This is a genomic window from Thermococcus celericrescens (assembly GCF_001484195.1).
Taxonomy (GTDB): domain Archaea; phylum Methanobacteriota_B; class Thermococci; order Thermococcales; family Thermococcaceae; genus Thermococcus; species Thermococcus celericrescens.
Genome location: NZ_LLYW01000004.1, coordinates 1 through 54126 on the forward strand (window position 1 = coordinate 1; position 54126 = coordinate 54126).

Here is a 54126-nt window from a genome sequence, read left to right on the forward strand (position 1 = left end):
CGGCTATCTGGGGCAGGTATCTGAGCGCGCTCAGGTCAACGCCCTCAACGCCGACCTCGAACTCGACACCGTCCACGTAAATCTTGAACCTCTGAACCGCCGGCGGCACCTCGGGCTTCATCCTGCCCTCCTTCCTCGCCCTGAAGAACTCCAGCGCCACCTGCGGGAAGAGGCAGTAGGTCAGAACGTCCTCCTCATTCTCCAGGTAGCCCAGCTCCTCGAGCTCCTTCCTGCATTTCTCCAGCGAGGGTGCGAGCAGCTCTCCGGGTCTTACGGTTATGGGTTCCTCATCCCCCAGGACCTTTGCCCGCAGCTCGGGGTTTATCTCCCCCGGCGGCCTTCCGTAGAGTCCTTTGATGTAGTTCTTGACCTCCTCTGTTATCCTCTCGTACCTTCCAAAGAGGACGTTGAGAACCGCCTGCGTTCCGACTATCTGGCTGGTCGGCGTCACCAGCGGCGGCCATCCAAGGTCTTCCCTGACGCGCGGAATCTCCTCCAGAACCTCCTGGAGCCGGTCTAAAGCTTTCATCTCCTTCAGCTGGGAGATGAGGTTGGAGTACATTCCCCCCGGAACCTGGTACTTCAGAACGTAGGGGTTCACCATGAGTGCCTCCCTGTGGAGCATTCCGGAGTACTTCTCGTCGAGGAGCCTCTTCAGGTACCTCGAAACCTCGTGGATGAGCTCCCTGTCGAGGTGGCTCCCAGCGGCCTCGGGCAGGGCGTGCCAGATGGTCTGTATGCCCGGCTGGGCCGTTCCAAAGGCGAGCGGGCTTATGGCCGTGTCTATGTAGTCCGCCCCGGCCTCGACGGCCTTGAGGTACGTTGCGACGGCCATTCCCGTTGTGGAGTGGGTGTGGACGTTTACGGGAACACCGTAGCGTTCCTTTATCTCGCTCACCAGCTCGTAAGCCTTCCGCGGCGTCAGCAGGGCCGCCATGTCCTTGATGGTTATCACATCAACATCGAGCGCCAGGAGCTCTTCGACCTTTCCCAGGTAGTACTCGAGCGTGAACACCTTTCCGGTCGTGTACGCTATAACCCCCTGCACCTCCGCCCCGACTTCCTTCGCCTTCCGTATCGCCACCTTCATGTTCCTGACGTCGTTTAGGGCATCGAATATTCTGAAAATGTCTATCCCGTTCCTGTGGGCCAGCTCGACGAACCTTTCAACCACGTCGTCGGGGTAGTGCCTGTAGCCGACGACGTTCTGCCCGCGGAGGAGCATCTGAAGCTTCGTCTTCCTTATGTGCTCTCTGAGGAGCCTCAGCCTCTCCCACGGATCCTCGCGGAGGTAGCGGATGCAGACATCGAAGGTAGCTCCTCCCCAGACCTCCATGGAGTAGAAGCCTATTTTATCCATCTTCTCTGCTATCGCGAGCATGTCATCGGTCGTGAGCCGTGTGGCTATGAGGGACTGGTGAGCGTCCCTAAACGTCGTATCTATTATCTCAACCCTGCTCATACCCTCACCTCCATCCAGGGCTACAGTCAGCAATTTAAAAGTCTAACGACGTTCGGTGGAGAAGAATTCGACAGAAGACGAAATGATGCCGCGCCGGAAAATTTGAAAATTGGTGGGGGCTCAGAGGAGCCCCTCGGCTTTCGCCGCTTCCTCCGGGTCCTCGTTGCGGTGGACGACGCGGAGGAGTGCCTTTATAAATGGCTCCGGGTCTTCGCGCTGGAAGATGTTTCTTCCAACGACCGCTCCGGCTCCGCCGGCCTCTATGACATCCCAGACGAGCTTGAGGAAGTCCACGGGGTTATCGGTCTTCGCCCCGCCGCTGAGGAGAACCGGGACTCCAGCTGCCGCATCAACGACCTTGGCGAAGGTCTCCCTCGAGCCGGTCCAGTAGGTCTTTATCATGTCCGCGCCGCTCTCAACGGCCGCTCTGGCACCGTACATGACGACGCGGTAGTCCTCTTTCCTGCCGTACTTTTCGTTTATGTACGGTCCGCGTGGATAGGCGAACTGGACGACCGGGAAGCCGAGGTCGTGGGCGTAGCTCGCTATTTCAGCGAACTGGCGCATCATGGCGTCTTCCTGTGGGGAACCCCAGTAAACGGTCGCGGCTATGGCATCGGCGCCGAGCTTCACCGCGTCCTCAACGAAACCCAGCTGGCTCTGGAGGAGCTGGTCGTCCTTCGGGCGGAGGTTGGTCTTGCTGGTGAGCTTGATCATCAGACCGACGTTGGGTTTTACATCTATTCCCGCGGCCCTCGCGAGTCCCGGGAGCATCATGACGCCGTCGATTCCGGCCCTGACGACCTTTTTTATGATAATCCTCGGGTTAACGTGCTCCCAGTGCTCCTCGAAGTCCGTCGGCCCGTGCTCGAAGCCGTGATCCATGGCGAAGATGAGGGCCCTTCCGTCCCTCCTGAAGAAGCGCTTCATCCTCCTCTTTATGCCTACGTTCTGGTATGCATCCATACTAATCACCGGGAGTGATATATTCTTTTGAGGATTTAAGGTTTTTGGGCGAAGGTTGTTTAAGGAGTCCATGGAAATCACTTTGGTGGTGGAAATGGAACGCATCATCGGAAGAAAGCTCATAACCCTGGACGAGGTTGGCTCAACCAACGAGTACGCGAAGCGAATAGCGCAGGATGTCCCGGAGGGAACGGTTGTCGTGGCAAAGCGGCAGACCGCCGGAAGGGGCAGGAGGGGAAGGAACTGGACCTCCCCCGAGGGCGGTCTGTGGATGAGCGTTGTCCTCAAGCCACCCAGGGTCGATCCAAGGCTCGTCTTCGTCGGGGCGCTGGCGGTCGTCGATACGCTCGCGGACTTCGGAATAGAGTCCGGGATAAAGTGGCCCAACGATGTGTGGGCGGGGGGCAGGAAGATATCTGGAATACTGACCGAAGGAAAGGCCGGGGAGTACAGCATACTGGGAATCGGCCTCAACGTGAACAACGCCATCCCCGAGGAGCTCAGGGAAAACGCTGTTTCGATGGTGCAGTTTACCGGTAGGGAGCTGCCGCTCGATGCGGTTCTTGAGAGGCTCCTGTTCCACCTGGGGGGATGGTATCGGGTTTTCCTCGAGAGGCCTGACCTGCTGATGGCGAAGGTTCGCGAGAGGGCATTCATACTGGGAAAGGCCGTCACCGTAACTGAAGATGACGAGAGAATCTCGGGCATAGCACTGGACATACTGGACGATGGCTCATTACTTATGGGCATTGACGGACAGTTAAGGAGAATCCTGTATGGAGACGTCTCGCTAAGGTTCTTCTAAATTCTTTGTCATTCTGTCAATATTTAACGGATAACATTAATATATCATCATCGACTTATTGATTCTGCTGGCAATTAGTCAGCTTAATAAGGGGGTGGAACAGTGGGAAAGGGACTTCTGAGGAGGTATCTGGACTACCCGGTTCTCTGGAAGATACTCTGGGGCCTCATTCTGGGCGCAGTGTTTGGCCTGGTAGCGGCTCACTTCGGCTGGCAGGACGCCGTTGAGACATACGTAAAGCCCTTCGGCGACCTCTTCGTCAGGCTTCTGAAGATGCTCGTCATGCCAATAGTCCTCGCGTCCCTTGTGGTGGGTGCATCAAGCATCAGCCCCGCCAGGTTGGGCCGTGTGGGCGTTAAGATCGTCGTTTACTACCTGTTTACCTCAGCGTTTGCGGTGTTCTTCGGCCTGCTCATGGGCAACCTCTTCCGTGTGGGGAGGGGAGTTGACCTTGGAACCGGTGCCGGCAAGGCCATGGAGGCCCAGCCGCCGTCCCTGGTTGACACTCTCCTGAACATAGTGCCGACGAACCCATTTGAGTCGCTCTCCAGCGGTGCGGTTCTTCAGACGATATTCTTTGCGATAGTCCTTGGGATAGCCCTCACGTACCTCACCAACAGGGAGGACGAGAGGCTTAGGACCGCTGGAACGACACTTCTCAGGGCCTTTGACGGCCTTGCTGAGGCGATGTACCTCATAGTCGGAGGGGTCATGCAGTACGCACCGATAGGCGTCTTCGCACTCATAGCCTACGTCATGGCAATCCAGGGCACGAAGGTCATCGGACCGCTGACAACGGTCGTTCTGGCCGTTTACGCCGGTCTGGTTCTTCAAATACTGCTTGTATATGCCGTCCTGCTCAAAATCTTTGGTATCGACCCGGTGAAGTTCCTCAAAAGGGCAAAGGACGCCATGCTGACGGCCTTCGTCACGAGGAGCTCCAGCGGAACGCTGCCGGTTACGATGCGCGTTGCAGAGGAGGAGATGGGCATCGACAGGGGAATATTCTCCTTCACGCTGCCCCTCGGTGCGACGATAAACATGGACGGAACCGCGCTCTACCAGGGGGTTACAGTCCTATTCGTCGCATACGCCATCGGTCAGCCACTCTCCCTGAGCCAGCAGCTCGTGGTCGTTCTCACGGCGGTTCTGGCCTCGATAGGAACGGCCGGAGTTCCCGGCGCGGGGGCGATAATGCTCGCCATGGTTCTCCAGAGCGTCGGTCTCGACCTCACGGCCGGAAGTCCGGTTGCCCTCGCCTATGCCATGATACTCGGAATCGATGCCATCCTCGACATGGGCAGGACGATGGTGAACGTCACCGGCGACCTCGCTGGAACAACGATCGTGGCCAAAACCGAGGGAGAGCTCGACACCTCGAAGTGGAAGGGCTGATCTCTGGTTTTCTCTTCCCCTTCCTTGCCTTTTTCCAGGTTTTTATTTCCCTGGTTCTGGAGATAAAGTTAAATACTCCGATGCGGCGCTAGTTACCGGCAGAGATGAAATGGAGGTAGTGCCTAATGAAAAGAGTCTTTGCAGTTATTTTTGCGGCGATTCTTCTGACGTCTCTCGTTGGCCCGAACTTCGGGCTTGCAGGGGATACGGCCCCCGTGGTCTACAAGCAGGACTTCACGTTCAAGATAATCGTTCTGCCCAACGGCAGCGCCAACATCACCATGACGAGCGTCTGGCTGGGACCGAAGGAGGAGATCGAGAAGCAGATAGAGAAGATTCTCAACGAGACCCAGAACGGCAACATGACAATGGAGGAGGCTATAGAGAAGTTCGAGCAGGAGCAGCTCGCCAGGTACATCCAGGGACTCGCCCAGGCCGGTGTAAAGCTGGTGAACGAGAGCATGAAGTCCTACGGCATGGAGGAGGGCAACAACATAACCCTCGTCTTCAACGCGATAGCCCTCGACTACGCCAGGTACTACTCGTATGATCACTACTGGGAGCTCTGGATCGACCCGACCAGGGGATACGGCTCCATGATGGTCCCCGATACGGGGTTCCCCTTTGGAATCGAGGCCAACAACACGTTCATAGTTGTCCTTCCACCCAACGCGACGCTCCTGAGCTACCCCAAACCCTTCGTTAAGCAGTACAACCAGAGCAGGTTCGCGGTCGAGTCGAGTGCGGAGGGTGATACTGTCATCGTTCGCTCCCGCATATACCTTGAGCCCTGGCTGACCCCCGACGGTTTTAAGTCTCTCTTCGGGGACTACGGGGACTACTACATCCGCTACAAGACCCCCTACGAGGGAGTCGAGCACTACGAAAAGAGCGTAACCAACGAGTACGTTACCATTGACGTGTACTCCAACGGCACCGTCAGGCTGCACATGAAGGACGAATACGTGGAGCCCCTCAGGGACGTCATCGCCAGAAAGGTCGAGATAGTGTCGTACGGGGTTCAGAACGTTACGGAGTACATACTCAGAACGTACTCCCTTGCGCTCGGTTACCAGGGTGCCATAGTGGACGGGGGCAAGGTCACCATTCTCGGACTCAACGAGACAACCGCGCCCCTCGTCATTGACGCGGAGTACATGCTGAGGAACTTCACAAAGTACGAGAACGGATCATACGTCTACACCTTTGATCCAACGATGGGAATGGCCCAGAGCCTCCAGGACAGGAGCGAGTACGAGGTAAACAACACCCTGCACCTCACCCTCAACCTGACCGGCGGCGGGGAGTTCATCGAGGTGCCCGACAACATCAGCACCGAGGTCAAGGGCAACCGCTTTACCATGACCGTTGTCCGCAGGGGGAACACCCTGGAGATAGTCTCCAACGTTTACATCCGCTACGGCGCCCAGCCGGAGGACGTGAAGACCCTCCTCGCCAACCGCACCAGCGCAACGGTCAGGTACACCCTGCCGGCAGAGGGGACCAACGGAGGAATGAGCGACACACAGAAGATGGCCGCGGTCATCGTTGCGGTGCTTACCGTGGCCCTGGCGGTGGCCTTCTGGAAGAAGCGCTGAGCTTCTTTCTTCTTTCTTCCACGTTTCGATACCCATTTAAGGGAGCGCTCCAATTTTGGTTGGTGGTCAGGATGACGCGCAAGCTCTACTACGAGGATGCCTACCTGAGGGAAGCGAATGCGAAGGTTCTTGAGGTAAAAGAGGGTGCCCTTCTTCTTGATCAGACGGTGTTTTACCCGACCGGCGGCGGCCAGCCCCACGACAGGGGGACGATAAATGGCGTTGAGGTTCTCGATGTCTACAAGGACGATGCCGGGAAAGTCTGGCATGTGGTTGGCGAGCCCGAGAAATTCAAGCCCGGAGACGAGGTCGAGCTTAAAATCGACTGGGACTACCGCTACAAGCTCATGAGGATTCACAGCGCGATGCACCTCATGGAGCACGTGCTGAACGAGGTTCTCCCTGGCGAGTGGGAGCTCTATGGCAGCGGCATGAGCGTCCAGAAGGGCCGCTACGACATAACCTACCCGGAGAACGTGAACCAGTGGAAGGAGCAGATTATAGAGACCTTCAACAGGCTCGTTGACGAGGGCGGCGAGATGAAGATATGGTGGGAAGGAGAGACCCGCTACACCCAGATAAGAGACTTCGAGGTCATCCCCTGCGGCGGAACCCACGTGAGGGACATAAAGGAGATAGGGCACCTGAAGAAGTTCAAGCGCTCCAGCCTGGGAAAAGGAAAGCAGAGACTGGAGATTTGGCTTGAGGATTGAATGGTTATGTGTTTCTGACCCTGATTTCTATCTTTTTCCCGTATTCCGAGAGAGAAAGGGACATTATGATTTTGAGCTCGATCCGGTCGCCATCTAACCTCACCTTGAGGACCCTGCTGGCGTGCTCCCGGAACTCCTTGAGAGTTCTCTCGCTGAAAAGCTCGGTGTTTACGAAGTAGATCGTTGCCCTACCCTCATCGCCCAGGTACGGCCTGATCATACGGCCAAAAAGGGATTCCAAGTCTCTCCTCTCCTCCTCGTGCATCGCCAGAACCTTATCAAAGCCGAGCACGATCCTGACTGTGTAGTCCGCGTTTATCTTCTTTAGAGCCTCTTCATAGTGCTTTTTCCTTATTGGGAGCTCCTTACTCAGGTCAACTTTGCCGAGGACGTTTCCGGTCTTGAGCAAACCGCCGATTTTTATGACGTTGGCCGTGTCGATGAGCTCAGTATCGATGCCTGCCAGTTTCATGTGGGTTCTGAAAACGTGGAGCTGATCCAGTTCATCCACTATGATAACGGGAAGTCCGTTCTTTCGCAGACACCTCAGAATGAGGTGCAGGAGTATATGAACCGGCTCCCTGGAGGTGTATTCGATTAGAATGTCCTCCCCAGGTTTGATGTCTTTGATGTACTCGAACAATACATCTTCTCCTGCGGTCTCCATAATCCTCCCCCATCTTTTTAAAACGATGTTAATCGTAAAAAAGATTTTTGTTGACCAAGAACACCTTGCGGATGTCACTTCTCAAACACGTAGAAATACCTCTCCAGGCTCTTGTGCACGCGCTGGTAGTACTTTCCGACCATTTTGAAGCCGACCTTCTCGGCCTCCGCTTCCCCATAAAAGCTCGCTGGAAAAGCTATTGCCAGCCTTCCACCCTCTTCTAGGACGCCGTAGATGCTCTCCAGCACCTTCCTGTACAGTTCGTCCCGTTTTCTGCCCGCGAGCGTCGCCGAGGTTCCGTAGGGTGGATCGGTAGCAACGGCCTCGAACCTCTTTTCCGGGAACAGCTCCTCCAGCTTCGTGGCGTCGCCGAGTCTGAGTTCGTAATCCCTTACCCCGTAATGCCTGAGGTTCATCTCGGCCCCCTCGACCATCTCCGGCCGTATGTCCACGCCGTAGACCCTAAGGCCGAGCAGTCCGGCCTCCATGAGGATTCCGCCGGCGCCCATCATGGGGTCGAGGAGCTCTCTCTTAGCCTTCGTGAGGTTCACCAGCGCGCGGGAGACCCTCGGGTGGAGGGAAATCGGCCTGAAAAACGGCCTGTGGTGGGCCTTTCTACTCTCGAAGTCCTTGGGGTCGAAAAAGCGGAGCCTTATTCCAGCGTAGAGCCTCTCGCCGCAGTAAACCCGGACGAAGGTGTCCGGCTTCGAAAGGTTCACCTTGAACCCCTGCGCGTGTATGACCGCGCCGAGCTTCCTGGGCAGGTCGAGAACGTCATGCCTGCAGTTGACCATGGTTTCTGTGTCAACCTTAAACGTGCCCTTAATCGGCCAGTCCACCTCTTCAGCCTTCTGGAGGAGCTCTTCTATGGACTCCGCCTCCAGGATGAGCTCCCCATATTCGTGGGAAAGGCCGAGCCGGCTGAGGTAGGGGAAGGTTTTCTCATCGGCGTCGAGCTTTAGGAACAGGTAGTCCTGATCGGTTATCTCCCCCCCTGCCAGCTCCAGCATGGCCTTCACTTCGTCCCTTGCCATTTCCGGGAGGTTTCCGAGGATTTCTAGGTAGAGCATGGTTCCACCTTCCCGGGCGGGTTTTTAAGCCTTGCCCGCTATACAGCACTGCCCAGAAAGGTTAATATACGTTCAAGCGTAACCATTGTTGGTGAGTTCTGTGGAGATAACCGACAAAGAGGTTTTTGAGATTGCCATAAACGCGGAGATACGGGCCAAGGAGGCCTATGAGAAGCTCGCTTCTATAACGAAGAGCGATATCATAAGGGACGAGCTGCTCTTTCTGGCCAGGGAAGAGGACAAGCACAGGGAGATAATCGAGAAGATGGCCGAGAAGTTCGAGGGAGGAAGGACTGAGCCGAAGAAGATAGAGATAGACGTCATGGGCGAGTTCAAGGTCATCGCCGAGAAGATGGCGGGGGCGATAAAGAAGCCGGACATCAACGTCGACGAGGTCTACGAGATAGCCATGCAGGCCGAGCTGGTGAGCGAAAAGCTCTACAAGGAGCTGGCCGGCTACGCCGCCACCGACAACACACGCCTCATCCTCGAGATGCTCGCCGACATGGAGAGGAACCACTACAGCATTCTGAGGAAGCAGTACGACTACATCATGCGCTACCCGGACATCTACAAGGAGGAGCTATACGACCAGCTCATGAAGGACATAAACTTCAACTTCTGAGGGCTTTTACTCTTTTCTGTATTTTGGATTATCCAGATTCCGGGGTGTCCATCGTTGTTCTCCTAAGTTGTTCGCTGAGAACTTTAGAACACCGAAAGACTAATAAATGGCCATAACGTAACATTAAGTGCAAAACCCCTTTGGGGGGGGCGATGCCAAGAAAGGTGTTGGTCCTGTTCCTGCTGGGAGTTTTGTTCTTTGCAGGAGTGGCCGTGGCACTGGACGGCAACGAGCCGGAGGCAATAACCAGGGACCCCCTTGTCCACGACGAGAACACCTACGCGCCCACAGACGATGGAAGCCTCTACTGCTGGATAAGCGGGTATGCAAGTCAGAGTCAGCCTGGTTACCTCTACAATATATACGGCGGCGCTGGTTCGACCGGAGTCTGCGATCTGTGGGCCAAGAAGTTCAGCCCGTCCACCGCAACCCCGCCGGCCGGATACGCCTGGGACTCTGCCCAGGTAGCCGCCACCGGCTGGTGCCCCTTCTGGCCCAAGACCATCTACGCCGAGATAACCTGGGTTCCGGGAACTACCTATACAAGTACAACTGAAGAAAGTTGAGTGAATCGGAATCGGGGGGAATCACATGGAGAGGGTTTCTAGGTTCTTCGTTCTCCTCTTTTTTGTTCTTTTGGTTCTAAGCCCGCTCGTCTCGGCAACGCCCTACTGGTTCAAGGAAGGAATATACGCCAAGTACGTCGCCAGGGGCTGGCTGTCAATCGACCTGAACACCTCCACGGGGAACGTGACCTATTACTGTCCCAGGGTGGAGTTCACGTGGCGCGTCCTCAACGTTTCCGGCGATAGAGCCCGGGTATCGCTCCTTCTCCTCGGGTTCAACTGCACCCGGGAGGCTTACTCCACCCTCAGCCTGGAGGAGGCGACGGCCCTTCTCCGGAAGTACCAGGAGCGCTACAACTTCACGGGCGGGGGTTGCCTTGAGGTGCCCGTAGCGGGGGGCAACGTTACCGTGTGCGAGGAGAGTTACTCTGAACGGACGGCACAGCGCTCCTTTGGCCTGATGATCACGGAGGGGGCGGGCAGGCTGTTCAACAAGTCCTACGTACCGGGGAACTTCAGCAGGGCCGGGGTTGTTGAAATCGACCTGACCACGGGAGAAATCCACGTGAACGGAACCCCCGTTGGGGGAAACTTCCTCTGGGCCGAGAATCCGGCCAACGTGACCGGACTTGAGATACTGCCCGGGCTAAAAATCGAGACGGTCAAGATGATAAACTCGACCGCGATGACATACTACGGTGACTTCAACGCCCCGGTTTATATGGCCCACACGAACATGATGGATCTAAAATTGGTTGTTGGAAAGGACGTTATCCTCTACGACGGTTCGAGCGGCCTGGCGATAGCTCTTTACACTCCCTTCAGTCCGCTGTGGAAGGCCCTCGGCGTGAGTAGTGCCATGATTCAGGACACCGAGTTTGCCGAGGAGCACGAGGATGAGATCAAGAACGGGGGCAAGATGCCTCCCTTCGGTCTCGTCCTGGCAGAGACAAACATAGACTTCACGAAGCCCGCTGAGCTTCCCAACGAGGGGCCGTCAAAGACCGCCATAGCGGCGGCGGTTGGGGTTGCAGCAATCCTCGTGGCTCTCTTCCTCTGGAGGTGGGGGCGTTGAAGGAAATCCGTCCGCTGGGAGCTTCGCTCCCCCCTGAACCTTGCGATGGCCTCAGGCGGTGCGGTCCTGGTGGGGCTGGTCATGAAGAGGTACTACATGACCTGGAGCGCCAGCTCCTACGGCGGGCCGTATGGGGTTGAGATGCTCGGCTCTGTTTTCAGGAACTCCTTCACCGGCGACGTCTACCTCCTCCTGGCCCTCCTCGTGCCCTTCCTCGTCACGCTGGCGGTGAGGCTCGAAAGGGACGAGGGGGTCGCGCTCTCCGTCTACTCCCTCCCGGTTTCGAGGGTTAGAATCCTCCTCGCCAAGTTGCTGGCGGCGTTCCTCCTTCTCCTCATCTTCGTCTTTTCCGTCCACCTTCTCGTGTTCACCCTCCACTTCGCGGCGACTCCGGAGGCAGTCGCCGAAGTCCTGAAGGTTCAGACAGTACCAATGGCTTTCTTCTACCTCTCTGCCCTCCTCTTCATGGTCTCCGTCGCGGCGGTGGTTGCCATAGCCTCACCCAACACTTACATCTCCATATTCGGGGGCTTCGTGCTCCTCTACCTCCCCGAGTTCGTGGGGGCGGACTGGTTCTGGCTCTTGAAGTGGAGGAATGCACTGACCAACTACAAGTGGGCCACGATATCCCTGAGCATGGATCCCGTCTTTGGCCGGGAGTTCCTCAGGGTGACCCTCCTTCCGGCGCTGGTTCTTGTGGCCATCTACCTCATCATCGGCAACTGGAGGGACGTGAGATGAGGCTCCTCCGGGTTCTCCTCCTCACCCTCATGCTCGTCTCGCTCCTGAGCTTCGGCCTGCAGTCGGGCCTCGAGCCGAGCGACGTCCACTACCACAGCGCATTCGTGGCCGATAGGGGGACAACGGCGATCTACGTTTCCTCCGCATCATCCGCAAAGCTCTACGCCGTTGGCATCGGGGATTTCAGGGTGAAGGACCTCCAGACGGGCGAGGTAATATTCTCCGGGAGGGTTAACGGCAACGGGGCCTTTTCCCTCATCTTCCCCCACCCCGGCTACTACGAGTTCAGCGGGAACTCCAGCCAGGGAATAACGATAACCGTTACGCCCGTTGACGTCGGATTCCCAGGGGAGCAGAAGACGGCCCACCTGTGGGCGACGGCGCTCTTTGGTGTCTTCCTGGCAGTAACTCTCATCGGGGGTGGCAGGAGATGATAATCAAGGCGGAGAACCTTCACAAGTACTTCGGGCCGATAAAGGCCCTGCAGGGAGTTACGGTTGAGGTTCCCGAAGGCTTAACCCTCGTCCTCGGCCCCAACGGCGGCGGAAAGAGCACCTTCATGAAGGTTGCCCTCGGCCTCTACAAACCCACCAAAGGAAGCGTGAGGCTCCTCGGAAAAGACCCCTGGAAAAGTCCCGAGGCGAGGAAGAGCGTTGGCGTCGCCTTTGACCCCGGCAGGTTTCCAAAGCTGACCACGGGGAGGGAGTGGCTGGAGTTCATAGCGAGGGGAAGGGGAGCCGGGGACGAAGACGTTGAGAAGGCCGCCGGGCTGTTCGGCATCGAGGACGCCCTCGACAGGAGAATAGAGGGCTACTCCTCCGGAATGCTGAAGAGGCTTTCCCTCGCACAGGCATTCGTGGGTGAGCCTGAGGTGATCTTCCTCGATGAACCGCTGGCCAACGTGGACTTCGAGAGCGTCGCAGAAATAGTGGAAATAATCAAGAAGTGGAAGGCCGGGGGCAGGAGCTTCATCATCATAAGCCACATATGGGAGCCTTTCGAGAACATCGCCGACTTCGGGGTCGTCATAAGCGGCGGGAAGGTCTACCTGGCGGGGCCTTTTGCGGAGATTAAGGGGGAAGTTGAAGCCATGTTCCGCCCCCCAGCATTGGATAACGAATGAGTGGGTTTGGCTTTTTTATCCTCCAAACTCCCCGTTCACCGCTATCCAGCCAACGTAGATTAGAAAGGCAATCACGCCGTACTCGATCAATGCCGCTGCCCCTCTCCGGTCCCCGGCCCTGAGCTTCTCCGTCAGAACCTCCGTCCCGGCGTAGGTGTGGAGGAGCAGGAGGAAGACGAAGCCAAGTTTAACAAATCTGCTCAGGTGTATCGCCTGGGAGCGGGAAAATGTGAGAAGGCCAAGGGATGCAGTTCTTGCCGCCTCGCTCGTCAGCCCGTAGCCGCTTATGGCCATCAGGCCAGCAAGAAGGAGGAGCGGAAGGGAGGTCCACTCCACTATCGCCAGGGCAGTCTTCGGCCTCACCGGCTCACCTCCCCGGGGTGGATTCGTCAGGGATTATGGCGTCGTCCGGGTAGCCGGCGCTCTCCCAGGTGCCCTTGAAGTCGTAGCCGACGGGTTCTATGGCGGTTATGTACTTTATCCACTTGTAGCCCCACCTGCCCGGGACGACGAGCCTCGGCGTTATCGGCTCCCCGTTGAGGGCGTAGGCCACTATGATATCCTCGTCTTTCATCACCGTCGCGAGGTACAGGTCGGTTGTGTAGCCGTCACTCGCGTAGAGGGCCACCTTGTAGGCGTCCCCCCTGATCCCTGCCCTCTCTAGGAGAACCCTCAGCGGAACGCCTGTCCACGTGCCGTTCTTCCTCGGCCTGTTCGGGCTGTCCACGCAGTAGAGAACCACCGTGACGTTCCTCGACGGAAGGCTCGCGAGGCCGTCATACGTGATGCTGTAGGGCCTCTCAACCAGTCCCCTGACCTGGATTACTCCCCGCTCCGTGGAGAACTCCCGGCTCGCGGTGCTCCCCCCGTCCCTTCTGATGAAGTGCGTGCCGCCCACGAGGAGAATGATTACAATGAGTGCGAAAATGCCCTTTCTCATGACATCACAACCAAAACTCTTTCCTGGAGACCCCTCTAGGGGAGAATATAAAAGGGTTCGTGGGCAGATGTGGGTAAAAAGAAATCAGGCCTTCTTCAGCACCACGAATTCCCTGTAATCCATGACCTTGACGAAGCCCTTTCTCATATAATATGAATAAGCCTCAAGCTCCGGGAAGGTTATCACGTACGCTTCCCTGCCGAGCTCCTTGAGGCGTTGGATCGCAAACTCCAGCAGCTGGGAGCCGTAGCCCCTGCCCTTGTACGCCGGATCGACCATGAAGAACTCGATGAGCCCGGTTTTCTCCCCCTTTATCTCCTCCGGCACCCACCAGACGTCCTTGCCTTCGAGGTTGTAGACGAGGGCAACCGTTCCGGCTATTTTTCCTTCATCGTCCCTTAGAACGTAGAGCTCATCGAACTCCTTTCCGAGGCGGAACTCAAGGAACGGTTCGTAAACCCTTCTGAAGCCCTCAAAATCGTCAGTTGAGGGCTTGTTCTCCACCCACTCCAGCGCCGGGTATGCGCCTCCAGTCCCCTGGTAAACCCTGAAGACGAAGTGAACGAGTTCCCCTTTAAGACCCAATGGATTGTCAGCCTTCTCAATCATCATACCTGTCCACCATAAGGTTATTAGGATTGGAGACCTAAAATGTTTTGGTGATAGCATGAACGAACTCGAGGCTCTGGCCTTGGCCCTTGAAGTTGAGAAGGCCGGGTTGAAGTTTTACATAAGGCTCGCAAAAAAGGACGGCGATGAGAGGGCCAGGAAGATGTTTCTGTTTCTGGCAAACGAGGAAGCGGGCCACTGGGAGCTATTCGAGGAAAAGTTCGTCGAGAAGCTCATAGAGGAGTGCGAGCTCCCCGCGGTTGACAGGGCCGCCCTTGAGAACCTCCTCGTGAGAGCAGACGAAAGAAAGCTGAGTGAAGTGGACGCCGTGAAGATAGGGATGGAGCAGGAAAAGAAGACGTGGAAGTTCTACGAGAAGGCCGCGAGGGAAGCAAAACATGAGGACGTCAAGCGCGTGTTTGAGGAGCTGGCAAAAGTTGAGAAGGGCCACTACGAGCTGCTCAAGGCCCAGTACGACTCGGTGATGAAGACCGGCATCTGGATGGACTACCAGGACTTCAGCCTTGAGGTTGATTGAGGTGATAACATGCTTGCTGAAAAGCCATTTTTGGTGAACCGGGAGAAGCCCCTCTCAAAGAGGGAAATTGCCCAGGCGCTCCGCTGGGCCATCGAGGCCGAGCTCGATGCCATAAGCTTCTATGAACAGCTGGCTGAGCTTATAGAGGACGAGAGGATAAAGCACATCTTCTACGACGTTGCCAACGAGGAGAAGGAGCACGTTGGGGAGTTTCTGGCGGCGCTCCTCGAAATCGACCCTGAGCTGGGGAAGTATATGAAGGAAGGCTTTGAGGAGGTCGAGGAAGAGACCGGCATAAAGGTCGAACTGTGACCTTTTCCTTCCTCTTTTCTGTCGCTTCCCTTCGACTCTCGTGCACTAAACAGTATGTTGATGCACTGTTACGCTAAATAAAAAACGTTATTAAGGTTCGATGTTCATATAGTTCTGGTGATGTGCATGAGTGAACCACTTGTTAAGAGGGCCTATGAGACCGAGAAGAAGGCCGCCGCGAGCTACACCGATGGTCTCGGCCTCATAAGGGGACAGGGTCTGAGGTACACCAAGGTTGAGGAAGTCGTTGGCAGGATAGCCGTCGACACGATAATCCACAAGCACCTGATGAAGGCCATTCTCGATGCCCAGAAGGAGCTGGAGAAGCTCGCCGGCGAGGGGCCGATATCCGAGGTCAAGGACGTCGAACTCGCGCCGGAGCAGAGGGCTCTCGTTAAGCGCTTCGCCGAGATGCATCTGGACATCGAGAAGGACATGATAGAGACCTATCAGAAGATGGCAGAGAAGATGACTCATCCTCTGTTTAAGAGCCTCGCTGAGGCCCTTGTCGAAAACGAGCGGGAGCACCACAGGATTCTGGCGGAGCTGATAATAAAATATAAGGAGTAAGCCAGAGGATCCGAGTAGTACCATGTGCTTCTTAATCTCTCTTTGTGTTGACCTGTTCAAAAAAATGAAAAACCAAATTACGGCCCGACGTGCATCATCTGGCTGTACATCTCCCAGTCGAGAAGGAGCTCGTACTCGGCCTTCAGTGTGTAGTAGTGGCCCATCTCCATGTCGCCGAGGTAGCGCATCAGCCTCTTTTTGTCATCAGTATCGACAAGGTTCTCGATTTCGGCGTAGAATTTGGCCGCTATATCCTCCGCTCTAATGGCCCAGCGAATAAGCTCCAGGATATCCTCCGCACCATGGAGCTCCCTCGCCACAGGCTGGAGCTCGGGCCCTATGTGTTCCTCCGGATAGATAACCTCCTTCCCTGGAAACATTGACTCGTACATCTTCCTGAGCAGCGCCTCGTGCTTGCCCTCCTCCCCGGCGAGCCACACTATCTTGTCCTTTAGAGCTTGGATCTCTATCCTCTCGGCGAGGCTCTCATAGAACTTTCTCGCCCCGACTTCCGCCTTGATGGCCATTCCAAGGAGCTCCTCCAGTGGGAAGTCTCGGATCTTCTCAACGGGAAGGCCCTCTTCAAGCTCGGGAGGAACCATTTTTATCCCTCCTCCATCAGCAGTCCAAGTTCATTGTAGACCTTTATCTTATTAAACCCTTCCTCCCGCAGTACCTTTATTATGTCACCTAAGATCTTTCTCTGGACGTTGATGGCTATCATCTGGCAGAAGTGGCATTTGGGCGTTGAGCGGGCCATGAGCAGAAAAACATCTGCCTCTTTCCCTTCCACGGTTATCCCGTACACCAGCCCTTCGTCCACGATGTTGAGGCCTGCCTCTGGGCCTTTAACGCGCCTGAGAACTTCGACGACGCGCTTAACCTCGGCCGGCAGGTCTTCTCTAACTCCCTTTTTTGGCTTTCTGGAAAAAATGCCAGAGAGTCCCAAGGCTCAGACCCTCTCGGGGCTTATGTCCTCCGCGGTGTATCCCTTTTTGTTCTCAAACACTCCAACGGGGTTGCTCTTGAGGTCGTAGACGTAGACGTTCTGGAACTTCACGAGGGCGAAGCGCTCGATGATGTCCCCGATTATCTTCGAGTAGGCTATGGCGCTCTCACCGGTTATGTTGTACTCCGCGTGGCTCTCGAAGTTGAGCCACACCTTCAACGCGTCGTCCGCGACTTCCAGGCCGGCAACGACGCCAGAATCCAGGATGTCTCCTCCCGTAACGGGGTCGGTTATTTTGGCGAGCTCGTCCAGAACCTCCCTGTAGTGCTCCGGCCACTCGCGGTTCGGCATGTAAACCTTCATTTTTCTCACCAGTGGTGGGTTTGAAGTGTCCGGTTATAAGCCTTCCTGGGCGGTTATGTGTAATGTGGGATAGTTTGAGGATAATTTGAAGTATGTCACCGTGAGAACGCCGACCCAGAGGAGCACCGCGGTAACGTATGGCAGCACTATCGTGGCCTTTAGTATCCCATAGGTATCGTTCAGAGCGTACCGGGTCCAGGAGAACAGGACGATGAGCCATGAGGAGAGCACTAGTAGATGTCTTTGGATTCCTCTTTCAATCATCATGTGGGCGTTCATTAGGAGAAGGAGAGCCAGGAAGGGGCCGGCGTAGGCCACATCAACGGCAACTGTCGAGTAGTTCCCCGCCAGAAAGAGGCTCAAGAATGTCAGGACGCTTTGAATCATGAGCCTTCCGGTTATCCCCTTGACACCAACGTTGGCGAGTGCATACCCGATCATCGCAGGTCCGATCAGAATAAGAGAGAGCACTGCAGTCGTCATCCCGCCGCTACCGAGAACCCCCCATGCAAATCCCAGGGAAGTCAGAAGTCCCCCGAGTAGCATAACGGTGGGGTAGGGACTCCTCGCATCGCCCCGATGTTTTTCAATCTTGCGCAGGATCATCCAGGCAAGGAAAATACCGCAGAATATCAACATCCCAGTGGAGCTCATCACGATTTTATACCACATCTCGGACATCTTTCTCAGCACCTTAAACAGTTCAAACGAAAGAATTTAGTACGTCACCATAAATAAACCTTCCGGCCGGTTCGCGGTGAATCACTAAAAAAGAGGGGTTGGGGCGGGGAAATCACTCCAACATGACCTCGTTCTCCCACAGGCCGTGAATGTTGCAGTAGCTGAGCGCGTAGAGCTTGCCCTTCTTCTCGGTCCTGAAGAAGAATGCCGCCCTCGGCTCGGTGAGCGGGTCGCCGTGGTTCGTGAAGGCAACCCTGCCGACAAGAATTGGGAAGTTCTCTCCTTCGGGGTGGAAGTAGAGCTCAATCCAGGCTATGTGGTGCTCCGGGGTGTTCGGGTGCGGTATCTCCTTTCCAACGCTGACCTCGACCTTAACGAGGTCGCCCTCCTTCTCGTACTCTATAACGGGGACGTGCTTCTCCCCCTTCCAGTCTCCACTCTTTATGGTTCCGCTAAGCATCTCCACCACCTCACTCTATCTTTTCAAACATGTCCTTGGGAGCGCCGCAGAGCGGACAGACCCAGTCCTCGGGAAGGTCTTCAAACTTGGTTCCCTGGGCTATCCCACTCTCTTCGTCACCCTCATCCTCATCGTAGATGTAGCCGCAGACTATACACTTCCATTTCGCCATCTCTTTCACCATCCTGATGTTATTAGTTCGCCCTTATAAGGTTTGCGCCTCAAACTTGAGAAATGGAAAAGCGAAAGATTTACTCAAAGATCACGAACTTGTCCCTGGGGGCACCGCATACCGGGCAGTACTCGGGGGCTTCATCAACTGCAGTGTAGCCGCAAACCGGGCAGATGTAGACCTTCTTTACCTCGATATCCTCCCCACTCTCGGCCTTTTCCTTGGCCTTGGCGTACAGCTCGGCGTGTATCTTCTCTGCCTCAAGGGCGTAGTGCGTCGTCCTAATGGCGTCCTTCTCCCCCTGGAACTCGGCGGCGTTCTTAAAGACCGGGTACATCTCCTCGACCTCGTAGGTCTCGCCGTCTATACCCGCCTGCAGGTTCTCGGGGGTCTTTCCAAGGTGTCCAAGCGCTATGAAGTGGTTCTTTGCGTGAATGAACTCTGCGTGGGCAATAGCCCTGAAAAGCTTGGCTATGTTGGGGTATCCCTCTTTCTCTGCCTGTTCGGCAAAAATCAGGTACTTCATGTGGGCCATGCTTTCGCCGGCGAAGGCGTCCTCCAAAAACTTCCTTGTCATTTTTCTTTTCACTACCATACGATATCACCAACAAACGGTGCTGCACTAGCATCTTCGGGTTTGGAGTATATAACGATTTTCCAAACCAAAGGTTTGACGAAATCTGCACTTCAGTCAATAGGCAGTCCCTCTTTAATGGCTTTTTCGAGCCTGAACGCTTTCTTTACATTACCGAGGACAACGGCCCCGACGGGGCTTTCCCCTTCGTAGAAGACCTTCGTATCCTCCCCGAGCCAGCTCCCAGACCCTTTCGTTTTTCCGATAATCGCCACACCGAAGTCAGCGAACTTGAAGAAGGCCGACCTGAAAGAGAAGTCGTAGCGGTCGTCAGCGCCCCTCAGAAGGTTGGCGAGAACCTTTGCCTGCTCCACGGCGGCCTTTGCTGTTCCCCCAACGACGCCACCGTGCTCGGCACAGTCACCTATCGCGTAGACATCCCGCGCGGAGGTTCTAAAGCGGTCGTCTATGAGTATCCCCCTGCCGGCGTGGATGCCGCTCTTTAGGGCGAGCTCCCTGTTCGGCACTATGCCAAAGGCACAGACCTTCAGCCTGCCCCTGATGTAACCTTTATCGGTTTTTAGACCCTCCTCGTCAGCCCCTAGAGCGTTCGTTTCCAGATGGAACTCAACGCCCGCTCCTTCGAGCCTCTCCATTATAATTTCGCTCAGCTCTCCATCGAGGCCGAGCAGGGTTCTTCCCCTGTGGACCACCCTCACGGTGTGGCCGGCTTTGGCAAGGTTTCCGGCGAGTTCGAGCGCTATGAAGCCCCCACCGAGAATAGTTATCTCGCCCTCCTCTTCAAGGCGCTCTTTTATCAGCTTTGCATCGTTGAGGGTTCTAAGCGTTAGGATGTGCTCCTTCCCAGGAACCTCCGGCTCTCTGGCCCTCGCTCCGGTCGCTATAACGAGGGCATCGTAGGGTATCTCGCCCTTGTCTGTCACGAGAACCTTCCGGAGTCTATCGACCAGCTTTGCCTCCGTCCCGAGGAGCAGGTTTATTCCTCTCTCCTCGTACCACTCCCTGGAATATGGGAAGAGCTTCTCCTCGGGAATGAAGTCCGCTATGTAGTGGCTCAGCAGGGGCTTTGAATAGTGGGGCAGGTTTTCCTTTTCCACCACTGTTACGTCGAACTCCCCGGCCAAGCGCTTGGCCAGCTCAATCCCGCCCGGCCCGTTGCCGACTATAACTACCCTCACGCTGCCACCTCACCGTCTGGTGTGGGGACCGAGGTAAAGCTCGAGCTGCGCCCCAAAGAACTCTATGGGGGCGTTTATGTACTCCGGCTGCCCCTGAGTCACGTCTTCCAGGTACTCAACGTGGCTCCTTATCGATGCGTAGTGCGCCCGCTCCTGCGCGGCCAGGAAGCCGAATATTCCCCTGTGTTCGGGTAATATTTCGCTTAGATGGCTGTATATCCTCTCAGCAGTTTTCTCATTGACGAGGGCAACACGCATTGCTTCGATGAGGTTTACAACGGTGTCCACTTTCACGGAGGTCTCGGCGAAGGGTATTCCCTCCGGGACAGCATAGCTGGTGTCCCCGAAGAGGTCTTCGTGGAGCTTCAGCAGTATCTTCTTGTGGCTGGCTTCCGCCTTGGCAAGGTCCCTGAAGAAGTCTCCAAGAACTTCGCCGCTTTTTGCTGCCAGGGCCTCGTAGAATCGTTTTGCGTCCTCCTCCGAGGCAATGGCGTAGCCCAGTATCTCCCTGGGGGAGAGCTGGGCAAGTTGGTCAAGAACATCTTCCATCTGCATCACCATTTTCATGTTTTACATTGAAGTATTTAAACTTGTATGGGTTGGAAAAAGAAAAGCCCATTACGAGATCCACGTCACAAGTTTTCTTACGCCCGCCCTGAGCCGCTCCTCGTCCTCCGGCCTGGGCATACCGCGGCTCTCGACGGTGTCGACGTGGTCGAACTTGCTGCGAGTTATCAGGGTCTCCATCTTCTTGCCGGCAACCCCGGCCCATCCAAAGGCTCCAACGAGGAGAACCGGCTTCTCGTAGTTGGCCTTGTCCACTATCTCGTAGAGGGCGTACCTTATGCGCGGGTGTATCTCGGCCTCGTAGGTCGAGGCGCCGATGATTATCGCCTCGCTGTCCGGGACTTCACCCAGTATGTCGCTCACCGCAGGGGCTTCCTTGTCCGTGAACCGGTAAACGACCGGGTTCAGCCCGTTCTTCCTCAGCTCGTCGAGGACTATCTCCATCCTCCTCTCAACGAAGCCGTACATGGAGTCGTAGAGCACCAGGACCTTGCCCTTCGTGACCTTTCCCGCCCCAACGGCCTCGTAGTGTTCGAATATCCTGGCCGGGTTCTTCCTCCATATGAGGCCGTGTCCAGGGAGTATCATCCTCGCCTCTTCGACTATGCCGAGGCCCTTGAGCTTCTTGATGTTCTGGACGATGTACTTGTGGTAGTGGCCGATGACCGTGACTATGTACTTCGTCACGTGGGGAAGGTACTTTTTAACGACCTCCTCGTCGCTGTCGTCTATGGCCGGTGGAATTGAGTAGCCGCCGCCGGCGTCGCAGCTGAACATGAGTTTGTCCTCAACCACGTAGGTTATCATCGTGTCCGGCCAGTGGAGCCAGGGGACGGTTATGAAGCGGAAGGTTCTGCTCCCTATCTTCATCTCCTCTCCATCTTTGATTGTGTAAAAGTTCTCAACGACTTTCTCGCCGTAGAATCCCTCCAGGAAACGCTTGGCGAAACTCGTGCCTATGAGCTTGGCTTTGTAGCCGTTGGCCTCAAGGAAGGCCGGTAAGGCCCCGGTGTGGTCGGGCTCGGTGTGGTGGATTACAACGTGGGTTACCTCCTTTGGATCGACCAGCTTTTCGAGGGCCTCCATGAAGAGGTCGGTATATTCGGCCTTGCTCAGGTCGAAGAGAACCGTCGCACCGTCAAGCTTCATCAGGTAAGCGTTGTAGGTTATCCCCTCGGGGATGTCCCATGTGGCTTCGAAGTATCTTATCCTGTCATCGTCGACCCGGATTATGTAGAGCTCCGGATCGTCAAGAATCTTCTCAACTTTCACATCCGGCATTTCTATCACCGAACCTATTTGGTGCGGAAGCATAAAAAGCCTTTCTTGACCAAAAAGTTAAGGACGAAATTGGGTAGAGTTAAAATTTTGAAAAGGAACTCACCCTCCCTCCAGGAGCCCGAATATCCCCTCCAGGTCGGGCACTTCCCTTATCGGATAGACCTTGAAGAACGCCACCTTCCCGTCTTCGTCTATGAGGACGTTTGCCCTCTCGGAAAAGCCATCCTTTTCACGGAACAGGCCGTAGAGCTTTGCAACCTCCCCGTGCGGCCAGAAATCGCTCAGAATCCTGAGCTTCTTGAGGCCGATATGCTCGGCCCAGGCCTTCTTGCTCGGCACGGCGTCGACGCTTATCCCGACGGGAACGACGTTCAGGCCCTCAAAGCGTTCATGGTTTTCCTCAAGGGCTTTCATCTGCTTCTCACATATCCCGGTCCAGGCTAGGGGATGGAAGGACAGCAGAACCTTCTTTCCGCTGAAATTGCTCAGTCTGAAATCCTCACCGTTCTGATCCTTCAGAACGAAATCCGGAGCCTTTTCACCAACGTTCATACCAACACCTCAACTAACTCTTGCTAAAGCTGAAAAAGAAAATGTTTCAGAGCCTCTTGCTTTCGAAGAACTCCTCCACAAGGTCGAGCTTCGGCCCGCGCTTCCAGAGCGGGGTCTTGTCTTTCCTGTAGGCCGGGACGCTTTCCTCGAAGGTGGGCCTCTCGTTCACGTAGAAGATTCCCAGCGGGAGCGGGTCCGTCTCTATCGCGCGCCTAAAAGCGGCCTCCCTGTCAAAGGGCCCGTCGTCCATCCAGTATGTGTGCTCCCTGTACCAGGCGTAGGTGTTCACCTTGTTGAAGCTGACGCACGGGTGGAGGATGTCAACTATGGCCAAACCCCTGTGCTGAATTGCCTTCTTGATTATCTCGACGCTCTCCCGGAAGTAGCCCATGAAGGTTCTCGCGACGAAGGAGGCGTTCATTGCTATCGCCAGGGCGACGGGATTGAAAGGCTCCTCAAAAACTCCCCAGGGCTGGGTCGGGGTTTTCATTCCAACCATCGTCGTCGGTGACGCCTGTCCCTTCGTGAGGCCGTATATCTGGTTGTCGTGGATGAGAACCGTTATGTCCGGGTTCCTCCTTATCGCGTGGAGCAGGTGGTTGCCACCCTCGGCGTACATGTCGCCGTCTCCGCCTTCGGCTATAACCGTCAGTTCCGGGTTTGCCGCCTTAACGCCCGTCGCTATGGGTATCGCCCTTCCGTGGAGCGTGTGGTAGCCGTTGGCGTTGATGTAGTGGGGCATCTTTGCCGCCTGCCCTATCCCGCTGATTATCGCCACCTGACTCGGTCTCAGGCCGAGTTCAGCCAGGGCTGAGATGAGTATGTTCCTTATGCCGAAGTTGCCGCAGCCCGGGCACCAGGCAACGTCCTCGCTTCCCGGCCTTCTGGGTTCAAAGGCCTCCCTGCCAGTGGGCAGATTCATTCTATCACCCCCTTCAGGGCGTCAAAAACCTCTTCCACCGAAAACGGCCTCCCGTCGTACTTCAGAACCTTATGCTGAACCTCAACGCCCAGCTCCTTTCTCAGCAGGTCGGCGAACTGGCCGGTGATATTGTTCTCAATGGCGATGACCGTTTTGCCCTCGAAGAGCCTCTTTGTCTCAGGGTTGAGCGGGTAGACCCAGCTGAAGTGGAGAAGAGCCACGTCATCCCTTCCGAGTTGCTCAAGGGCCTCCTCAACGGCGTGAAGCGTTGAGCCCCACGAGACCACAAGGTACTCAGCGTTCTCGCTCCCAACGAGCCTCGGCAGGGGAGCGTTTTTCTTTATGGTCTCGAGCTTCTTTATAGCTCTCTTCTCCTGCATCCTTCTCGTAAGCTCCGCATCCTCGGTTATGTCCCCCCACTCGTCGTGTTCGTTGCCGTTGGCCACCACAACTTCCTCGCCGTAGCCGGGAACTGCCCTGGGCGATATTCCATCTTCCGTAAGCTCGTACCTCCTGTAACCGGGCTTCGCCTCAACTATGTAGCGCTCGAACTTGACCTTCTCAACGTCCGGGGCAGGGAGGTTGTAGTAGGTGTCAACGAAGTACTGGTCCGTGAGGATTATCACCGGAACCTGGTACTTGTCCGCTAGATTGAAGGCCTCAACGGTTAGGTAGAACGCCTCCTCAAGGCTTCCTGGGGCGAGGATTATCCTCGGGAAGTCGCCGTGTCCGGCGTAGAGAACCAGGTTCAGGTCACCCTGCATCGTCCTCGTTGGCAAACCGGTAGCCGGCCCGGGCCTCTGCGCTAAATGCACCACCATAGGGTTCTCGGCCATCCCCGCCAGGCTTATGGCTTCGCTCATGAGCGCGAAGCCGCCTCCCGAGGTGCTCACCATCGCCCTCGCCCCGGCGAACCAAGCCCCCAAGGCCATGTTTATGGCCGAAATCTCGTCCTCGACCTGCTCGACAACTATCTCGAACTCCTCCGCGTGCTGTGCCGCGAAGGTGGAAACTCCCGTTGACGGACTCATCGGATAGAAGCTGAGGAAGTTCATGCCGCCGGCGAGGGCGCCAATTCCAACCGCCTCCGTGCCGGTTAGAAGGACCTCATCCTTAACCTTCTCGTCCTTCTGAACTTCCACGGCTATTGTTTTTTCCTCGCAGAGCTTAACGCCGAGGTCGTAACCCTTTCTTGCCGCTTCGATGTTCTTCATTACAACGTTCTCACCTTTGCTCCCGAAGCGCTTTCTTATGTACTCCTCGACCGCATCAAAGTCCCCGTGGAAGAGGCCGACTATTAAGCCCGCCGCCGTCGTGTTCAGGTAGAGCTGGCTCCCGGTTTCGAGGGCGAGCTTTGTGAGGGGCACTTCAACGAGGTTCACCTTCTCAATAAACCCTTCCTCAACGTTCTCCCTCTCGCCAAGGACGACGGTATTTTTGCCAATCCTGTCCGCAACCCAGCTCAGAACACCCTGCTTGAAGGGGACGAGGATATCTATACGCCTCACGAAAGCTCTAACGCGCCTTGAGGAGACCATTATCTCGGTCGCGTTTATTCCGCCCCTCACGCGGGACATGTACTCCTTGTTGGCATAGACGTGATAGCCGGAGCGCTTGAGCGCGTAGGTCAGAATCCCTTCGACGGTCTGAATTCCCTGTCCGGCCGCCCCGCCGAGAACTATAGAAACGTCTTCCTTAAACTCCGCCATGCGACATCACTTCCATATAAGTTCGACTTTCGACATCATAAGGTTTGTGAATTAGGCTTATATAACTTTCTTTTGTGAACCAAAAATATTTGGATGGTGGGGAGAGAATCACTCCTCAGTGAGTGCCAGTGCGGCACTCCCCGCTTCAAACTCTGCTGTGAAAAGGCCCCTCGTCCTGTTGGCTATCCAGACGAGGCTGAGCATTATGGGCACCTCCTCCAGAACGCCGACGACCGTCGCCAGTGCCGCGCCGCTCTCAAGGCCGAAGAGGGCTATCGCCACTGCCACCGCTAGCTCGAAGAAGTTGCTGGCGCCGATGAATGACGCCGGAGCGGCAACTTTGTGCGGGAGCTTCCAGAACCACGACCATCCATAGGCTATGGCGAAGATGAAGTAGGTCTGTATGGTCAGCGGGATCGCTATGAGGACTATGTGAAGCGGGTTCTCCAGGATTATCTCCCCCTGGAAGGAGAAGAGGAGTATCAGCGTGAGGAGAAGGCCGATGATTGAGACGGTGCCCAGCTTTGGGAGGAACTCTCTCTCGAACCACTCCCGTCCTTTGGTTCTGAGGATGTGTTTCCTTGAGATGTAGCCTGCTGTGAGAGGAATCACCACGAAGAGGACAACCGAAAGTAGGAGCGTGTCGTAGGGAACTGGAACCTCGTTGAGCCCCATGAGGAAGCCGACGATGGGTGCGAAGGCGAAGAGGATTATGAGGTCGTTAGTGGCGACCTGCACGAGTGTGTAGAGCGGGTCTCCGTCGGCGAGGTAGCTCCACACGAAGACCATCGCCGTGCACGGAGCTGCACCAAGGAGTATCGCTCCCGCTATGTACTCCTTTGCCAGCGAGGGCTCGATTAGGCCGAGCCTCGCCGAGAAGAGCGCACCTATGAAAAACGAGCTTATGAGGAACATGCTGAAGGGCTTTATCAGCCAGTTGGTGACCCACGTGACGGTTAGGCCCTTGAGCATCTGACCCTTGTGCACCCTCCTTATCGCGGAGAAGTCCACCTTGACCATCATGGGGTATATCATCGCCCATATCAGCACCGCTATGGGCATGTTGACGTTCGCAACGGTGAGCTTTGAGAGGGCCTCCGGGAGCGCTGGAAAGAACTTCCCGACCGCTATGCCCGCGATTATGCAGAGGAGAACCCACAGCGAAAGGTACTTCTCGAAGAGACTCAGCCCTTTCTTTCCCATTTCCCTCACCCCATTATTTGAATAGATGCTCAAATAAAAAGGTTTCCAGAACCTTAGGTTTACTACCCTTCCTGGGCTATATAGCTACATAGACTACTGCGGCAAAGGATTTAAAGCCTGTCTCGGAGCCTTTTCCGGTGAGAAAAATGGGGGAAAAGCTCGTACTCTTCGTCTGCGTCAAGAACTCAGCGAGGAGCCAGATGGCGGAGGCGTTCTTCAACCACTTCAACGACGACCCGCGCTTTAGGGCAATGAGTGCTGGCACAGAACCTGCTGAGGAGATAGACCCGCTCGCGATGAAGGTAATGGAGGAGATTGGAATCTACCTCGATGGTCAGTATCCAAAGCTCTACACCGAGGAGATGGCGGATAAAGCGTACCTCGTGATAACGATGGGTTGCCTCGACAGGTGCCCCTACGCTCCCCCCGAAAAAACGTGGGACTGGGGGCTGGATGACCCTTACGGCAAGCCCATTGAGAAGTACCGGGAGGCCAGGGACGAGATAAGGCGCCGCGTCCTGAGGCTCATTGATGACTTAAAAACCGGGAAGAGCAGGGAGGAGATAATAGGGCGAAAGAGCCTTTTCAAGATTGAATAGCGGATATCCTTGATGCTCCTGATACCTCATCCTTTCTTTGGAGGGTCTTGATCGGGCGTTGCCGTTATCTCTTCCTCGCTCATGTTGCTCTTCTTGGTGATCTGACTCACTATCTCAAAGGCCTTCTTCGTGACGCGGCCCTTTGCCACCCACTTCTTTATGTACTCCTTTGGCGGGAACTCGATGGCGTCGCAGGGGCATATCATCGCGCAGGTGTTGCATCCGACCATGCAGTTGTAGGGCCTTGCCACTACGGGCTTTCCCTCCTCTGAGTCCCAGTCAAAAACCCTCCTCCCGCAGGTGACGAAACAGATTCCGCAGCCCGCGCAGATGTCGTAGTTGATCTTCGGGTACCATTCTATCTCCTTCCTCTCAACCCCCCACCAGGGGACAACGCTCAGATCCTTAACGGGCCTTCCAAGGGCGTCTTTCCCTACGACGGGAGCTTCCACGTTGGGCATTTCCTTCACCCCATTAATCAAGAAAAAATTTTCATATAAAATATTTTTCATATGTTTTTGTTTCCAACCATCGGTTCTGGACGGTTCTGTTCAGAGAGTCTTCAAGTGCCAGGCGGCCTCAAAGAGTGAGTTTACGTTGATGTCGTCTCGGGAGAGGCGCTACTGCATAAACTCCACTTCGCCGAGGTTCATACCAAGGGGTGAGGCTTACAAGAGGCTGTTTAAATAAAAAAGAGAGGCTCAGAGCTCCTCTATGACCCCTCTGACGACCTCAAGGGGCTCCTTGATTATGTCCAGCACGTCGTCGGCGGTGTTTATGGCGACGTAGGTTTCGCCGTTCTTCTGATAGAAGAGCACCGGGCACGGTGCAAAGGAGCCTATCTCGTAGTCCTCCTTCGTCATCTCGTAGAATATCTTGGGGTTGCAGACCCAGAGAATCCTGTACGGCTCCATATCGACGCCGACCCTGGCCTTTACGACGTCGCTCGGGGTAAACTCAAGAACAACCTTGTAGCCCTTCTCCTCAAGCTTTGCCTTAAACTTCTCCTCGGCCTCCTTGAGGCCCAAGCTAAGTTTTCTCCTGTACCTGTACATCAAACCACCTCCTTAGAGCTGTGAGAGCGATTCAAACAGCGAGCTCCAGAGCTTTAGCGGCGTCAGCTCTGTGAGCATCAGCAGGCCGAGCAGGATCAGAACCACCCCGAGGACGATCTCCCACCTCGCCCTGCCCTTCCCGCTCAGGGAGAGCCTTCCGGAGAGGAGCTTCCCCTTCACCCACTCGGCGAGGTCCTTCGATGCCGTCAGCAGGTAGACGGTGAGGCCCATCCCCAGGCCGTAGGTTCCCATGACGATGACCCCGCTCAGCGTGTCCCCGCTCAGGGCAGCGGTTATCACCGCGAAGCCGACGTAGGGGGCGATGCAGCCGAACCACGTCGCTCCGAGCGCGGAGCCGAGGGCGAAGTCATAAGCGATGCCTTTCTTCCCGGATACCCTGTCGGCGGGGGAGAAGCTGAGGAGCCTTTCGAGCCTCGCACTAAAGCGTTCACTCATGAAGCTCGCGCCGATTATCACAAAGCCGATCCCACCGATGAGGTAGAGCGCTCCCTGTATCTGGGAGGCGTAGCCACCGAGACTGCCGACGAGCGCACCGAGCAGGGCGAAGGAAGCCACCATTCCAGCGATTATCGCCTCGACCTTCCTCCTCGCGAAGGTCAGGGAGAGCGTGCCAACTATGACTGGAAGAACGCAGGGCGAGAAGACACTCACTATTCCGGCGGAGAATATCGGGAGCAGGACCGCGAGGCTGAGGTTGCTTCCTCCGTTCGCGGTTTCTGAAACATCTTGGGCACTCGGAGGCTTTTGGTCATCGGACTGGATAGCAGTTTGGGTTTCTTCCCCTTCCGTTGCCTTCTCCAGGAAGTACGCTAAGCCATCCGGGTTCAGAGCGCCCGCGGCCACTCCCTTCAGAACCATCGTCCCGTTAACGGTCTTGAAAACAACCATGGTTGGCGTTCCCGGAACGCCGACGCTTATCTCTTCCCCGGGGGTTTTGGGTTTGTAGTAGCCCGCGTTCTCCGGCTGGATGACTATCACCGGGTCATAGATTCTGTATCGGAGCGTCGTTATCGAGCGGCCTTTGTAGACGTCCACCGAGACGAGGAGGAATCCGCTGAGGGCTTTTTCGGCGGTGGCCGTTGGAAAGACGTTCGTCTTCATGTACTGGCAGGCGGGACAGCTCTCGGAGTGGTAGAAGATGAAGAAATACTCCCCATCGTTCGAGAAGACCAGTTCCCGGAGTTCCTTTTCGGTCGTTACGTCATGAAACGACAGGTTCCCGTATTTGACGGTTCCCGCGCTGGCCAGTGGTATGAAGAGCGATAGAACCACGAGCATCAAAAGCGCCCTGCGCACTCCTTTCACCTTAAAAAAGATTAATGGAGTGGTTAAAAAGTCTTTTTTTGAAGCTTTTTTCATCAAAACGTCATCGGAACGTAGCCTTCCTCAATTAGCTCGGCGATGATTGCGCCGACGTACTCGACTCTGGCGTGCTTTCCGAGGATGTCCTCGAAGCCTTTCTCCTCGGCTATTCTCCTGCATGCCGTTGGCAGCTTTCCCAGCTCTCTAAGCCTTTCTATCCAGGGGACGAAACGCTCATCGCCTTTTGCAACCGCATCCTCAATGGGGCCGAAGAGTACTACCTCAACGTCCTCCGCCCATCCGTTCTTTATCGCGTTGACCGCCCACATGAAGCCGGGGATTGCCCTCTCGTCCGCGCTCGATATTATCACCAGCGCCTTCATCGACCCACCCCCATTGCCTTGAGATGAGTTATGAGTTCTTCCATGCCTGAAGCGGAGATTTCAGCCTCTCCTGCGATGACGTTTATCCTCCCGCAGTCGTACTTAGCGCACAGTCCTATGCAACCCTCGACGCTTACCTCGTAACCGGCTTCCCGAAGGACATTGACAACCTCATCGAGCCTTTCACCGGCACAGAATTTGCACACCTTCGCCTCCATTTACCCCACCGAGACTTTCTACTCCAGTCTCTTTATGGCGTTTATTTTTTGCACCTTGGAAAATTAAATGGAAATCAGTTGACAGTATGGAATCACTTCCAGGGCTCACCAAAGCGGTTGAGGCTTACCTTGTCCCACTCGAAAACCTCATCGCCGTGGGGAGGCTTTTTCTCCGCGGGATAGCCAACCCCTATGATGCAGAGGACGCGGTAGTTCTCTGGGATTCCAAGGAGCTCCCTCACGTATTGCTCTGCTGTCTTTTTATCATCGTGCATTCTGTTCCTTATCTGTACCCAGAACGATGACAGGCCGAGGTCGAACGCCGCCAGCTGTATGTGTTCAGCTGCTATGCTCGCGTCTTCCACCAGACGTCGCTCCTGCTTTCGTCGGCGGTAACAACTATCGCCACTGGTGCCGTTGCCAGACCGGAGGCGCCGAGCTTGGCCATTGAGAGCGCTAGGAGCTTTTCCCTATCGTCAACTACAATGAAGTGCCACGGTCTCTTGTTGAAGGAACTTGGAGACAGAAAAGCTGCCTCAAGGAGCTTTTCCACAAGTTTGCGGGGAACCGGCCTCTCCGGGAAGCGCCTCACGCTCCTCCTTTTTCTGAGAACCTCGGAGAACTCCATGCCACCACCGAGGAGGATTTCCTGAAACCCGTTTAATACCCTTTCCCAGCTTTGGTATTTCCCAGAACTGTCCAGAACTTTTGGTTTTCAAAAGCCTTTTTTGAGGGCTTTAAAACTTCTCAATGGTGAGAGCATGGTAGGGGTGACGATGGACTTTTCGAGGCACTTCCCGATCATAGGAATTGAAGGACAGAGAAAGCTGAGCGAGAGCACCGTTGCCGTTGTCGGAGCCGGCGCGCTGGGCAGCTGGGAGGTTTACTTCCTCCACAAGCTCGGCGTTGGAAGGATAATCGTCATCGACAGGGACTTCGTGGACGAGAGCGACCTTCCCAGGACTATATACACCAAGGAGGACGTCGGAAAGCCGAAGGTCGAGGTTCTGAAGGAGAGGTTTGGAGTCATCGGACACTTCGAAGACCTCAACCCCGGAACGGTAGGTCTTCTCGACGAAGCTGATCTGATAATCGACGGAACGGACAACATCTACACCCGCCAGGTTGTGAACGACTACGCGATAAAGACGGGAAAACCATGGATTTACGTGGGTGTTCTGGCAACCTACGGCAACATAATGCCGATAATCCCCGGAAAAACCGCCTGCTTCCGCTGTCTGATGCCCAAGCTCCCGGAGAGACCCCTGCCAACCTGCGCGATAGCAGGGATACTGAGCTACGTTCCGAGTTTCGCGGCATCGCTTGCCGTTGCCCTAGCTGCAAAGATTCTGCTCGGCGAGGAGGTCGAGAGCGAGCTGTTCTTCTTCGACCTCAAGAGCATGGACTTCGAGAAGGTCAGGATACCGAGGAGGGAAGACTGTCCCGCCTGTGTGAGGAAGGAACTCACGTTTCTCGAAAAGCGGATAAAGGTCGAGCGCATGTGCGACGGCTCGATACAGGTAACACCGCCCGTGCCTATGAGCATAAATCTCGACGAGTTCGCGGAGAGGCTTGAGAAGCTCGGCATCGAATACCTGAAGACGAGCCAGTTCATTCAGTTCGAGGACGACTACGCCGAGATACTGGTGTTCAAGACGGGCAGAATGGTAATCCGCGGTGCCGAAGACGAGAAGGAAGCCAAGAACTTCTTTGCCCGCTATCTGGGTGGTTGAAGTGATAATCGTGCGCTACGGCGAAGTTGGCATCAAGGGTGGCAAAAGGAGGGAATTCGAGAGGAAGCTCAGGGACAACGTACTCGCCGCACTGAGGAGGAAGGGGATAGAGGGGAGGGCGAAGATAATCAGGGGGCGGATACTGGTCGATGCCCCCGACGAGGCGGCCCAGATAATAGCCAAGGTTCCCGGCGTCGTCTCGGTATCTCCAGCGAGGGAAATGGACTACGAGGAGATTCCGGCCTACCTGAAGGACGCTCTGAAGGGCTTTAACCCGAAGAGCTTCAAGGTGGAAACCCAGAGGCTCGATAAAACCTTCCTCAAGACCTCCATGGGGATAAACCGCGAGATCGGAGCTTTTATAGTCGAGAACTTCGGCTGGAAGGTCGACCTCAAGAACCCTGAGCTCGTCGTCGGAATAGAGATAATAGCCGGGAAGGCCTACGTATTCCTCGAAAAGCTCAGGGGCGTTGGAGGTTTGCCCGTTGGCACTCAGGGAAAGGTCGTCGTTCTGCTGAGCGGGGGCATAGATTCTCCCGTTGCCGCTTTCCTCATGCTCAAGAGGGGCGCAGGAGTCATTGCGGTGCACTTTGACCAGGGGCTGAACGCGAGAAACGTTGTCGAGAAGGTCGTTGATATACTTGAGGATTACTCCCCGGAGCCGATAGAGCTGATAGTGGAGAACCACTTTGAGATTCTGAAGCCCTACGTGAAGGCCCTCATCGAGGCGGGAAAGGGGGAGTGGACGTGCGTGGTCTGTAAAGTTGCAATGCTGAGAAGGGCTGCGGAGATAGCGAGGGAAAAGGGCGCACTCGGGATAGTGACCGGCGACAGCCTCGGACAGGTGGCCTCGCAAACCCTCTCGAACCTGTATTTCGAGACGATGAGCGTGCGCTTCCCGGTTCACAGGCCCCTCCTCGGCATGGACAAGGAGGAGATAGTGGCGATAGCCAGGAGGATAGGTACTTATCAGGCGTTCCTTGAGTATCCCTACTGCGACTGTCCGTTCCGGCCGGACAGGGTCGTCACAAGCGGGAAGCTTGAGGAGTTTCAGCACGTGCTTGAGGTGCTGGAGCGGGAAGGGCTGGTATGAGGAAAGCTTTTAAAGTAACCGGGTGTAACTATATCTGGAGGTGGTGGAGATGCTGAGCGAAAAGATGCTCGAAGCCCTCAACGAGCAGCTGAACAGGGAGCTTTATTCGGCCTACCTGTACTTCTCGATGGCTGCCTATTTTGAGGACATGAACCTTGAGGGCTTCGCCAACTGGATGAAGGCCCAGGCCGAGGAGGAGCTTGGCCATGCCCTGAGGTTCTACAACTACATCTACGACAGAAACGGCAGGGTCGAACTGAAGGCCATCCCGGAGCCACCAAAGGAGTGGGAGTCACCGCTTGCCGCATTTGAGGCTGCCTACGAGCACGAGCAGTTAATAAGCAAGTGCATAAACGAGCTTGCCGCACTGGCCGAAGAGGAGAAGGACTACTCGACGAGGGCCTTCCTTGAGTGGTTCATAAACGAGCAGGTCGAGGAGGAGGCGAGCGTCAAAAAGATAGTCGATAAGCTCAAGTTCGCGAAGGGCAGCCCGCAGGTTCTCTTCATGCTCGATCAGGAGCTCGGCCAGAGGGCGCCAAAGCTTCCGGGGCTTCTCCTTCAGGCTGGGGGCTGATTTTCTTCCTTTTGTCCCGTTTTGCATCCTTTGATTACCCACATTTGTGAAGAAAGGTTTTAAAAGTGTACTTTTCTACCCAAACGCGGGTAAAGAAAAACGGTGATGCTCATGCTGAAAGTGGAAAATCTCCATGCTAAGGTTGCCGATAAGGAAATTCTGAAGGGAGTGGATTTTGAACTGGCCTCCGGCGAGCTTCACATCGTCATGGGGCCCAACGGAAGCGGAAAGAGCACGCTGGCTTTAACGATAGCCGGACATCCGAGGTACAGCGTTACCGAGGGGAGGATACTGTTCGGCGGGGAGGACATAACCGGGGCAAAGCCCGAGGAGAGGGCCAGGAAGGGCATCTTCCTCAGCTTCCAGCATCCGGTTGAGGTCGAGGGCGTCAAGGTCATCAACTTCCTCCAGAGGACGCTGAAGAACCTGCAAGGGATAGACGAGGTTGAGGCCTACGACAGGATTTTCCAGGCCGTGGAGGAGCTGGGCCTCGACAGTTCAATGCTCTCCAGAGAGCTCAACGTCGGCTTCTCCGGCGGTGAGAGGAAGAAGCTGGAGATGCTTCAGGCTTACCTCGTGAAGCCCAAACTGCTCATCCTCGACGAGCCGGACAGCGGTGTGGACGTTGATTCCCTCAAGGTCATCGCCGGGGTGATAGCCAAGCTGCACAGCGAGGGAACGGCGATACTTCTCATCACCCACTACGGAAGAATACTGGAGTACCTGAACCCCCAGAAGGTGCACGTGCTGAAGGACGGAAAGCTGGTGGTTTCCGGCGGAATGGAGCTTGTAAAGCTCATAGAGGAGAAGGGCTTCGCGGCGGTGGGTGGTAATGGCACAGCAGTCAAGGCTTGAAGAGATACTCAAGGCGGGTTCCCTCGAGGAGATCCTTGGCACCGCAGTCCCTTACCCGAAGGAGATCGAGCTTAGGGGCGAGATCACCGAGGACGCCGTCAGGGAGATATCCCGCATAAAGAACGAGCCCGAGTGGATGCTCAGGCACCGCCTTAAGGCCCTTGAGCTGTTCCAGAAACTGCCGATGCCCAGGTGGGTGGTCGGAATCGAGGAGCTTGACCTGGAGAGCTTCTCCCTCTACTCAAAGCCAGAGGTGAGCAGCGAGGTTAAGGACTGGGACGACCTGCCAGAGAACATCAGGAAGACCTTTGAGAGGCTCAACATCCCGGAGATAGAGAAGAAATTCCTGTCCGGCCTGACGGCGGTGTTCGACAGCGAGAGCGTCTACTCTCAGCTCAAGGAGGAGTTCGAGAAGAAGGGCATAATAATGGTGCCGATGGAGGAAGCGGTTCAGAAGTACCCGGACATCGTCAAGCGCTACTTCGGAAAAGTCTTTCCGCCGGGGGAGCACAAGTTTTCAGCTTTACACCACGCCCTCTGGAGCGGTGGGGCCTTCGTCTACATCCCGAAGGGGGTGAGGGTTCCCTTCCCAATTGAGGCCTTCTTCGTCATAGGCTCGGCTTTGGAGGGCCAGTTCGAGCACACCCTCCTAATAGCGGACGAGGGGAGCTACGTCCACTTCATAGAGGGCTGTTCGGCACCGATGTACAAGGGCTTCTCCTTCCACGACGGCATGGTAGAGATTTACGCCCACAGGAACGCCACAGTCAAGTTCACCACCATACAGAACTGGAGCCGGAACGTTATCAACTTCAACAACAAGAGGGCGATAATCGAGGAGAACGCCTACGTTGAGTGGATAGAGGGCAGCATAGGGAGCCACATAACCTACACCTACCCGTCAAGCGTCCTGAAGGGAGAAGGGGCGAGGACAGCTCAATACGTGGTCTCGCTAAGCAACGGACCCTACCTCAAGGACACCGGCGCCAAAACCTGGCATCTGGCTCCAAACACCAGCTCGAAGATAGTCTCAAAGAGCATAAGCGCCAACGGCGGGACGAACATCTACCGCGGGCTGGTGAGAATAATGAAAGGCGCCAAGAACTCGACGGCAACGGTGTCCTGTGACTCCCTCATCCTCGACGAGGAGAGCAAGGCCTACACCTACCCGCACAACCAGAACGACGAGTCTTCAGCGAGCATAATCCACGAGGCAACGACCGGAAAGCTCGGCGAGGACAAGCTCTTCTACATGAACTCCCGCGGCATAAGCGAGGAAGAGGCGAAGAGCCTAATAATCCTCGGCTTCATCAGCGAAATTCTCGAAGGACTTCCCTTCGAGTACGTCGAGGTTCTCAAGAAGGTCATAGAGCTGGAGTTCAGCGAGGTTGGGGGTGTTGGGTGATGCGCTCTAACGAGCTCTCTAACGAGCGTCCTTTCGGACTCTCTAACGAGCACATTATAACCCGTGAGGCACTTGAAAAGCTCACCTATCAGAAGTACGGCGACAGCCCGACGATAAGGAGCTACACGAAGTGGAAGCTCTTCGAGGAGAACTCCCCTTTAAAGCTCCCGACGGAGGCCAAAGCAGGGGAGGTTCTGGTTAGGGGGCACGTCACCCTTTCGGGAAGCGAGGCGAGCTTTGATCTGCCCAATGGAGTCGAGCTTACAGAGGGGACACTCGGACTATCGCAGCCCGAGGAGTCGAGGATACTGGGCTTCCACTTCTACGCCCTCAAAAAGGCCTACAGGCTCAAGATCAGGGAAAACCTCGCCGAACCGCTCGTGATAGTCTCCCACCTCTCGGAGAGAGCTTTCATAAGCCACCACCTGAGCATAGAGGTCGAGAACGCCAGAGTGCCGATCATCATCTACGATATGGCCGAGGATGGAACTAAGTCCTTCGTGGTTGAGCTGAAGGCCAGAAACGCGGAGATAGAGCTTCTCACCATTGGGAAGCACAAAAGCCTCTCTCATTACCTCTTGAGGGCAAGCCTGGCAGGGAAGAGCAGGGTTAAAGCCTTCACCGTGGTTCACGGCGGCAGGATGAGCCACCACCGCGAGGACTATTCTCTCGAAGGGGCTGGGAGCGAGCTGTTCCTGAGGGGAATACCCATAGGTATAGGCTCGGCCGTTGACTACCTAACCAACGTCCTCCAGCACGGAGAAAAAACGGTGAGCGAGACCAGAGTCCACGGCTTTTCCTACAGGGATGGCTGGACGGTCCACAGGGGAACCGCCAAGGTCTTCGAGAGGGCCAGAAACTCATCGAGCGTCGTGGTCTCGGAGGTGACCATAATGGACGAGGGTTCCCTCGGCGTGAGTGTGCCGATGCTCGAAGTGGACACGGGGGAGATAGAGAACGCCTCCCACTCCTCCTCGGTCAGACAGTTCGACGAGGACGCGCTGTTTTACCTCCGCTCCCGCGGGCTAGACAGGGAGGAGGCGCTGAGCCTTTTCGTGCACGGCATAGGGGAGGCCCTCAGCTCCCACCTCGAAAGGCTCCGGAGCAAGGCGAGGAGCAGTGTGATGAGCCTTACTGAGGAACTTCTGTGAGTTTTTCCCCTTTCCCGTTTCTTCCTTGGAATTTGGACTGTGATCCTAATCTGGATTAGAACTAAGTCGCGAATTAAGAATCAATAGTGGAGGTCCCAACTTGAAACTCATTATGCTCTGTGCCATACGTCCAAGATTACTTCCGAAAATTTTATAATCATGACTCGAGTATACTCGAGTAGGTGAAAAGAATGGCCGAAGCACCAGCTCTTGAGAAAATAAAAAAGTTGGGCCAAGTTATTACTCCCTTTGAAATTGCAGAATTTCTCGTTAATTGGGCGATAAAAAGTCCTAAAGACTTGGTACTCGAACCCAGCTGTGGGGATGGTGTTTTTTAAGGGCGGCAATCAGGCGGTTGATGGAACTCGGTGCTTTGCCAGAAGACGTGTCTAAACAGGTTTATGGGATAGAAATAGATTCCGAAATACTTGAAAAGACTAAAAAACTTCTTTTGGCTGAGTTTTCTTTTGTACCCACCTTGATAAATGCAGATTTTTTTGATCTGGAACCCCCAAGAGGCCAGCAGACCCTGAATAACTTGCTTACAGCCCCCAGAATTCCAAAGGTAGACGTCGTCGTTGGGAACCCTCCGTACATTAGATATCAATCTTTTTTGGGAAAAACCAGAGAGAAGGCTCTCAGAACGGCCCTCGAAGAGGGGGTTAAGCTCCCCGAACTGACTGCCTCGTGGGTTCCATTCGTAATTCATGCAGAGAAGTTTCTTAAAAAAGATGGCCGTCTTGCAATGGTACTTCCTTCGAAACTTCTCCACGTTGGATATGCAAAACCATTTAGAAAATGGCTTCTGAAGAAGTTTTCTAACATCACAATAATCTCGTTTGAGAGGAGGGTATTCCCAAGCATTCTCGAAGATACAGTTTTGCTCTTAGCCAGCAAATCTGGACCCTACGGGGTTCGATTTATAGAAGTTACTGATAAACGGGAGCTCTCTGGGTTGGATTTAGAGTCTTCGAATTTCCTGCTCACACACCCGAATCCCGATGAAAAATGGACAAAATATATGCTCCCGCAAAGCCTGGGGGGTTCCCTAGCAGAAGTGCTTAACAAAGTTAGAGAGAGGGCTATTCCTCTTGGAGAGATGGGGATAGTAACAATCGGAGTCGTAACGGGAAGCAACGAGTTCTTTACTTTAACAGAGGAAGAAGCAAACTCGTGGGGAATTGAGAAAGAGTACCTAATACCCTTAATCTCTCGGGCTGAACAAATACCCGGAGTTGAAGTTACCAACTCTGACTGGGAGCTTATCAAAAAGCTCGGCCAGAAGTGCTATCTTCTGTATGTTACAAAACCATGGGACGAACTGGGGTCTGGAGTAAGGGAATACCTCACCAAAAAAGGGGAGGAGCTTAACGTTAGATCTCGCTACAAAGTTAGAATAAGAAAAACATGGTATACCGTGCCTGGAGTTAGGTCCCCAGACCTTTTTATGAGCTATATGTCCCACGAAGTGCCCAAAATGGCTTCCAATGAGATTGTGGTAAATGAGCGGAAAGCCACTAGCACAAACACAATTCATCAGATATTCCTTAAGAGGAAACTTGAACCAAGGTTACTCTCCACTCTGTTTTATAACTCCCTAACATTGCTCTCCGCCGAGCTTGTGGGGAGATTTTACGGGGGAGGTGTCCTAAAGATTGAGCCAAAAGAAGCTGAGAAAATCTTAATTCCAATGCCTGAAGAACCGAAAGAAATTCTTGATATCTCTTCGAAAGTTGACCGGCTGCTAAGGGCTAAAAGAACCACTGATGCCGTTGCTATTGTCAATGAAGTCGCACTTGAGGGAGAACTTGGATTGAAGCCGAGGGATGTTGAGGTTATTGAGGAGGCTTGGAAGCGTCCCCAGGAAAGAAGGATGAAAAAGAGCCTTGGCTAGTCCGAGTGTGCATCCAGGAACTTTATAAGATCCTTAACCGCGTCGTCTATTGAAATTCTCTCCCTTTTGATCCTCTCAGTTTCAACGGGGACATATCTCCCATTCTCTTCTCGGAACATGAAAAGACCTACCGCGTTGTTGTATTTTAGGAGATTCCTGAATTTTTCGAGAAGAAGGTCGGGGTTATCAAAATCTACTCTCCTTCCTGTTCTACTGTCAAAACGACCCGATGCAAGCCTGGATGCCCAGAATGAATAAAAACCGGGAATAGAACTATTAATCCACCGTATCCACCAACTGTTGTTGGAAACTTCAGAAAGGGTGTTTTTGGAGTTCACAGCACTTATTATGGCCTCTTCTGGAGTGTAGCGAAGTTTTAGATCCACTGCGGTGAACTTGACTTCCTTTAATCTTTTTATCTAAGTCGCTCTGCGTCTTTCTTTCCTTCTGAATCGTTATTCCCTTCTTATGCTTTGGACTACCTGTCATCTTGACTTCGCCGGCCACTAAAACGGTATTATCTCTCACATAAGCGAGATCAACGTCGTGAGTTCTCTCAGAATATCCGGGAATCCTCCTATCTGTTAGGCGGTAGGTTCCTTCGGATCTTACGTAAATCAATTCGCTGATAAAATCCCTAAATGCATTTCCTTTCTGTCGGTACTCTCCCTCTGGAAGCCCGCCCTCAATACGGACCTTTTCAACGATTTGGTAGTATGCTTCAAGAAAGTCGTCCTGAATTGGCTCGAAGTATCCTCCTGAAGATCTGGCTAATTTCGTTATGGACTCACAGAACTTCTTAATAACGGGACTTTTTAAAGTATGACAGGAGTTGGTTTCCATGCTTTTCACCCCGTAGGAAACTAAAACATGGACAAATTAAAACTGTTTTGCAGAGCTTTGCTTCTGTTGTACAGAGTCGTAAGCACTTCTGCTTTCAATCTCAAGAATGTTTAACGTTATCTTTTTCTGTCCAGAAACAAGGATATATAGGTTCGCTTCCTAAACCCTACGGTGTTTCCATGTTCCCCAAAGAGGTTCTGAAAGGGGAGCCCAACGGGGTATATGCTGATCAACGAGGCCATAGTTAGAGCCGCCCTCGAGCCAATGGAGGCTCTTAGCCACATATACTTCCTCAAGCCCTGTGGAACGGTGATAACAATACGCGCCTTATCCACTATCCACATGAGACCGAGAACCTCGTGAAGGGCAAGATAGATATGTAGCCTACGATGAGATAGTCGAGAACATCAGGAAGGCCGGGGCGAAGCTCTACGAAATCGATGTTCTCAGGCTGGCGGAGGAGGTCGGAACGGCACTCGCTCAGAACGGCGTCCTCGTTGGTGCCCTAACTGCCCTCCTGGACTTCCCTATAAACAAGGAGATGATGCTTGAAGCGGTGAAGGTAAGTGTGCCCGAGAAGGCGGTGGAGGCCAACGTAAGGGCCTTTGGCTTGGATATGGGGCGATGAAGGAGCTTCTTTGATTTTTCTCTTTTGTCCCCTATTTTCTAAGCGGAGTCTTGTTTTTGTTTCTTGGTTCTCCCAAACACAAAACATATACACCTTTTTCTCAAACACAATCCGGTGAATTAATATGCCTCTTCCACACCTCCACCGCCAACCGTGCAACGATGCCCTCAATATTGAGAACGCAGAGAGGGCCATCGAACTGGTTAGAAAAGCCCTGCCGCTATTCAGGGCTGGGGAGCCTATTCTGAAGCCCGACGGAGTTGATGTCCCCGTTCTCTACCTGAATTTTGCCATTGATAGGCTCCATTATGATCCCGAAAGGAGAATACCACTTCCAAAGGGCCGTCCAAGAAGTTCGAGGCCATTTGAAGTTGAAGGAATTGCTGAAGAGGCTGAAAGAATACTAAAGGAGGTTCGAGTTCTCCCAGCGGCAGAATTCAGAGAGCCGGAAAACTGCTGGGTTGTCCCGGTGGCGTGGAGAAGCTTCGTAGTCCTCCACGTCCGCATCTCGGCAGATGGGAAAGAAATCGTACCCGACTACGGACTCACAGAGGAGATAAGGCGCCATGGCCTATGAAGGGGTTAGGAACTTTCTAAAGAGGGAGTGGTTCCTCTCCGCTCTAGTGATCCTCTACTTAGCCCTCCTCCTCAGGGACGGCTCTCTCCTCCGGAGAACGCCCGGTTTGGTGGACTGGGGGAGCCTTTATCTGATAGGCTCGCTCATACTCGTCTCAAGGGGGCTTGAGCTGTCGGGAATCTTCACGCGCCTCTCGTGCAGGCTACTCTCTCTATCCGGCGGCTCCGAGAGAAGGCTGGCCTTCATTCTCCTACCCACCATAGCCATCTCTTCCACCGTCATAATGAACGACACCGCCATGCTAATCTTCATCCCCCTCATATTAACCCTGTCCCGGATCTCAGGGAAGGATTTAAGCGGTCTTGTAATTCTCTCCTCTATGGCTGCCAACGTCGGCTCGGCTTTAACCCCCATCGGGAATCCCCAGAACGTCATAATCTGGAACCACTATGGGATTCCCTTCCACTCCTTCGTCCTGCGGATGCTCCCCTTCGTCTTCACCTGGCTTCTGCTCCTGTTGCTCTTCGCTTACTTCATCTTCAAAGGCGAGATTAAGCAAAGGGAGCTTCCCCCTGTGAGCGTTCACAAATCCCTCCTCTGGGCGTCTATAATCCTCCTCGCGGTGGACCTTATCCTTGCCCAGGAGGGGAAGGCGCTCTGGACTTTCCCAATAACCCTTGGAGTGCTGTTATTGATTGGGAGGAAAGTCCCCCTCGCCGTTGACTGGACGCTCCTCCTGACGTTTGCTTTCATCTTTGCGGACTTCGGGGAAATTGCACTCATCCTTTCCTCCTCGGGGGTTTTCTTCCCCCACCCCGGACTCGGCCTTTTTTTGACCTCTGCCTTTCTGAGCCAGCTGGTAAGCAACGTCCCGGCCACGGTTCTCCTGCTTGGAGGGAGTGAGTGGCTCCCGCTGGCCGCTGGCGTAAACGTTGGCGGAACTGGCCTGATAATCGGCTCGCTGGCCAATCTGATAGCGGTGAGGATAGCGCGGGTTGGGATTAAGGAGTTCCACCGCTATTCGGTTCCCTACTTCCTTCTGGTTACTCTTCTATCCCTCCTGATTTTGTGGCTTTAGTTATCAGATGAGCTTAGGGTTGTAGGTGCCCATGTCCTCGCGCGGGTCACAGGGAACCTCGATTCCCGGGGCGCTGCTCCCCAGGATGGAGTAAAGACCAAAAAGGCTCGTCAGGAGGATGCCTACAGCGGGCGGGATACTCCCCCGGAGGAACAGGCCAAACGCAATGCCAGTTCCAAGGAGGGAAAGCTTCAAAATCATTCTTTTTCACCGGTTCTCCTTTCTCTGGAAGCGGTATAAACGTTTCTGGCCAAAAATGGCCAAAAGCACGGAAGGCATAAATAACTGAAAAAGGCAATAGCTTTTGGGTTGGCCATCATGCGTCTCATAAGATATTCCGGATTTGCTGGAGGCATCGTCTACTGGCTCTTCGTCGCCTGGAGCATAAGCAGGAACGGGTGGTTTTCATTCTTCCACAACGCCCTCAGCGACCTCGGCTCGCCCGAAATGGCCAGGTCACCGAGCATATACAACTACGGCCTCATCGTGACGGCGGTGTTCATGTTTGTTTTCTCCATTTACCTCGTCCTTGCATCGGAGAACAGGCTCCAGACGGTTGGTGGGGCTTACGTCAGCATCTCTTCCCTGTTCCTCGCCCTCATAGGCGTTTTCCACGCCGGCACCAGGCCGCACTCCTTCGTCTCGACGTACTTCTTCATCCAGTTCTTCCTCGGGGCACTGATCTACGGTGCTGGAAGCGAGAGAAAGGAAGTCCGATACGGGTCCGTTCTAATTTTCCTGCTCGCCCTATTTGGGACTTTTCTGGAGTGGCCATCTGTGGCGCTGATAGAGACCTACGAGATAGTCTTGATAATGGTTTTTGCCCTTCTAGTCGCGGTAAGTCATACGCGTTCCAGTCTCTAACTGCTCTTCCGTTCCCGGTTCTACAAGGGTACCCCAAAGTCTCATATACTTTCTCCACTTAATTTACAATGGGGACGGATATGAAAAAGAGCTACCTGCGATCACTTCTTGTGGCTTCGACGCTTCTGATAATCATTTTATTGATGATTTCTGGTGCGCTTATTAAAAAGAACCGACTTTACCCCGGGGATGTCAGGGAATCGATAGTTGTAGACGGGATTGAAAGAACATTCATTCTGCACCTGCCGCCCAGCGGTCCGGCCAACGGGTCTCTCCCACTTGTTATTGCACTCCACGGGGGAGGGGGAGACGGCTTTGACATGGAGAAACTCACGGAGAGCGGACTTAACAGGCTTGCCAACGAGAACGGCTTTATCGTAGTATATCCAGATGCCATAGGGAAACACTGGAACGACGGGAGGAACCTCTCATGGTACAGATCCCACAGGGAGAATGTGGACGATGTTGGGTTTATTGAGGCCATCATAGACTACCTGATTGGGAACTACGGTGTCGATCCCAAGAACGTCTTTGTGGTGGGAATGTCAAACGGGGGGCTGATGACTTACAGGCTGGCCTGTGATATACCGGAGAGACTGGGGGCCATAGCTGTCGTCGGTGTTTCCATGTCTGAAAATCTGTACAAAGACTGTCCCTCTGGGCTTCCAGTCCCGATTTTGATAATTCTGGGCACGGACGACCCCCTAGTGCCCTGGAACGGCGGAGAGCTACACCTCGGTCCCGTCAAGCTCGGAAGGGTCGTTTCCATTAATGAAACCATTGATTACTGGGTGGAGCGGAACGGATGCACAAACACCTCAGAGGGGGAGTATCTTCCCGACAAGGGGCCCGGAGATGGGACGGAGGTCTGGAAGGAGCACTATTTCAACTGCAGGGAAGGGGCTGAGGTGGTCTTTTACGGTATTGCTGGAGGCGGCCATACTTGGCCCGGCGGTTATCAGTACCTCCCCGAGAAGATCGTAGGGAAGACGAGCAGGGACATCGACGCCAACCGTGTGGTCTGGGAGTTTTTCAGGAGGCATCTGCATGGTGCATGAACCTTCTTTGAACATCCACACTCACGTCTTGGGGTTGTAAAGTGCAGGCGTTTTGCTCTGATCCTTTTCATTTTGGAAGGAATAAGGGTTAATAACACGTTCGACTAACTACCCCTATAGGTCACTCGACGAGTTCTTCTCATTTTTTCCCGTTTCGTGGCTAAAGGCGTGATAACTATGAAAGTGAAAAAACTTGCAGGCTTTGCCCTGCTTTTAAGTGTTGTAATGCTAGGTGCGTTCATTTCGGGGTGTATAGACCAGGGAAACACAACCGGAACGGGCACAGCTCCGAAAGAAACAACCACGACAACGACCACCAACCCCACAACCACTACGACAACACCAAAGGAAACCGCAACAAGCACAACGCCCAAAGAGACCTCCACAAGCATCCCAACGGAGACGAACCCCCAGTCCAGCTGGGAGGCCGATGAGGAGAAGCTCAAAGGGTTGATTGAGCTCTACGACAGGGAAATAGCCGGTGCAAAGGAGAAGCTCAAAAAGCTCGGCCTCGAGCTGGAAAGCCCCGAGATCGAAAGATGGGATAAGTCCGCTGAGGTTCTCTCGGAGATGGCCGCCAACGAGAGCGACGTTGAGAAGAGGGTCTACATCCTCCAGAACCTAGCGGAGTTAAAGTACTACGAGGCCCTTAACATGAAATCCCTTGTGGGAGTCGGTGCCGTCGAGACCGCCTACTGGGAGAACGCCAGCAACGGAGAGCTGATAACGGACTTCTACAGCATGCGCGGCGAGTTCATCTACATTTCAAACGGCGAGATATCAAAGCTGGGCCGCGAGGAAATGGTGGAGAAGATGATGGCGGTTAGGGGCTACCGGATGGAGGGCCTTGAGATATACCACATCGGAACCGGAAGCACACTGAGGGCGATCCGCGAGGGCGGAAGGACGATTGGAGCGGGCCAAATTTACCCGTCAATAAAGCTCTACGCCAAGAGCGGCATGGAGATAAAGGCCCCGGCCGGGGACTTTGGAGTTTTGAAGGTAGTGGATCCCAACACGGGCGAGACAGTTATGCAGATAGCTCCAGATGAAAGCGGAGTTTACACAGTTCCGCCGATCAACACGACGCTCCTTGGAATAATAGACGGCGAGTTCTGCTACAGGCCACTGCCCCACGACAACCACTATCTTGAGCTACTGGACGTCCAGGACGAACCCCTTGACCTTGACCGGGCGATATGCAATTTGAACGCCCAGATAGCACCATTTGTCTTTGAGCCGACCGACAGCGACACCGGGCCCTACGACCCCACCCCGATGGAGGATCTCTACATTATGCCCGGCCAGTACACGATCACGGCGATTTCAATGAAGGCGGACCTCAAACAGCTGGCTGAACAGCTCGTCAACCTGAATATGGCAGTTGGGAGCACTCACTTTGAGACAAAAGATGCGAAGAGGGCCCTCGACGCCTTCCAGAGCGCCGTAACCGGGCCTTCTCTGAAGGCCTCGATGCAGACCCCAAGTGAGCTGTGCTCGTGCACAATCAGTCCTCTCCTCGACGGGATATTCATGGACAAGTTCGGCGAGAAGCCCTTCGGCGAGCTCCCGGACGCGAGGGTCGTCAACATCACCTTCGGAAACGGGCCCTTCATCCCCCTCCCGGTGGAGAAGGCTAAAAACGTTAGTCCAGATGTCATGATTTACGCCATAACCGACGCGAAGGGCAGGACCACCGTGATAATTGGCGATCCGGGGGTTAAGGAGGCGGAGCTTGGGGAGGTCGAGCCGAGGTTTGCATCCATGGCCCCAAGCACTGGGAGACTTGCAGCGGACTACCTCGACAGGGTCTTCCTCGAAGTTTACGCGGGCAGGAATCCCCAGACCGGCAAAGAAATCAAGGTAATCGCCTTCAAGGTTCTCAACACCGATGGAACCGTCGGAATCAGGGCGACTGCCTTCATCGAGGACGGCCGGGTTGGCGTAGTCTCGCTTCCCCCAAGCGGAACCCGGGAAAGGAAGCTCTCAAACTCGGAGCAGACGGGCGAACGATGAAAATGTGAAGGGAAATGGTCGTCCATTTCCTTTTTTCATTATCTTTTCTACAGTAGCAAATGCATTTATCATGACTGCAGGTGCTCCTCCTTCTCCTTCAGCTTCTCCCTCACCTCGTCCCTTATCGGTTTAGTGCCTTTGCGTACTTCTGCAATGTCTTAAAGAGCCGCTCGACCCTTTCGGCATACTTCTCGTCCTTGAGTTCACCGTTTTCAAACAGCTCGTCCACGTTGTAGAAGAGCACCTGCCCAACGGGGAGCATGCGGTAGTTCACCGTGGCCAGCCTTAGCTCCTGGAGGAGCCTGACTCCGCCGGTTACCACGGAGACGGTCACTATTCCCACCGGAAGGGCCTCGTACTCGTCGAAGATAGTATCAAGCAGAATCTTAAGCTCGCCGGGATAGCTTCCGTTGTATTCCGGAGCCACTATGAGAAGATTGCCGTTCCGAGAACTATCTTGACCTTCACACCATCACCGGGAAAGGTTCGTCCCCCGATTATTTAAATTTGCCCTTCAAATCGAAAACAGTTAAAGTTCGAAACTTCCCATTTTGTTAGGCGAACCTTTTTAAATTAGGAAGTCCTAATACTTGACGGTGATATCGAAATGGTAAAGGTTGGAGAAGTTGTCCCAGATTTTGAGGCCGATGCATACTTCCCGGAGAAGGACGACATCGGAAAGCTGAAGTTTTCTGACTATAAGGGCAAGTGGGTTGTTTTAGCTTTCTACCCGGCGGACTTCACCTTCGTCTGCCCGACGGAGCTTGAGGAGCTGGCCGACTACTACGAGGAGTTCAAGAAGGAGGGCGCCGAGGTAATAAGCGTCTCAACGGACACTGCCTACGTTCACAAGGCCTGGCACGACGCTTCCCCGGGAATAAAGAAGATAAAGTACCCGATGCTCGCCGATCCCGCCGGCAAGGTCAGCAGACTCTTTGGAACCTACATCGAGGACGAAGGCGTCTCCTGGAGGGCAACCTTCATAATCGACCCCGACGGGAAGGTCGTCCACATGGAGATGCACGACCTCAGCATAGGCAGAAGCGCTAAAGAGATCCTCAGGAGGCTCAGGGCTTCAAAGTACGTACGCGAGCACCCTGGAATGGTCTGTCCGGCGAGCTGGGAGCCGGGTAAGGAGGCCCTCGAAGTCAGCCTTGAGCTGGTCGGGAAGATATGATGAACCTTTCCATTCTGTAAATTTTTATCCCGTCTTTTTGCCAGAATGGAGTCAAGTTTTTGTTCCTTTTCACAGATTTGAGAAGTTCGGTTGGTTTCCGCATCAAGTAGTGTTCCCTTCGAACCCTCTCGGTTTGACACGTGGCATATTCCGTTGAGGATAGGGGATGTTTTCCGTCCATTTTACGAAATTTCGATTTGGCAAAAATAAGACTCATAAGCCATCCTAGGAATTTTAGATTGACCTAAAAATTGGAGGTGAACCCATGAGCGTTGGCGCTTTCCTCATAACCTTCAGAGAGGCCCTTGAGGCGGCCATAATAGTGGCGATAATAATCGCATATCTGAGAAGAACCAACCGGGCGAACCAGATAAAGGACGTATGGATAGGCACCGCTCTGTCGGTTGGCGTCAGCGTCCTCCTTGGAATAGGAGTGCTGAAGTTTTACGGCGGTCTTGAGGAGACCGAGCTCTTCGAGGGCATAGCCTCGTACCTGGCCGTGATAGTCCTCACGAGCATGATATACTGGATGGCTACCAAAGGCAAGGACATCAGGGCGGAGATAGAGAGCAAGGTGAGCAGGTCGATAGGCCCCCTGGCGTTGATAGGATTTACTTTCGTCGTAATCTTCAGGGAGGGCCTTGAGACGGTTCTCTTCCTCACGCCCTTCATGACCCAGAACCTGGGCGGGACGCTTCTCGGCCTCATCGCCGGGTTGGCAGGGGCGCTCGTGCTGGCCTACCTGATATATGGTGTTGGAATGCGCATAGACCTGCGGAAGTTCTTTTACTTCAGCTCGATACTGCTCGTGTTCGTAGCGGCAGGCCTTGCAGGTTACGGAACGCACGAGCTCATCGAGTGGGCTGAAGAGGAGGGCTACTCACTGGGCTTTCTCGCTAGCACCGCCTACGACCTCGGGATTCCGAGCGAGAGCGTCTGGCACCACAAGGGAGCCATCGGCTCGGTCTTCGCGGTGCTCTTCGGATACTCCGTGAGCATGGAGTGGGGCAGAGTGCTGGTGCAGTTTGGATACCTCATAACGGCCCTCTACCTCGTGCTCAGGGCCTACGGCAAGGGGTCGGTACTGAACCGGGAGAAAAAGGCCGCGAAGAGTGCGGTCTGATTTACTCATTTTTGACCCGCAATGAATAAAAAGGGTGAAATTGATTTCACTCTTGGGTGTGAAAAATGAACGTTAGGGATTTCATGAAAATAGCGCTCGTTGGCGCGAGCCCAAACCCCTCAAAGTACGGCAACATAATTCTGAGAGACCTCGTCGGTAAAGGGTACGAGGTCCTCCCAGTGAACCCGAAGCATGAGGAGATCGAAGGCCTGAGGTGCTACCGCAGTGTCCGGGAACTTCCCGGCGATGTGGACGTCATAGTTTTTGTCGTCCCGCCTGCGGTGGGGCTGGGCATAGCAAAAGAAGCCGTTGAAGCGGGCTTCAAAAGGCTCTGGTTCCAGCCCGGTGCCGAGAGCGACGAGATAGCGAGGCTCCTCGATGAGAAAGGCGTTGAGTACGGCTTTGGGAAGTGCATAATAGCTGAGACAACGTGGACGAGCTGGGGGTGATTGGATGGAGTTCTACTATGTCAGACGCTTTGATGAGGACCTGGACTTCCTCTGGGAACGCTTCAAAAAGAGGCTGGAGGAGGCCGGTTTCCTCCTCATAGGGGAGCGCATTCCCGTCGCCATAACCGAAACGGAGGACGGCATAATAGCGGACTACCACCTGCTGTTCATCTGCCACAGCGAGCTTGTCGAGGAGCTGGTCAAGATAGCCCCCAACATAGGCGCCCTACTTCCATGCACCGGCTTTGGCTACCGCACCGAGAACGGTAACTACCTGGGGGTTACACTGCCCAGCGTGGCCTGGAGGATAGCCGGCGAGAGGGTCGTCGAGCTGATGAAGCCTATGGAGGAGCAAGTGAAGGGGATCATTGACTCTCTCTGATTTTCACTTTTGTTTATGTCTCCGGTTTTTAGTTTTCATTCTGGTAAGGATAAGCCCCATAAGCTTTCCCTCTTAGCTCCTATTGGTGATGGAAATGACCGAAGTCGTGTTGAAGATACCGAATATGAGCTGCAAGCACTGCGTCATGAGGATAGAGAAGGCCATAAAGAGCGTTGGAGCTGAGGGGAGGGCCGACCTCGAGACCAAAACGGCCGTGGTCGAGTTCAACCCCGGAAAGGTCCGCCTGGAGGAGATAATCAAGGCCATTGAAAGGTACGGCTACGAAGTGGAGGTGGCCTGAATGCCGATTGACCCCGTCTGCGGAATGGAGGTTGACGAGAACACCGGGCTCAAGGTCGAGTACGGCGGGAAGGTCTGCTACTTCTGCTCCCCTGGGTGCAAGGCGGAGTTCGAGGCGAACCCGGAGAAATACATCGGAATGGAGAGTATGGGACACTCCCACCACTCCCATGGAGGACACACCCACTCCCGCCACGGGCACGGCATGAGGCACCGCCGGGGCGGCTGCCACCACTGAGGCCAGCCATTATTTTTCCTTTGTGTCTGGAGATGCTTAGCATGAAAAACTACGATTTTCTCATCGTCGGCGGCGGTGCCGCCGGATTCGCCGCGGCTCTAAAAGCTAACGAGCTTGGAGTGAAGACCCTCATGGCCAACAGGGGGCCGATAGGAGGAACGTGCGTCAACGTCGGCTGCGTCCCGACGAAGTACCTCTTAACGGCCCTCGAGCTCAAGAGAAGGGCCCTCTTCAGCCCCTACCTCGGGCTTGGCTTTTCTATGGATGAGTTCGACTTCGCCAAGCTGGTGGAGGGAAAGGATAAGCTCGTGGAAACCCTGAGAAAGGAGAAGTACGAAGACGTTCTTCAAAGCCTCGAACACGTTGACTACGTGGAGGGCTCCGCCAGGTTCGTCTCGGAAAATACGGTGGAAGTAAACGGGGCCAGAATAGGGTTCAAAAAGGCCCTCATAGCTACCGGCTCGCGGGCGAGGGTTCTCCCGCTGAAGGGGCTGGAGGAGGTTAGGGACAGAGTTCTCACCCACGTCGAGGCCCTGAGCCTCAAAGATCCCCCCGATTCCGTCGTGGTCATCGGCGGAAGAACACAGGCCCTTGAGTTCGCCCAGATATTCGCGAGGGCCGGGAGCAGGGTCGTGCTCCTTCAGAGGAGCCTGAGGATAATGCCTGACGCCGAGCCGGAGCTTGCGATAGAGCTTGAGGACATTTTGAGCGAAGAGGTGGAGATACACACGGAGGCTCTCCCTGAGGGGCTGAAACGCGGAGAGAATGGGGTTCTGGTTGAGGCGACCGTTGGTGGGAGGAAGAGAACCTTCGAGGCTGAATATCTGTTCTTCGCCACGGGCAGGGTCCCGAACACGGAAAACCTTGGCCTTGAAAACCTCGGCGTGAAGACCGACGAGAGGGGCTTCATAGTCGTGGACAGAACAATGAAAGCTGGGGAGAACGTTTACGCCGCGGGTGACGTGGTCGGGGAGCCCATGCTTGAGACGGTGACCGCAAGGGAGGGGTTCATCGCTACCACCAACGCCCTTGAGGGGAGGGGAATCGGGATGGACTACTCGGTTGTCCCGAAGGTCGTCTTCACCGACCCCCAGCTGGCGAGCGTTGGGCTGACCGACAGGGAGGCCTCGAAGGCAAGAAGGTGCCTCTGCAACACCGTTGAGTTCTCGAGCGTCCCGAAGGCAAGGATCCTCGGGGAGGAGCGTGGATTAATGAAGATGGTGGTGGACGACGAAACCGAGAGGATCCTCGGGGTTCACATCTTGGCGCACAACGCGGCGGAGATCATCCACGAGGCGACGATGATAGTGAGGAACAACATGGCCTTGGATGAGGTGATAGAGACCCTCCACGTCTTCCCGACGATGAGCGAGGCGATAAAGCTTGCCGCACTCTCCTTCAAGGGAGACGTATCAAAGATGCCGTGCTGTGCGATGTGAGGACAGCCTTTCTTTTAGGAACCTTTCAAGGGTTTAACCATCCGGTAGAACCCGTACCTTTTCCCCTCAAGCTCCACCTCGTGCTCCCTCTCGATGGTGTAGCCGAGCTTTTTGTAAACCGCTATAGCTATCTCGTTGTCCATCTCAACGTCCAGGGTTATTCTCTCCGCCCCGCTCTCCCTCGCCAGCCCCTCGGCCCTGAGCATGAGGGCTTTCCCTATCTTCTTTCCCCTGAACTCGGGATAAACCGCTATGTTGCTGATGTAGTAGTCGTTCTCATCGAGCTTTCCGCTTCCAGATCTGGCGCTTATGAAAGCTGGAAGCCGCTTGAGGAAGTCGAAGCCGAGAACCTTCATCATGAGCCAGCCGGTTTTTCCCTCCTCGTTGTGCTTGGATTTCCAGGAATAGCTGAGGAGCATCCCGGCTACCTTTTCTCCGTACCTTGCGAAGACCACGTGCTCGTGGCTGAAGAGGTTGCCCTTTTCAATAAATGCGATCTCGAAGAACTCCTTGAACTTCTCTCCCAGAAGGCTCGGGAAGTACTCCGGAGCTGAGAGACGCATGAGTTCGGCAAAATGTTCCGCTTCTTCCTCGGTTCCCCCTGCGAGGTTGATAGTGACTCCCGGCATGGTATGTAGTGGAGCGAAGAGGTATATTAAGATTGAGGGGCCATAACCGGACACACCAATAAAAAATAAGAAATGTCCCAGCTCCTACAAGGGTGGAGTCAAAACACAAGCTCCACCCAGTTCTCGCGCCTCTTCTTGTAGACCCTTACGAGTCCCCTCTCTTCGAGACGCTTGAACATCCTCCAGGCGGTCGTCTTGGGGATGTTCAGCATCTTCTTCACCTCTGCCTGGGTCGTCCTGCCTCCCCTGTCGTAGATGTAGAGGAGCACCCTTATCTCGTCGCTGTTGAGGTCACTCTCCTCCAGCTTTTTCGGGTACTCCTCTCTCGTCAGAGGAAGGGCGATATCTCCTTCCCCAGACCTGCGTCTCCTCTTTGCCATGACCGAATATCCCACTCCAGCGGACGCGATCCCGAGGGCGGGTAGCAGATAGAGAGGCCAGCTGTTTCCGCTCCCACCGGATGCCGATGTGCCGGATGACCCTGCGTTTCCACTCGCAGCGCCAGCACCGGGGAGATCTCCAGTGTAAGGCGGGTCTGCGCCGGCTGGCTTTTCCATAACATACGATATGCTCACGTTCCCCGCGGGCATCACTATGTGGTTTTTCTCAACCCTCAGGGGGACGGTGTTCAGTTTTACAACTACCGCATTATCGGGAAGGTGAAACCTCACGGGGGTCTCGGAGGTGAATTTAATCCTCCATACCGAGCCCTCCTTGGAGGTGAGGGCCGGGGTGTAGTACGTGATTTTAATCAGGCTCGCGTTCTCGAAGTAAGCCGTTAGGGTTGAGTTTGCTATCTCGTAGGGGATGAGAGAGCCGGTCTCGTCCACCACCATAACGCCCTGGGGGGACTCGTCCAGCGGGGGAATGGTAACCGCGACTGTGTATTCGGCAGGCCTTACAACCTCCACCACCTTGACGTACCCATCGGGGTAAACGACCAGTTCAGTGGATTCCACCGTGTACTGCGCCGCGGAGAGCGGAAGGAACAATGAAAGGAAAAGGAAAGCGGCGAAGATTTTTCTGCTCACTTGGACTCACCTCCGTGTTTAACCGCCCCACCAGTTGCCCCAGTTGCCGCCACCACTGCAGTTTCCGCACCCGCTTGAGTTATCGTTTGAATCGTTGTTACCCTGGTCGTTGCTCCAGTTGTCGTTTGAGTCGTCGTTGGAGTCCTCCATGTGATTGTCCTGGTCATTGTCGGAGTTGTTGTTCATACCGCTTCCCATGTTGCCTTCCTGGTCGTTCTCCATGTGGTTGTCATCCTCGTCCTCCATGATGTTCCCGCCGGTAGTGCCGTTAATCTGGTTCATTGTCCAGTTGTTGGTTCCCATCCAGCTCTCGCTCCAGTCGTCGTGGGCACCGTTCCACCCATAGTTGTCCTCCGGGTTCATCCAGCTTCCTCCCATGCTTCCGTTGCCAGAGGTTCCCTGGTTCATTCTCTCCTCGTCGCTCCACCATGGACCGTTCCATCCTCCCATGCTGCCCATTCCCATGCTGTTCCAGCTTCCGTTCTGGCTCATGCCCATTCTTGCGCCCATGTGGCTCTCCTCCTCGTTCCACCAGCCGGTTCCCATCATATCGTCCATTTCTCTCTCCCACTGTCCCCACCAGCTCTGGTTGCAGTACTTCTGGTAGTCCGGGTTCATGGGCTGGGCTGTTGTGTTGGCGTACTGGCCGCAGTAGTCCATCATGTAGCCGTTGCGGAACTCCATTGCCGTTTGCCCTATCTCCATTATCGTCTCCTCCAGCTCGAGGTTTATCTCCTTCACCATGCGCAGGGCCATTTCGTACCTGCCAGAGTCAATGAGCCTCTGAACCATCCCGAGCATGTTCTGGAGGTCCGTTCTTCTCATCTCGAGCATTCTTAGCATCATAGGCGCCTTGGTGTCACTGGTGTTCCCTATCACACTCTCCATGAGGGCCATCAGCTCTGAGGTTCTGTTAAGCTCGGCCTCAAGCTTCTTCGTGAAGGTCTCGGCTATGTCGCCGGCGCTGGCGGTTAGTATTTCCCTGACGAGCCCCTCAACGGCCATCTCGAGCTGCATCCTGAGGCTCTCGGCCCTTCTCATGTCGTCCCCGAGGCTTGAAACGTCGCCGTTTTCGATGTCGGCTTCTACCCTGTTGTACGCCTCGACGGTCTGGCTGTAGAGCGCCGATATCTCTGAGGTGTCAATGCCGAGCTTTGAGGCCTCGTCTATTATCCTTGAGACGTAGGCGAGGTACTCCCTGGCCCTCTGAAGCTCGATCTTCGCCCAGTAGAGCGCCTCCTGCCCATTCATCATGCCTCCCATGCCAGGACCCATCCCGGGTCTGCCTGCACTGCCTGCGGGTACTATCCTCTCAACAACGAGCTCGTATACCTCCATGGCGTTCATGGCTATGGTCATGGCCGCGCTGTAGTTGCCCATGTCATAGGCCGCCCAGGAACTCTGCCTGAGGTTCTCGGCCTCGGCGTAGAGGTTCATCGTCTTATTGTCAATGGCGTTCAGGTTGTCCATTAGTTCAGTGGTGTAGTTGGCCACCCCCTCAAGGAGGGTCAGCATGTAGTAAGCCCTGTCCTGGAGGGTGGCGTTGAAGGTCGCGTTCCCCGCCATCGCTGTACCGCTGGTGGTAGTGCTGCCTGCTCCGGCAA

General features: G+C 54.8%; 68 protein-coding genes and 1 pseudogene (1 of these 69 only partly in view). 35 read left to right on the plus strand and 34 right to left on the minus strand.

What is annotated here, in order from left to right; genetic code table 11:
* Together APY94_RS01260 and fba are read right to left on the minus strand one after the other, a co-directional pair.
* Positions 1-1462: pyruvate/oxaloacetate carboxyltransferase (locus APY94_RS01260; RefSeq protein WP_058937912.1), on the minus strand; the 1462-nt coding region annotated here is incomplete at its 3' end.
* A 120-nt stretch (positions 1463-1582) separates the two neighbouring features.
* Positions 1583-2428: a class I fructose-bisphosphate aldolase gene (gene fba, locus APY94_RS01265; RefSeq protein ID WP_058937913.1), complete on the minus strand. Its 846-nt coding sequence runs from the start codon at positions 2426-2428 to the stop codon at positions 1583-1585.
* 94 nt (positions 2429-2522) lie between these two features.
* Between fba and APY94_RS01270 the strand changes: the two genes are divergently transcribed.
* From APY94_RS01270 to APY94_RS01285, 4 genes are all read left to right on the plus strand, one after another.
* Positions 2523-3233, plus strand: a complete 711-nt coding sequence (locus APY94_RS01270; RefSeq protein WP_058937914.1) for a biotin--[acetyl-CoA-carboxylase] ligase — start codon at positions 2523-2525, stop codon at positions 3231-3233.
* A gap of 102 nt (positions 3234-3335) precedes the next feature.
* Positions 3336-4628: a dicarboxylate/amino acid:cation symporter gene (locus APY94_RS01275; protein WP_058937915.1), complete on the plus strand. Its 1293-nt coding sequence runs from the start codon at positions 3336-3338 to the stop codon at positions 4626-4628.
* A gap of 125 nt (positions 4629-4753) precedes the next feature.
* Positions 4754-6226, plus strand: coding sequence for an exodeoxyribonuclease VII small subunit (locus APY94_RS01280; RefSeq protein ID WP_058937916.1), 1473 nt, complete (start codon positions 4754-4756; stop codon positions 6224-6226).
* 71 nt (positions 6227-6297) lie between these two features.
* Positions 6298-6939: an alanyl-tRNA editing protein gene (locus APY94_RS01285; protein WP_058937917.1), complete on the plus strand. Its 642-nt coding sequence runs from the start codon at positions 6298-6300 to the stop codon at positions 6937-6939.
* Between the two features lie 4 nt (positions 6940-6943).
* Here APY94_RS01285 and APY94_RS01290 read toward each other — a convergent pair whose 3' ends face one another.
* Both APY94_RS01290 and APY94_RS01295 read right to left on the minus strand, forming a co-directional pair.
* Positions 6944-7606, minus strand: a complete 663-nt coding sequence (locus APY94_RS01290) for a DUF257 family protein (RefSeq protein WP_058937918.1) — start codon at positions 7604-7606, stop codon at positions 6944-6946.
* 74 nt (positions 7607-7680) lie between these two features.
* Positions 7681-8676, minus strand: a complete 996-nt coding sequence (locus tag APY94_RS01295; protein ID WP_058937919.1) for a TIGR01177 family methyltransferase — start codon at positions 8674-8676, stop codon at positions 7681-7683.
* 100 nt (positions 8677-8776) lie between these two features.
* Between APY94_RS01295 and APY94_RS01300 the strand changes: the two genes are divergently transcribed.
* The 6 genes from APY94_RS01300 to APY94_RS01325 all read left to right on the plus strand — a co-directional run bounded on the left by APY94_RS01300 (position 8777) and on the right by APY94_RS01325 (position 12806).
* Entirely contained in the window at positions 8777-9301 is a 525-nt protein-coding gene (locus APY94_RS01300; RefSeq protein WP_058937920.1) for a ferritin-like domain-containing protein, read from the plus strand.
* Positions 9302-9453: 152 nt separating this feature from the next.
* Positions 9454-9867: a hypothetical protein gene (locus tag APY94_RS01305; RefSeq protein ID WP_058937921.1), complete on the plus strand. Its 414-nt coding sequence runs from the start codon at positions 9454-9456 to the stop codon at positions 9865-9867.
* A 25-nt stretch (positions 9868-9892) separates the two neighbouring features.
* Positions 9893-10942 carry a hypothetical protein gene (locus APY94_RS01310; protein ID WP_058937922.1) on the plus strand — a complete coding sequence of 350 codons (1050 nt, stop codon included), beginning with the start codon at positions 9893-9895 and terminating at the stop codon, positions 10940-10942.
* Positions 10943-11011: 69 nt separating this feature from the next.
* Complete coding sequence (locus tag APY94_RS01315; RefSeq protein ID WP_245610369.1) at positions 11012-11683, plus strand: ABC transporter permease; 672 nt, start codon at positions 11012-11014, stop codon at positions 11681-11683.
* The gene (locus APY94_RS01320; RefSeq protein WP_058937924.1) at positions 11680-12117 is read left to right on the plus strand and encodes a hypothetical protein; all 438 of its coding nucleotides are present in this window, start codon (positions 11680-11682) and stop codon (positions 12115-12117) included. Before APY94_RS01315 ends, APY94_RS01320 begins: the two co-directional genes overlap by 4 nt.
* Positions 12114-12806 (plus strand): ABC transporter ATP-binding protein, encoded by a 693-nt coding sequence (locus APY94_RS01325; protein WP_211259686.1) that lies wholly within the window; start codon positions 12114-12116, stop codon positions 12804-12806. Before APY94_RS01320 ends, APY94_RS01325 begins: the two co-directional genes overlap by 4 nt.
* Before the next feature lie 15 nt (positions 12807-12821).
* Here APY94_RS01325 and APY94_RS01330 read toward each other — a convergent pair whose 3' ends face one another.
* From APY94_RS01330 to APY94_RS01340, 3 genes are all read right to left on the minus strand, one after another.
* The gene (locus tag APY94_RS01330) at positions 12822-13169 is read right to left on the minus strand and encodes a hypothetical protein (RefSeq protein WP_058937925.1); all 348 of its coding nucleotides are present in this window, start codon (positions 13167-13169) and stop codon (positions 12822-12824) included.
* Positions 13170-13173: 4 nt separating this feature from the next.
* A complete protein-coding gene (locus APY94_RS01335; RefSeq protein ID WP_058937926.1) occupies positions 13174-13746 on the minus strand; it encodes a molybdopterin-dependent oxidoreductase in 573 nt (190 codons plus the stop codon).
* Between the two features lie 84 nt (positions 13747-13830).
* Entirely contained in the window at positions 13831-14358 is a 528-nt protein-coding gene (locus tag APY94_RS01340; RefSeq protein ID WP_058937927.1) for a GNAT family N-acetyltransferase, read from the minus strand.
* Positions 14359-14413: 55 nt separating this feature from the next.
* Here APY94_RS01340 and APY94_RS01345 point away from each other — a divergent pair, with 55 nt between their 5' ends.
* The 3 genes from APY94_RS01345 to APY94_RS01355 all read left to right on the plus strand — a co-directional run bounded on the left by APY94_RS01345 (position 14414) and on the right by APY94_RS01355 (position 15775).
* On the plus strand, positions 14414-14893 hold the full coding sequence (locus APY94_RS01345; RefSeq protein WP_058937928.1) for a ferritin-like domain-containing protein: 480 nt from the start codon (positions 14414-14416) through the stop codon (positions 14891-14893).
* 9 nt (positions 14894-14902) lie between these two features.
* Positions 14903-15205, plus strand: a complete 303-nt coding sequence (locus APY94_RS01350; protein WP_058937929.1) for a ferritin family protein — start codon at positions 14903-14905, stop codon at positions 15203-15205.
* Between the two features lie 120 nt (positions 15206-15325).
* Positions 15326-15775, plus strand: a complete 450-nt coding sequence (locus APY94_RS01355; protein WP_245610370.1) for a ferritin family protein — start codon at positions 15326-15328, stop codon at positions 15773-15775.
* A 77-nt stretch (positions 15776-15852) separates the two neighbouring features.
* Here APY94_RS01355 and APY94_RS01360 read toward each other — a convergent pair whose 3' ends face one another.
* The 14 genes from APY94_RS01360 to arsB all read right to left on the minus strand — a co-directional run bounded on the left by APY94_RS01360 (position 15853) and on the right by arsB (position 26407).
* Positions 15853-16377, minus strand: coding sequence for a ferritin family protein (locus tag APY94_RS01360; RefSeq protein ID WP_058937931.1), 525 nt, complete (start codon positions 16375-16377; stop codon positions 15853-15855).
* 2 nt (positions 16378-16379) lie between these two features.
* Positions 16380-16724, minus strand: a complete 345-nt coding sequence (locus APY94_RS01365; RefSeq protein ID WP_058937932.1) for an iron-sulfur cluster assembly protein — start codon at positions 16722-16724, stop codon at positions 16380-16382.
* Between the two features lie 3 nt (positions 16725-16727).
* On the minus strand, positions 16728-17087 hold the full coding sequence (locus APY94_RS01370; protein ID WP_058937933.1) for an iron-sulfur cluster assembly protein: 360 nt from the start codon (positions 17085-17087) through the stop codon (positions 16728-16730).
* A gap of 33 nt (positions 17088-17120) precedes the next feature.
* Positions 17121-17768, minus strand: coding sequence for a hypothetical protein (locus APY94_RS01375; protein WP_058937934.1), 648 nt, complete (start codon positions 17766-17768; stop codon positions 17121-17123).
* Positions 17769-17880: 112 nt separating this feature from the next.
* Positions 17881-18228 carry a class II SORL domain-containing protein gene (locus APY94_RS01380; protein WP_058937935.1) on the minus strand — a complete coding sequence of 116 codons (348 nt, stop codon included), beginning with the start codon at positions 18226-18228 and terminating at the stop codon, positions 17881-17883.
* 10 nt (positions 18229-18238) lie between these two features.
* Positions 18239-18400, minus strand: a complete 162-nt coding sequence (gene rd / locus APY94_RS01385; protein ID WP_058937936.1) for a rubredoxin — start codon at positions 18398-18400, stop codon at positions 18239-18241.
* A 79-nt stretch (positions 18401-18479) separates the two neighbouring features.
* A complete protein-coding gene (locus tag APY94_RS01390; RefSeq protein WP_058937937.1) occupies positions 18480-18995 on the minus strand; it encodes a rubrerythrin family protein in 516 nt (171 codons plus the stop codon).
* 92 nt (positions 18996-19087) lie between these two features.
* Complete coding sequence (locus tag APY94_RS01395) at positions 19088-20173, minus strand: NAD(P)/FAD-dependent oxidoreductase (protein ID WP_058937938.1); 1086 nt, start codon at positions 20171-20173, stop codon at positions 19088-19090.
* Positions 20174-20182: 9 nt separating this feature from the next.
* Positions 20183-20728: a ferritin-like domain-containing protein gene (locus APY94_RS01400; RefSeq protein ID WP_058937939.1), complete on the minus strand. Its 546-nt coding sequence runs from the start codon at positions 20726-20728 to the stop codon at positions 20183-20185.
* Positions 20729-20791: 63 nt separating this feature from the next.
* Entirely contained in the window at positions 20792-22021 is a 1230-nt protein-coding gene (locus APY94_RS01405) for an FprA family A-type flavoprotein (RefSeq protein ID WP_058937940.1), read from the minus strand.
* Between the two features lie 99 nt (positions 22022-22120).
* Positions 22121-22573 (minus strand): peroxiredoxin, encoded by a 453-nt coding sequence (locus APY94_RS01410; protein WP_058937941.1) that lies wholly within the window; start codon positions 22571-22573, stop codon positions 22121-22123.
* A gap of 46 nt (positions 22574-22619) precedes the next feature.
* On the minus strand, positions 22620-23495 hold the full coding sequence (locus APY94_RS01415; RefSeq protein WP_058937942.1) for a thiamine pyrophosphate-dependent enzyme: 876 nt from the start codon (positions 23493-23495) through the stop codon (positions 22620-22622).
* Positions 23492-25204: a 2-oxoacid:acceptor oxidoreductase subunit alpha gene (locus tag APY94_RS01420; RefSeq protein ID WP_058937943.1), complete on the minus strand. Its 1713-nt coding sequence runs from the start codon at positions 25202-25204 to the stop codon at positions 23492-23494. Before APY94_RS01420 ends, APY94_RS01415 begins: the two co-directional genes overlap by 4 nt.
* 108 nt (positions 25205-25312) lie before the next feature.
* Positions 25313-26407, minus strand: coding sequence for an ACR3 family arsenite efflux transporter (arsB, locus tag APY94_RS01425; RefSeq protein ID WP_058937944.1), 1095 nt, complete (start codon positions 26405-26407; stop codon positions 25313-25315).
* A gap of 146 nt (positions 26408-26553) precedes the next feature.
* Here arsB and APY94_RS01430 point away from each other — a divergent pair, with 146 nt between their 5' ends.
* Positions 26554-27006 (plus strand): arsenate reductase ArsC, encoded by a 453-nt coding sequence (locus APY94_RS01430; RefSeq protein WP_058937945.1) that lies wholly within the window; start codon positions 26554-26556, stop codon positions 27004-27006.
* Between the two features lie 26 nt (positions 27007-27032).
* On the opposite strand, the gene APY94_RS01435 is transcribed toward APY94_RS01430, so the two are convergent.
* The 6 genes and pseudogenes from APY94_RS01435 to APY94_RS01460 all read right to left on the minus strand — a co-directional run bounded on the left by APY94_RS01435 (position 27033) and on the right by APY94_RS01460 (position 30613).
* Positions 27033-27467, minus strand: a complete 435-nt coding sequence (locus APY94_RS01435) for a 4Fe-4S dicluster domain-containing protein (RefSeq protein WP_058937946.1) — start codon at positions 27465-27467, stop codon at positions 27033-27035.
* 240 nt (positions 27468-27707) lie between these two features.
* Positions 27708-28061 carry a DUF302 domain-containing protein gene (locus APY94_RS01440; protein ID WP_058937947.1) on the minus strand — a complete coding sequence of 118 codons (354 nt, stop codon included), beginning with the start codon at positions 28059-28061 and terminating at the stop codon, positions 27708-27710.
* A gap of 12 nt (positions 28062-28073) precedes the next feature.
* Positions 28074-29378: a cytochrome c biogenesis protein CcdA gene (locus APY94_RS01445; RefSeq protein ID WP_058937948.1), complete on the minus strand. Its 1305-nt coding sequence runs from the start codon at positions 29376-29378 to the stop codon at positions 28074-28076.
* A gap of 62 nt (positions 29379-29440) precedes the next feature.
* Positions 29441-29767, minus strand: coding sequence for a hypothetical protein (locus APY94_RS01450; RefSeq protein WP_058937949.1), 327 nt, complete (start codon positions 29765-29767; stop codon positions 29441-29443).
* Entirely contained in the window at positions 29764-29985 is a 222-nt protein-coding gene (locus tag APY94_RS01455; protein WP_058937950.1) for a hypothetical protein, read from the minus strand. Before APY94_RS01455 ends, APY94_RS01450 begins: the two co-directional genes overlap by 4 nt.
* A 92-nt stretch (positions 29986-30077) precedes the next feature.
* A pseudogene (locus APY94_RS01460) lies at positions 30078-30613 on the minus strand (nitroreductase family protein).
* Positions 30614-30746: 133 nt separating this feature from the next.
* Between APY94_RS01460 and APY94_RS01465 the strand changes: the two are divergent.
* The 8 genes from APY94_RS01465 to APY94_RS01495 all read left to right on the plus strand — a co-directional run bounded on the left by APY94_RS01465 (position 30747) and on the right by APY94_RS01495 (position 38690).
* Positions 30747-31718, plus strand: a complete 972-nt coding sequence (locus APY94_RS01465; protein WP_245610371.1) for a ThiF family adenylyltransferase — start codon at positions 30747-30749, stop codon at positions 31716-31718.
* A 1-nt stretch (position 31719) separates the two neighbouring features.
* The gene (gene thiI / locus APY94_RS01470) at positions 31720-32811 is read left to right on the plus strand and encodes a tRNA uracil 4-sulfurtransferase ThiI (RefSeq protein ID WP_058937951.1); all 1092 of its coding nucleotides are present in this window, start codon (positions 31720-31722) and stop codon (positions 32809-32811) included.
* Between the two features lie 49 nt (positions 32812-32860).
* Positions 32861-33385 carry a ferritin gene (locus tag APY94_RS01475; RefSeq protein WP_058937952.1) on the plus strand — a complete coding sequence of 175 codons (525 nt, stop codon included), beginning with the start codon at positions 32861-32863 and terminating at the stop codon, positions 33383-33385.
* Positions 33386-33496: 111 nt separating this feature from the next.
* Positions 33497-34240: a Fe-S cluster assembly ATPase SufC gene (gene sufC, locus APY94_RS01480; protein WP_058937953.1), complete on the plus strand. Its 744-nt coding sequence runs from the start codon at positions 33497-33499 to the stop codon at positions 34238-34240.
* Positions 34218-35645 carry a Fe-S cluster assembly protein SufB gene (gene sufB / locus APY94_RS01485; RefSeq protein WP_058937954.1) on the plus strand — a complete coding sequence of 476 codons (1428 nt, stop codon included), beginning with the start codon at positions 34218-34220 and terminating at the stop codon, positions 35643-35645. The genes sufC and sufB overlap by 23 nt, the downstream gene beginning before the upstream one ends.
* The gene (locus tag APY94_RS01490) at positions 35645-36796 is read left to right on the plus strand and encodes a SufD family Fe-S cluster assembly protein (RefSeq protein WP_083500583.1); all 1152 of its coding nucleotides are present in this window, start codon (positions 35645-35647) and stop codon (positions 36794-36796) included. Before sufB ends, APY94_RS01490 begins: the two co-directional genes overlap by 1 nt.
* 182 nt (positions 36797-36978) lie before the next feature.
* Positions 36979-37134 (plus strand): hypothetical protein, encoded by a 156-nt coding sequence (locus APY94_RS13090; RefSeq protein WP_157065429.1) that lies wholly within the window; start codon positions 36979-36981, stop codon positions 37132-37134.
* A gap of 20 nt (positions 37135-37154) precedes the next feature.
* Positions 37155-38690, plus strand: a complete 1536-nt coding sequence (locus tag APY94_RS01495; protein ID WP_058937955.1) for an Eco57I restriction-modification methylase domain-containing protein — start codon at positions 37155-37157, stop codon at positions 38688-38690.
* Here the strand turns inward: APY94_RS01495 and APY94_RS13095 are convergent.
* Together APY94_RS13095 and APY94_RS01500 are read right to left on the minus strand one after the other, a co-directional pair.
* On the minus strand, positions 38687-39028 hold the full coding sequence (locus tag APY94_RS13095; protein ID WP_169791795.1) for a hypothetical protein: 342 nt from the start codon (positions 39026-39028) through the stop codon (positions 38687-38689). The genes APY94_RS01495 and APY94_RS13095 overlap by 4 nt on opposite strands.
* Positions 39003-39533, minus strand: a complete 531-nt coding sequence (locus APY94_RS01500) for a hypothetical protein (RefSeq protein WP_058937956.1) — start codon at positions 39531-39533, stop codon at positions 39003-39005. The genes APY94_RS13095 and APY94_RS01500 overlap by 26 nt, the downstream gene beginning before the upstream one ends.
* A 406-nt stretch (positions 39534-39939) precedes the next feature.
* Here APY94_RS01500 and APY94_RS13985 point away from each other — a divergent pair, with 406 nt between their 5' ends.
* From APY94_RS13985 to APY94_RS01510, 3 genes are all read left to right on the plus strand, one after another.
* Positions 39940-40161: a 2-oxoacid:acceptor oxidoreductase family protein gene (locus APY94_RS13985; RefSeq protein ID WP_394325668.1), complete on the plus strand. Its 222-nt coding sequence runs from the start codon at positions 39940-39942 to the stop codon at positions 40159-40161.
* Positions 40162-40285: 124 nt separating this feature from the next.
* The gene (locus APY94_RS01505) at positions 40286-40738 is read left to right on the plus strand and encodes a hypothetical protein (protein ID WP_058937957.1); all 453 of its coding nucleotides are present in this window, start codon (positions 40286-40288) and stop codon (positions 40736-40738) included.
* A complete protein-coding gene (locus APY94_RS01510) occupies positions 40728-41816 on the plus strand; it encodes an SLC13 family permease (protein ID WP_058937958.1) in 1089 nt (362 codons plus the stop codon). The genes APY94_RS01505 and APY94_RS01510 overlap by 11 nt, the downstream gene beginning before the upstream one ends.
* Before the next feature lie 3 nt (positions 41817-41819).
* On the opposite strand, the gene APY94_RS01515 is transcribed toward APY94_RS01510, so the two are convergent.
* Entirely contained in the window at positions 41820-42017 is a 198-nt protein-coding gene (locus tag APY94_RS01515) for a hypothetical protein (protein ID WP_058937959.1), read from the minus strand.
* 117 nt (positions 42018-42134) lie between these two features.
* On the opposite strand from APY94_RS01515, the gene APY94_RS01520 reads away from it, so the two are divergent.
* The 3 genes from APY94_RS01520 (at position 42135) to APY94_RS01530 (ending at position 45754) form a co-directional block, all read left to right on the plus strand.
* Positions 42135-42680 (plus strand): DUF998 domain-containing protein, encoded by a 546-nt coding sequence (locus tag APY94_RS01520; protein WP_058937960.1) that lies wholly within the window; start codon positions 42135-42137, stop codon positions 42678-42680.
* A 143-nt stretch (positions 42681-42823) separates the two neighbouring features.
* Positions 42824-43738: an extracellular catalytic domain type 1 short-chain-length polyhydroxyalkanoate depolymerase gene (locus tag APY94_RS01525; protein WP_211259687.1), complete on the plus strand. Its 915-nt coding sequence runs from the start codon at positions 42824-42826 to the stop codon at positions 43736-43738.
* A gap of 177 nt (positions 43739-43915) precedes the next feature.
* Entirely contained in the window at positions 43916-45754 is a 1839-nt protein-coding gene (locus APY94_RS01530) for a hypothetical protein (RefSeq protein ID WP_058937962.1), read from the plus strand.
* Positions 45755-45875: 121 nt separating this feature from the next.
* Here APY94_RS01530 and APY94_RS01535 read toward each other — a convergent pair whose 3' ends face one another.
* Positions 45876-46181 carry an NADPH-dependent FMN reductase gene (locus APY94_RS01535; RefSeq protein ID WP_245610372.1) on the minus strand — a complete coding sequence of 102 codons (306 nt, stop codon included), beginning with the start codon at positions 46179-46181 and terminating at the stop codon, positions 45876-45878.
* Positions 46182-46361: 180 nt separating this feature from the next.
* Here APY94_RS01535 and APY94_RS01540 point away from each other — a divergent pair, with 180 nt between their 5' ends.
* The 7 genes from APY94_RS01540 to merA all read left to right on the plus strand — a co-directional run bounded on the left by APY94_RS01540 (position 46362) and on the right by merA (position 50862).
* Entirely contained in the window at positions 46362-46931 is a 570-nt protein-coding gene (locus tag APY94_RS01540; RefSeq protein ID WP_058937963.1) for a peroxiredoxin, read from the plus strand.
* Between the two features lie 265 nt (positions 46932-47196).
* Positions 47197-48054 (plus strand): FTR1 family iron permease, encoded by an 858-nt coding sequence (locus APY94_RS01545; RefSeq protein WP_058937964.1) that lies wholly within the window; start codon positions 47197-47199, stop codon positions 48052-48054.
* A gap of 65 nt (positions 48055-48119) precedes the next feature.
* Positions 48120-48503: a CoA-binding protein gene (locus tag APY94_RS01550; RefSeq protein WP_058937965.1), complete on the plus strand. Its 384-nt coding sequence runs from the start codon at positions 48120-48122 to the stop codon at positions 48501-48503.
* A gap of 4 nt (positions 48504-48507) precedes the next feature.
* A complete protein-coding gene (locus tag APY94_RS01555) occupies positions 48508-48885 on the plus strand; it encodes a DUF302 domain-containing protein (protein WP_058937966.1) in 378 nt (125 codons plus the stop codon).
* Positions 48886-48979: 94 nt separating this feature from the next.
* Positions 48980-49186, plus strand: coding sequence for a heavy-metal-associated domain-containing protein (locus tag APY94_RS01560; RefSeq protein WP_058937967.1), 207 nt, complete (start codon positions 48980-48982; stop codon positions 49184-49186).
* On the plus strand, positions 49187-49423 hold the full coding sequence (locus tag APY94_RS01565) for a YHS domain-containing protein (protein WP_058937968.1): 237 nt from the start codon (positions 49187-49189) through the stop codon (positions 49421-49423). It begins immediately after the preceding gene.
* Between the two features lie 41 nt (positions 49424-49464).
* Positions 49465-50862 carry a mercury(II) reductase gene (gene merA / locus APY94_RS01570; RefSeq protein WP_058937969.1) on the plus strand — a complete coding sequence of 466 codons (1398 nt, stop codon included), beginning with the start codon at positions 49465-49467 and terminating at the stop codon, positions 50860-50862.
* Positions 50863-50876: 14 nt separating this feature from the next.
* On the opposite strand, the gene APY94_RS01575 is transcribed toward merA, so the two are convergent.
* The 3 genes from APY94_RS01575 to APY94_RS01585 form a co-directional block, all read right to left on the minus strand.
* Complete coding sequence (locus APY94_RS01575) at positions 50877-51491, minus strand: GNAT family N-acetyltransferase (protein ID WP_058938013.1); 615 nt, start codon at positions 51489-51491, stop codon at positions 50877-50879.
* Positions 51492-51589: 98 nt separating this feature from the next.
* On the minus strand, positions 51590-52522 hold the full coding sequence (locus APY94_RS01580; RefSeq protein WP_058937970.1) for a helix-turn-helix transcriptional regulator: 933 nt from the start codon (positions 52520-52522) through the stop codon (positions 51590-51592).
* 18 nt (positions 52523-52540) lie between these two features.
* Positions 52541-54126, minus strand: the 3' portion of a protein-coding gene (locus APY94_RS01585; RefSeq protein ID WP_058937971.1) for a hypothetical protein. The gene runs 91 nt beyond the window's last position; 1586 of the gene's 1677 nt are visible here — the last part of the coding sequence; its start codon lies beyond the right edge, outside the window; the stop codon is at positions 52541-52543.

Coding starts and splice junctions, on each gene's coding strand:
- APY94_RS01435 (WP_058937946.1), bottom strand. CDS start 27,467: ATGCCCAACGTGGAAGCTCCCGTCGTAGGGAAAGACGCCCTTGGAAGG.
- APY94_RS01515 (WP_058937959.1), bottom strand. CDS start 42,017: ATGATTTTGAAGCTTTCCCTCCTTGGAACTGGCATTGCGTTTGGCCTG.
- APY94_RS01505 (WP_058937957.1), top strand. CDS start 40,286: ATGCCTCTTCCACACCTCCACCGCCAACCGTGCAACGATGCCCTCAAT.
- APY94_RS01345 (WP_058937928.1), top strand. CDS start 14,414: ATGAACGAACTCGAGGCTCTGGCCTTGGCCCTTGAAGTTGAGAAGGCC.
- arsB (WP_058937944.1), bottom strand. CDS start 26,407: ATGGGAAAGAAAGGGCTGAGTCTCTTCGAGAAGTACCTTTCGCTGTGG.
- APY94_RS01450 (WP_058937949.1), bottom strand. CDS start 29,767: ATGAAGGCGCTGGTGATAATATCGAGCGCGGACGAGAGGGCAATCCCC.
- sufB (WP_058937954.1), top strand. CDS start 34,218: ATGGCACAGCAGTCAAGGCTTGAAGAGATACTCAAGGCGGGTTCCCTC.
- APY94_RS01400 (WP_058937939.1), bottom strand. CDS start 20,728: ATGCAGATGGAAGATGTTCTTGACCAACTTGCCCAGCTCTCCCCCAGG.
- APY94_RS01360 (WP_058937931.1), bottom strand. CDS start 16,377: ATGGTTCCTCCCGAGCTTGAAGAGGGCCTTCCCGTTGAGAAGATCCGA.
- merA (WP_058937969.1), top strand. CDS start 49,465: ATGAAAAACTACGATTTTCTCATCGTCGGCGGCGGTGCCGCCGGATTC.
- APY94_RS01280 (WP_058937916.1), top strand. CDS start 4,754: ATGAAAAGAGTCTTTGCAGTTATTTTTGCGGCGATTCTTCTGACGTCT.
- APY94_RS01390 (WP_058937937.1), bottom strand. CDS start 18,995: ATGGTAGTGAAAAGAAAAATGACAAGGAAGTTTTTGGAGGACGCCTTC.
- APY94_RS01350 (WP_058937929.1), top strand. CDS start 14,903: ATGCTTGCTGAAAAGCCATTTTTGGTGAACCGGGAGAAGCCCCTCTCA.
- APY94_RS01340 (WP_058937927.1), bottom strand. CDS start 14,358: ATGATGATTGAGAAGGCTGACAATCCATTGGGTCTTAAAGGGGAACTC.
- APY94_RS01335 (WP_058937926.1), bottom strand. CDS start 13,746: ATGAGAAAGGGCATTTTCGCACTCATTGTAATCATTCTCCTCGTGGGC.
- APY94_RS01415 (WP_058937942.1), bottom strand. CDS start 23,495: ATGAATCTGCCCACTGGCAGGGAGGCCTTTGAACCCAGAAGGCCGGGA.
- APY94_RS01550 (WP_058937965.1), top strand. CDS start 48,120: ATGAACGTTAGGGATTTCATGAAAATAGCGCTCGTTGGCGCGAGCCCA.
- APY94_RS01555 (WP_058937966.1), top strand. CDS start 48,508: ATGGAGTTCTACTATGTCAGACGCTTTGATGAGGACCTGGACTTCCTC.
- APY94_RS01575 (WP_058938013.1), bottom strand. CDS start 51,491: ATGCCGGGAGTCACTATCAACCTCGCAGGGGGAACCGAGGAAGAAGCG.
- rd (WP_058937936.1), bottom strand. CDS start 18,400: ATGGCGAAATGGAAGTGTATAGTCTGCGGCTACATCTACGATGAGGAT.
- APY94_RS01325 (WP_211259686.1), top strand. CDS start 12,114: ATGATAATCAAGGCGGAGAACCTTCACAAGTACTTCGGGCCGATAAAG.
- APY94_RS01405 (WP_058937940.1), bottom strand. CDS start 22,021: ATGCCGGATGTGAAAGTTGAGAAGATTCTTGACGATCCGGAGCTCTAC.
- APY94_RS01370 (WP_058937933.1), bottom strand. CDS start 17,087: ATGAAGGTTTACATGCCGAACCGCGAGTGGCCGGAGCACTACAGGGAG.
- APY94_RS01565 (WP_058937968.1), top strand. CDS start 49,187: ATGCCGATTGACCCCGTCTGCGGAATGGAGGTTGACGAGAACACCGGG.
- APY94_RS01495 (WP_058937955.1), top strand. CDS start 37,155: ATGGAACTCGGTGCTTTGCCAGAAGACGTGTCTAAACAGGTTTATGGG.
- APY94_RS01285 (WP_058937917.1), top strand. CDS start 6,298: ATGACGCGCAAGCTCTACTACGAGGATGCCTACCTGAGGGAAGCGAAT.
- APY94_RS01510 (WP_058937958.1), top strand. CDS start 40,728: ATGGCCTATGAAGGGGTTAGGAACTTTCTAAAGAGGGAGTGGTTCCTC.
- APY94_RS01475 (WP_058937952.1), top strand. CDS start 32,861: ATGCTGAGCGAAAAGATGCTCGAAGCCCTCAACGAGCAGCTGAACAGG.
- fba (WP_058937913.1), bottom strand. CDS start 2,428: ATGGATGCATACCAGAACGTAGGCATAAAGAGGAGGATGAAGCGCTTC.
- APY94_RS01560 (WP_058937967.1), top strand. CDS start 48,980: ATGACCGAAGTCGTGTTGAAGATACCGAATATGAGCTGCAAGCACTGC.
- APY94_RS01430 (WP_058937945.1), top strand. CDS start 26,554: ATGGGGGAAAAGCTCGTACTCTTCGTCTGCGTCAAGAACTCAGCGAGG.
- APY94_RS01530 (WP_058937962.1), top strand. CDS start 43,916: ATGAAAGTGAAAAAACTTGCAGGCTTTGCCCTGCTTTTAAGTGTTGTA.
- APY94_RS01320 (WP_058937924.1), top strand. CDS start 11,680: ATGAGGCTCCTCCGGGTTCTCCTCCTCACCCTCATGCTCGTCTCGCTC.
- APY94_RS01410 (WP_058937941.1), bottom strand. CDS start 22,573: ATGAACGTTGGTGAAAAGGCTCCGGATTTCGTTCTGAAGGATCAGAAC.
- APY94_RS01490 (WP_083500583.1), top strand. CDS start 35,645: ATGCGCTCTAACGAGCTCTCTAACGAGCGTCCTTTCGGACTCTCTAAC.
- APY94_RS01465 (WP_245610371.1), top strand. CDS start 30,747: ATGGTAGGGGTGACGATGGACTTTTCGAGGCACTTCCCGATCATAGGA.
- APY94_RS01375 (WP_058937934.1), bottom strand. CDS start 17,768: ATGTCCGAGATGTGGTATAAAATCGTGATGAGCTCCACTGGGATGTTG.
- APY94_RS01305 (WP_058937921.1), top strand. CDS start 9,454: ATGCCAAGAAAGGTGTTGGTCCTGTTCCTGCTGGGAGTTTTGTTCTTT.
- APY94_RS01295 (WP_058937919.1), bottom strand. CDS start 8,676: ATGCTCTACCTAGAAATCCTCGGAAACCTCCCGGAAATGGCAAGGGAC.
- APY94_RS01545 (WP_058937964.1), top strand. CDS start 47,197: ATGAGCGTTGGCGCTTTCCTCATAACCTTCAGAGAGGCCCTTGAGGCG.
- APY94_RS01540 (WP_058937963.1), top strand. CDS start 46,362: ATGGTAAAGGTTGGAGAAGTTGTCCCAGATTTTGAGGCCGATGCATAC.
- APY94_RS01380 (WP_058937935.1), bottom strand. CDS start 18,228: ATGCTTAGCGGAACCATAAAGAGTGGAGACTGGAAGGGGGAGAAGCAC.
- APY94_RS01455 (WP_058937950.1), bottom strand. CDS start 29,985: ATGGAGGCGAAGGTGTGCAAATTCTGTGCCGGTGAAAGGCTCGATGAG.
- APY94_RS01270 (WP_058937914.1), top strand. CDS start 2,523: ATGGAACGCATCATCGGAAGAAAGCTCATAACCCTGGACGAGGTTGGC.
- APY94_RS01440 (WP_058937947.1), bottom strand. CDS start 28,061: ATGTACAGGTACAGGAGAAAACTTAGCTTGGGCCTCAAGGAGGCCGAG.
- APY94_RS01355 (WP_245610370.1), top strand. CDS start 15,326: ATGTGCATGAGTGAACCACTTGTTAAGAGGGCCTATGAGACCGAGAAG.
- APY94_RS01310 (WP_058937922.1), top strand. CDS start 9,893: ATGGAGAGGGTTTCTAGGTTCTTCGTTCTCCTCTTTTTTGTTCTTTTG.
- APY94_RS01290 (WP_058937918.1), bottom strand. CDS start 7,606: ATGGAGACCGCAGGAGAAGATGTATTGTTCGAGTACATCAAAGACATC.
- sufC (WP_058937953.1), top strand. CDS start 33,497: ATGCTGAAAGTGGAAAATCTCCATGCTAAGGTTGCCGATAAGGAAATT.
- APY94_RS01420 (WP_058937943.1), bottom strand. CDS start 25,204: ATGGCGGAGTTTAAGGAAGACGTTTCTATAGTTCTCGGCGGGGCGGCC.
- APY94_RS01500 (WP_058937956.1), bottom strand. CDS start 39,533: ATGGAAACCAACTCCTGTCATACTTTAAAAAGTCCCGTTATTAAGAAG.
- APY94_RS01520 (WP_058937960.1), top strand. CDS start 42,135: ATGCGTCTCATAAGATATTCCGGATTTGCTGGAGGCATCGTCTACTGG.
- APY94_RS01525 (WP_211259687.1), top strand. CDS start 42,824: ATGATTTCTGGTGCGCTTATTAAAAAGAACCGACTTTACCCCGGGGAT.